Source organism: Acinetobacter sp. S-1 (assembly GCF_059579785.1).
Genome location: NZ_CM184207.1, coordinates 3,514,979 through 3,572,649, shown reverse-complemented (window position 1 = coordinate 3,572,649; position 57,671 = coordinate 3,514,979). Strand labels below are relative to the sequence as shown.

At 40.2% G+C, this 57,671-nt stretch carries 57 protein-coding genes and 1 riboswitch (1 of these 58 cut by a window edge); of the genes, 34 read left to right on the top strand and 23 right to left on the bottom strand.

Annotated elements, in window-relative coordinates; translation table 11 throughout:
• Positions 1-223 precede the first annotated feature (223 nt).
• Together AC52J8_RS17125 and AC52J8_RS17120 are read left to right on the top strand one after the other, a co-directional pair.
• On the top strand, positions 224-412 hold the full coding sequence (locus AC52J8_RS17125; RefSeq protein ID WP_086398708.1) for a hypothetical protein: 189 nt from the start codon (positions 224-226) through the stop codon (positions 410-412).
• Between the two features lie 38 nt (positions 413-450).
• Positions 451-1,263 (top strand): TorF family putative porin, encoded by an 813-nt coding sequence (locus tag AC52J8_RS17120; protein ID WP_017385855.1) that lies wholly within the window; start codon positions 451-453, stop codon positions 1,261-1,263.
• Positions 1,264-1,304: 41 nt separating this feature from the next.
• Here the strand turns inward: AC52J8_RS17120 and AC52J8_RS17115 are convergent, their stop codons facing one another.
• Together AC52J8_RS17115 and AC52J8_RS17110 are read right to left on the bottom strand one after the other, a co-directional pair.
• Positions 1,305-2,183, bottom strand: a complete 879-nt coding sequence (locus AC52J8_RS17115) for a dihydrodipicolinate synthase family protein (protein ID WP_086398707.1) — start codon at positions 2,181-2,183, stop codon at positions 1,305-1,307.
• 15 nt (positions 2,184-2,198) lie between these two features.
• Positions 2,199-2,975: an aldolase gene (locus AC52J8_RS17110; protein WP_086398706.1), complete on the bottom strand. Its 777-nt coding sequence runs from the start codon at positions 2,973-2,975 to the stop codon at positions 2,199-2,201.
• Positions 2,976-3,086: 111 nt separating this feature from the next.
• On the opposite strand from AC52J8_RS17110, the gene pdxR reads away from it, so the two are divergent.
• Positions 3,087-4,520 (top strand): MocR-like pyridoxine biosynthesis transcription factor PdxR, encoded by a 1,434-nt coding sequence (pdxR, locus tag AC52J8_RS17105; RefSeq protein WP_086398720.1) that lies wholly within the window; start codon positions 3,087-3,089, stop codon positions 4,518-4,520.
• Between the two features lie 14 nt (positions 4,521-4,534).
• Here the strand turns inward: pdxR and AC52J8_RS17100 are convergent, their stop codons facing one another.
• The gene (locus tag AC52J8_RS17100; protein WP_086398705.1) at positions 4,535-6,022 is read right to left on the bottom strand and encodes a YifB family Mg chelatase-like AAA ATPase; all 1,488 of its coding nucleotides are present in this window, start codon (positions 6,020-6,022) and stop codon (positions 4,535-4,537) included.
• Positions 6,023-6,087: 65 nt separating this feature from the next.
• Positions 6,088-6,315, bottom strand: coding sequence for an accessory factor UbiK family protein (locus AC52J8_RS17095; protein ID WP_086398704.1), 228 nt, complete (start codon positions 6,313-6,315; stop codon positions 6,088-6,090).
• 278 nt (positions 6,316-6,593) lie between these two features.
• Here AC52J8_RS17095 and glnK point away from each other — a divergent pair, with 278 nt between their 5' ends.
• The 6 genes from glnK to AC52J8_RS17065 all read left to right on the top strand — a co-directional run bounded on the left by glnK (position 6,594) and on the right by AC52J8_RS17065 (position 12,094).
• Complete coding sequence (gene glnK / locus AC52J8_RS17090) at positions 6,594-6,932, top strand: P-II family nitrogen regulator (protein ID WP_000780326.1); 339 nt, start codon at positions 6,594-6,596, stop codon at positions 6,930-6,932.
• A 57-nt stretch (positions 6,933-6,989) separates the two neighbouring features.
• The gene (locus AC52J8_RS17085; RefSeq protein ID WP_005079483.1) at positions 6,990-8,384 is read left to right on the top strand and encodes an ammonium transporter; all 1,395 of its coding nucleotides are present in this window, start codon (positions 6,990-6,992) and stop codon (positions 8,382-8,384) included.
• A 158-nt stretch (positions 8,385-8,542) separates the two neighbouring features.
• Positions 8,543-9,001, top strand: coding sequence for a transcriptional regulator NrdR (gene nrdR / locus AC52J8_RS17080; protein ID WP_000543541.1), 459 nt, complete (start codon positions 8,543-8,545; stop codon positions 8,999-9,001).
• Positions 9,002-9,016: 15 nt separating this feature from the next.
• The gene (ribD, locus tag AC52J8_RS17075; protein WP_086398703.1) at positions 9,017-10,102 is read left to right on the top strand and encodes a bifunctional diaminohydroxyphosphoribosylaminopyrimidine deaminase/5-amino-6-(5-phosphoribosylamino)uracil reductase RibD; all 1,086 of its coding nucleotides are present in this window, start codon (positions 9,017-9,019) and stop codon (positions 10,100-10,102) included.
• Positions 10,099-11,391, top strand: a complete 1,293-nt coding sequence (locus AC52J8_RS17070; RefSeq protein ID WP_002121221.1) for a DNA adenine methylase — start codon at positions 10,099-10,101, stop codon at positions 11,389-11,391. The genes ribD and AC52J8_RS17070 overlap by 4 nt, the downstream gene beginning before the upstream one ends.
• A gap of 43 nt (positions 11,392-11,434) precedes the next feature.
• Entirely contained in the window at positions 11,435-12,094 is a 660-nt protein-coding gene (locus AC52J8_RS17065) for a riboflavin synthase (RefSeq protein ID WP_086398702.1), read from the top strand.
• Between the two features lie 59 nt (positions 12,095-12,153).
• Here AC52J8_RS17065 and AC52J8_RS17060 read toward each other — a convergent pair whose 3' ends face one another.
• The 4 genes from AC52J8_RS17060 to AC52J8_RS17045 form a co-directional block, all read right to left on the bottom strand.
• On the bottom strand, positions 12,154-12,372 hold the full coding sequence (locus AC52J8_RS17060) for a hypothetical protein (protein WP_002121224.1): 219 nt from the start codon (positions 12,370-12,372) through the stop codon (positions 12,154-12,156).
• Positions 12,373-12,504: 132 nt separating this feature from the next.
• A complete protein-coding gene (gene blhA / locus AC52J8_RS17055) occupies positions 12,505-13,143 on the bottom strand; it encodes a cell division protein BlhA (RefSeq protein WP_002121184.1) in 639 nt (212 codons plus the stop codon).
• 38 nt (positions 13,144-13,181) lie between these two features.
• Entirely contained in the window at positions 13,182-13,589 is a 408-nt protein-coding gene (locus AC52J8_RS17050; protein WP_002121193.1) for a DNA polymerase III subunit chi, read from the bottom strand.
• Positions 13,582-15,030 (bottom strand): leucyl aminopeptidase, encoded by a 1,449-nt coding sequence (locus AC52J8_RS17045; RefSeq protein WP_033851247.1) that lies wholly within the window; start codon positions 15,028-15,030, stop codon positions 13,582-13,584. The genes AC52J8_RS17050 and AC52J8_RS17045 overlap by 8 nt, the downstream gene beginning before the upstream one ends.
• Before the next feature lie 143 nt (positions 15,031-15,173).
• Here AC52J8_RS17045 and lptF point away from each other — a divergent pair, with 143 nt between their 5' ends.
• From lptF to AC52J8_RS17025, 4 genes are all read left to right on the top strand, one after another.
• The gene (lptF, locus tag AC52J8_RS17040; RefSeq protein WP_002121169.1) at positions 15,174-16,274 is read left to right on the top strand and encodes an LPS export ABC transporter permease LptF; all 1,101 of its coding nucleotides are present in this window, start codon (positions 15,174-15,176) and stop codon (positions 16,272-16,274) included.
• Positions 16,274-17,344 carry an LPS export ABC transporter permease LptG gene (gene lptG / locus AC52J8_RS17035; RefSeq protein WP_002121203.1) on the top strand — a complete coding sequence of 357 codons (1,071 nt, stop codon included), beginning with the start codon at positions 16,274-16,276 and terminating at the stop codon, positions 17,342-17,344. Before lptF ends, lptG begins: the two co-directional genes overlap by 1 nt.
• 126 nt (positions 17,345-17,470) lie before the next feature.
• Positions 17,471-19,018, top strand: coding sequence for a 2,3-bisphosphoglycerate-independent phosphoglycerate mutase (gene gpmI, locus AC52J8_RS17030; protein ID WP_075384045.1), 1,548 nt, complete (start codon positions 17,471-17,473; stop codon positions 19,016-19,018).
• Between the two features lie 15 nt (positions 19,019-19,033).
• Positions 19,034-20,218: a S41 family peptidase gene (locus AC52J8_RS17025; RefSeq protein WP_002121269.1), complete on the top strand. Its 1,185-nt coding sequence runs from the start codon at positions 19,034-19,036 to the stop codon at positions 20,216-20,218.
• A 3-nt stretch (positions 20,219-20,221) separates the two neighbouring features.
• Here AC52J8_RS17025 and AC52J8_RS17020 read toward each other — a convergent pair whose 3' ends face one another.
• From AC52J8_RS17020 to gacA, 3 genes are read right to left on the bottom strand one after another with little or no spacing between them, the layout of a single operon-like run.
• Positions 20,222-21,634 (bottom strand): sigma-54-dependent transcriptional regulator, encoded by a 1,413-nt coding sequence (locus AC52J8_RS17020; protein ID WP_086398701.1) that lies wholly within the window; start codon positions 21,632-21,634, stop codon positions 20,222-20,224.
• A 23-nt stretch (positions 21,635-21,657) separates the two neighbouring features.
• The gene (locus AC52J8_RS17015) at positions 21,658-23,226 is read right to left on the bottom strand and encodes a sensor histidine kinase (RefSeq protein WP_198912078.1); all 1,569 of its coding nucleotides are present in this window, start codon (positions 23,224-23,226) and stop codon (positions 21,658-21,660) included.
• 10 nt (positions 23,227-23,236) lie between these two features.
• Positions 23,237-23,872, bottom strand: coding sequence for a response regulator transcription factor GacA (gene gacA, locus AC52J8_RS17010; protein ID WP_002121174.1), 636 nt, complete (start codon positions 23,870-23,872; stop codon positions 23,237-23,239).
• Positions 23,873-24,084: 212 nt separating this feature from the next.
• Here gacA and pbpG point away from each other — a divergent pair, with 212 nt between their 5' ends.
• Positions 24,085-25,131 (top strand): D-alanyl-D-alanine endopeptidase PBP7/8, encoded by a 1,047-nt coding sequence (gene pbpG / locus AC52J8_RS17005; RefSeq protein WP_005065720.1) that lies wholly within the window; start codon positions 24,085-24,087, stop codon positions 25,129-25,131.
• 106 nt (positions 25,132-25,237) lie between these two features.
• Here the strand turns inward: pbpG and thrC are convergent, their stop codons facing one another.
• From thrC to xerD, 4 genes are all read right to left on the bottom strand, one after another.
• Entirely contained in the window at positions 25,238-26,377 is a 1,140-nt protein-coding gene (gene thrC, locus AC52J8_RS17000; RefSeq protein ID WP_002048893.1) for a threonine synthase, read from the bottom strand.
• Between the two features lie 54 nt (positions 26,378-26,431).
• On the bottom strand, positions 26,432-27,733 hold the full coding sequence (locus AC52J8_RS16995; protein ID WP_002121263.1) for a homoserine dehydrogenase: 1,302 nt from the start codon (positions 27,731-27,733) through the stop codon (positions 26,432-26,434).
• Positions 27,734-27,976: 243 nt separating this feature from the next.
• Entirely contained in the window at positions 27,977-28,792 is an 816-nt protein-coding gene (locus AC52J8_RS16990) for a DsbC family protein (protein ID WP_068564739.1), read from the bottom strand.
• 146 nt (positions 28,793-28,938) lie between these two features.
• Positions 28,939-29,859 carry a site-specific tyrosine recombinase XerD gene (gene xerD / locus AC52J8_RS16985; RefSeq protein ID WP_017385870.1) on the bottom strand — a complete coding sequence of 307 codons (921 nt, stop codon included), beginning with the start codon at positions 29,857-29,859 and terminating at the stop codon, positions 28,939-28,941.
• A 143-nt stretch (positions 29,860-30,002) separates the two neighbouring features.
• On the opposite strand from xerD, the gene AC52J8_RS16980 reads away from it, so the two are divergent.
• The 5 genes from AC52J8_RS16980 to ftsW all read left to right on the top strand — a co-directional run bounded on the left by AC52J8_RS16980 (position 30,003) and on the right by ftsW (position 35,116).
• Positions 30,003-30,266, top strand: a complete 264-nt coding sequence (locus tag AC52J8_RS16980) for a FeoA family protein (protein WP_002121198.1) — start codon at positions 30,003-30,005, stop codon at positions 30,264-30,266.
• Positions 30,263-32,116 (top strand): ferrous iron transporter B, encoded by a 1,854-nt coding sequence (feoB, locus tag AC52J8_RS16975; RefSeq protein WP_005079453.1) that lies wholly within the window; start codon positions 30,263-30,265, stop codon positions 32,114-32,116. Before AC52J8_RS16980 ends, feoB begins: the two co-directional genes overlap by 4 nt.
• Positions 32,117-32,136: 20 nt before the next feature.
• Entirely contained in the window at positions 32,137-32,388 is a 252-nt protein-coding gene (locus AC52J8_RS16970) for a DUF6587 family protein (RefSeq protein WP_032005839.1), read from the top strand.
• A 160-nt stretch (positions 32,389-32,548) separates the two neighbouring features.
• Positions 32,549-33,895 carry a UDP-N-acetylmuramoyl-L-alanine--D-glutamate ligase gene (murD, locus tag AC52J8_RS16965; protein WP_086398699.1) on the top strand — a complete coding sequence of 449 codons (1,347 nt, stop codon included), beginning with the start codon at positions 32,549-32,551 and terminating at the stop codon, positions 33,893-33,895.
• A gap of 24 nt (positions 33,896-33,919) precedes the next feature.
• Positions 33,920-35,116 (top strand): putative lipid II flippase FtsW, encoded by a 1,197-nt coding sequence (gene ftsW, locus AC52J8_RS16960; RefSeq protein WP_005079447.1) that lies wholly within the window; start codon positions 33,920-33,922, stop codon positions 35,114-35,116.
• A 53-nt stretch (positions 35,117-35,169) separates the two neighbouring features.
• Here ftsW and gluQRS read toward each other — a convergent pair whose 3' ends face one another.
• The 6 genes from gluQRS to AC52J8_RS16930 all read right to left on the bottom strand — a co-directional run bounded on the left by gluQRS (position 35,170) and on the right by AC52J8_RS16930 (position 41,641).
• Complete coding sequence (gluQRS, locus tag AC52J8_RS16955) at positions 35,170-36,153, bottom strand: tRNA glutamyl-Q(34) synthetase GluQRS (RefSeq protein WP_086398698.1); 984 nt, start codon at positions 36,151-36,153, stop codon at positions 35,170-35,172.
• A gap of 2 nt (positions 36,154-36,155) precedes the next feature.
• Entirely contained in the window at positions 36,156-36,692 is a 537-nt protein-coding gene (gene dksA / locus AC52J8_RS16950; RefSeq protein WP_002121205.1) for an RNA polymerase-binding protein DksA, read from the bottom strand.
• A 211-nt stretch (positions 36,693-36,903) separates the two neighbouring features.
• Positions 36,904-37,716, bottom strand: coding sequence for a 3',5'-cyclic-AMP phosphodiesterase (cpdA, locus tag AC52J8_RS16945; protein WP_086398697.1), 813 nt, complete (start codon positions 37,714-37,716; stop codon positions 36,904-36,906).
• Positions 37,717-37,720: 4 nt separating this feature from the next.
• Positions 37,721-38,347, bottom strand: coding sequence for an NUDIX domain-containing protein (locus AC52J8_RS16940; protein WP_025466611.1), 627 nt, complete (start codon positions 38,345-38,347; stop codon positions 37,721-37,723).
• A 75-nt stretch (positions 38,348-38,422) separates the two neighbouring features.
• Positions 38,423-40,300: a phosphomethylpyrimidine synthase ThiC gene (gene thiC, locus AC52J8_RS16935; protein WP_057070658.1), complete on the bottom strand. Its 1,878-nt coding sequence runs from the start codon at positions 40,298-40,300 to the stop codon at positions 38,423-38,425.
• Between the two features lie 89 nt (positions 40,301-40,389).
• A riboswitch (TPP riboswitch) is annotated at positions 40,390-40,524 on the bottom strand.
• A 34-nt stretch (positions 40,525-40,558) separates the two neighbouring features.
• On the bottom strand, positions 40,559-41,641 hold the full coding sequence (locus AC52J8_RS16930; protein ID WP_057070659.1) for a hypothetical protein: 1,083 nt from the start codon (positions 41,639-41,641) through the stop codon (positions 40,559-40,561).
• 108 nt (positions 41,642-41,749) lie between these two features.
• Here AC52J8_RS16930 and AC52J8_RS16925 point away from each other — a divergent pair, with 108 nt between their 5' ends.
• The 4 genes from AC52J8_RS16925 (at position 41,750) to phoU (ending at position 45,484) form a co-directional block, all read left to right on the top strand.
• Positions 41,750-42,331, top strand: a complete 582-nt coding sequence (locus tag AC52J8_RS16925; protein ID WP_032063106.1) for a TetR/AcrR family transcriptional regulator — start codon at positions 41,750-41,752, stop codon at positions 42,329-42,331.
• A complete protein-coding gene (locus AC52J8_RS16920) occupies positions 42,324-43,229 on the top strand; it encodes a DMT family transporter (RefSeq protein WP_032012548.1) in 906 nt (301 codons plus the stop codon). Before AC52J8_RS16925 ends, AC52J8_RS16920 begins: the two co-directional genes overlap by 8 nt.
• Positions 43,230-43,309: 80 nt before the next feature.
• On the top strand, positions 43,310-44,656 hold the full coding sequence (gene abuO, locus AC52J8_RS16915) for a multidrug efflux outer membrane protein AbuO (RefSeq protein ID WP_471675389.1): 1,347 nt from the start codon (positions 43,310-43,312) through the stop codon (positions 44,654-44,656).
• Positions 44,657-44,761: 105 nt separating this feature from the next.
• Positions 44,762-45,484 (top strand): phosphate signaling complex protein PhoU, encoded by a 723-nt coding sequence (gene phoU, locus AC52J8_RS16910; protein ID WP_000075183.1) that lies wholly within the window; start codon positions 44,762-44,764, stop codon positions 45,482-45,484.
• Between the two features lie 306 nt (positions 45,485-45,790).
• Here phoU and AC52J8_RS16905 read toward each other — a convergent pair whose 3' ends face one another.
• Together AC52J8_RS16905 and argH are read right to left on the bottom strand one after the other, a co-directional pair.
• On the bottom strand, positions 45,791-46,060 hold the full coding sequence (locus AC52J8_RS16905; protein ID WP_000089995.1) for an oxidative damage protection protein: 270 nt from the start codon (positions 46,058-46,060) through the stop codon (positions 45,791-45,793).
• A gap of 9 nt (positions 46,061-46,069) precedes the next feature.
• Positions 46,070-47,503, bottom strand: coding sequence for an argininosuccinate lyase (gene argH / locus AC52J8_RS16900; RefSeq protein WP_002121138.1), 1,434 nt, complete (start codon positions 47,501-47,503; stop codon positions 46,070-46,072).
• On the opposite strand from argH, the gene AC52J8_RS16895 reads away from it, so the two are divergent.
• From AC52J8_RS16895 to gspD, 11 genes are all read left to right on the top strand, one after another.
• Positions 47,494-48,633, top strand: a complete 1,140-nt coding sequence (locus AC52J8_RS16895) for a sensor histidine kinase (RefSeq protein ID WP_032005855.1) — start codon at positions 47,494-47,496, stop codon at positions 48,631-48,633. The two genes, argH and AC52J8_RS16895, sit on opposite strands and share 10 nt — an antisense overlap.
• A 60-nt stretch (positions 48,634-48,693) precedes the next feature.
• A complete protein-coding gene (locus AC52J8_RS16890) occupies positions 48,694-49,434 on the top strand; it encodes a LytR/AlgR family response regulator transcription factor (RefSeq protein WP_063097983.1) in 741 nt (246 codons plus the stop codon).
• 100 nt (positions 49,435-49,534) lie between these two features.
• Positions 49,535-50,452 (top strand): hydroxymethylbilane synthase, encoded by a 918-nt coding sequence (gene hemC, locus AC52J8_RS16885; protein WP_032037675.1) that lies wholly within the window; start codon positions 49,535-49,537, stop codon positions 50,450-50,452.
• A 3-nt stretch (positions 50,453-50,455) separates the two neighbouring features.
• Complete coding sequence (locus AC52J8_RS16880) at positions 50,456-51,223, top strand: uroporphyrinogen-III synthase (protein WP_086611623.1); 768 nt, start codon at positions 50,456-50,458, stop codon at positions 51,221-51,223.
• An 8-nt stretch (positions 51,224-51,231) separates the two neighbouring features.
• Positions 51,232-52,074: a hypothetical protein gene (locus AC52J8_RS16875; protein ID WP_086611622.1), complete on the top strand. Its 843-nt coding sequence runs from the start codon at positions 51,232-51,234 to the stop codon at positions 52,072-52,074.
• 9 nt (positions 52,075-52,083) lie between these two features.
• On the top strand, positions 52,084-53,277 hold the full coding sequence (locus tag AC52J8_RS16870) for a heme biosynthesis protein HemY (protein WP_197738951.1): 1,194 nt from the start codon (positions 52,084-52,086) through the stop codon (positions 53,275-53,277).
• Positions 53,278-53,284: 7 nt separating this feature from the next.
• A complete protein-coding gene (locus AC52J8_RS16865; RefSeq protein WP_002121251.1) occupies positions 53,285-53,725 on the top strand; it encodes an acyl-CoA thioesterase in 441 nt (146 codons plus the stop codon).
• A gap of 194 nt (positions 53,726-53,919) precedes the next feature.
• The gene (locus AC52J8_RS16860) at positions 53,920-54,246 is read left to right on the top strand and encodes an H-NS histone family protein (RefSeq protein WP_068564720.1); all 327 of its coding nucleotides are present in this window, start codon (positions 53,920-53,922) and stop codon (positions 54,244-54,246) included.
• Positions 54,247-54,580: 334 nt separating this feature from the next.
• Positions 54,581-55,324 (top strand): type II secretion system protein N, encoded by a 744-nt coding sequence (gene gspN / locus AC52J8_RS16855; protein WP_086398693.1) that lies wholly within the window; start codon positions 54,581-54,583, stop codon positions 55,322-55,324.
• Entirely contained in the window at positions 55,324-56,160 is an 837-nt protein-coding gene (locus AC52J8_RS16850; RefSeq protein WP_005079413.1) for a type II secretion system protein N, read from the top strand. The genes gspN and AC52J8_RS16850 overlap by 1 nt, the downstream gene beginning before the upstream one ends.
• Positions 56,161-56,201: 41 nt before the next feature.
• On the top strand, positions 56,202-57,671 hold the 5' portion of the coding sequence (gene gspD, locus AC52J8_RS16845) for a type II secretion system secretin GspD (protein ID WP_057077393.1). It continues 801 nt past the right edge of the window; the window shows 1,470 of its 2,271 coding nt (coding positions 1-1,470); the start codon lies at positions 56,202-56,204; the stop codon falls past the right edge of the window.

The following is a 57,671-nucleotide window of genomic DNA, read 5'->3' as shown; positions in this document are numbered from 1 at the left end:
TATTATTGCTTAAAAAAGACCCAAAATAGTACATCTACTTTAAACAAGTAATAAATAAAAAAATCCAATGAGTAGAAATGCGCAATCACAGATCATTACAAGCACTGTCCTCCAGAAATTTACATACTTTTTATATCTCGCTTCTAAGTTTAAATAGAAAATTTATGTGCAACAAATGAATACTTCACGCCTCGCTCATTAATTTCCGATAAGGGGTTCTCGTATGTTTAGTATTTTTTATCGCATAAGAATTTTATTTTATCACTATGTTTTTTATAGATATCTTTTTATAAAAATTACCCAGAAATTTTATAATAAAGTGAGTTTGATCTCAAAATTAATGAAGAGCACTGATAGCAAATTCGTACTTGGCACAGCAATTGCTAAAGCTCAAGTAACACAATTTGTTTAATTCCTATAAATCGTGCGTTCATTGTGGGGGAGATCAAAATGATGAAATTTGCACTTAAGGCAGTAACTCTTGGTATCTTTGCAGCAGGGTCAACTATGGCTATGGCTGAAGATGCTCCATCTTTTTATGGAATCACGGCAACAGGTAGTGTGGCAGCGACCACAGACTACCGTTTCCGTGGTGTTACCCAATCGTCAAATAACCCAGCTATTCAAGGTGGGTTCACCTTTTCTCATAAGTCAGGTGCTTATGTTGCGCTTTGGGGTTCAAGTGTAGACTTTAATACACCTGGCGTTTCAACTGAAACCGATATCTCTTTAGGTTATACAAATACATTAAAATTGTCTGATACGCTTGCACCAACTTATGATGTGGGTGTAATTCATTATGGATACATTGGTTCTGACTCAAAATTTACTAACCCATACAATGGTGATACTGGCTTCGACTTCACCGAATTTTACGGAAAATTAACGTTTGCAGACTCTTTGTTTAAAGGTGATGCACTTAGTGTGGGCGTAAGCTATTCAGATGATTACTGGGGCCACTCTGATGAGTTCTGGTATTTCAACGTCGGTTATTCAGCACCAATTGCAGATACAGGATTTACTGGACTTGCTTCAGTTGGTTATAACAAACTCAAAAACAAAGACTCTTTACTTGTAGTTGCGGGTGGGCCAGGTGAAGACGATAGCTATATCGATTATAAAGTCGGCGTAAACTATAACATTTTAGGTATTGTCGCTGAGCTAGATGTTGTTGGTACAGACATTAGTACTTCTGGTATGACTGATGCTGGTAAGAAACCTTATGACACAGGCTTGGTGTTTAGTTTAACTAAAACATTCTAAGTTTGAGTTTTAAAAAAGCGGGTGAATAACCCGCTTTTTTATTAGTTTTCTATTTCAGAAAGTAGCTGTTTTAACTGGTTAAGCTCAATATCCGTAGCTTTAGATAATGGCTTGCGTGGTAAGCCCGCAGAGACACCTTTTAGTTGTAAACCAGCTTTAATCGTTTTGGGTAAACCACCATTTACAATAAAGCGTAGTAGAGGAAGTTGCTGATAAAATGACTTCTGAGCCTGTTCTAATTCACCATTTTTTACATGTTCAATAAGCTGTTGAGGTCGTTGACCTAATAGGTTCGGTGCTGCTGTACACCAACCGCTTGCTCCAGCACATAAAGCTTCTAAAGCTAGAGGGTTACACCCGTTATAAAATGGAAGTTCACCTTTTGATAATTCTTGAATTTTATGCATACGCTGAATATCGCCGCTACTTTCTTTCACCATCGTAATATTTGCAATGCTATTAAACATACGCACAATTAACTCTGGAGACATATCAACACCGCTAGTCGCAGGGTTGTTATAAATCATAATTGGTAGTGTGGTCTCTTGGGCAATTGCTTGATAATATTCAAAAATCTCTTGGTCTGTTAGCTTCCAATAAGATATAGGAATCACCATGAGTGCATCTGCACCATAGCTTTGCGCGACTTGGGCTTTTTTAATGGCTTGATCAGTCGTGAGTTCTGAAATTCCAATAATGACAGGCACGCGTTTATTAATACTTTCAATTGAAGTTTTTGCGACTAAGCACCATTCATCCCATTCAAGATAAGCGCTTTCACCTGTACTGCCTAAAGGCGCAATTGCGTCGCAGCCATTTGCAATCAGCAAATCCAGCATTTGTTTTAAAACAGGAAGATTAATGGTGTTGTCATCAGAAAATGAGGTAACAGGGTAGCCAATAATGCCGTTTAGTTTCATGGTGAAAGTCTCTTTTTAAATACAGTCAGAATGTTTTTTCAAAGCTTTACGTGCGTAGTAGGCAAAGTTCACTTTGTTGCGTTTATCGGTAGACACCCAATCATGAGCTTCTGTTGCTAAAGCATGGGGGATGGGCTGGATTTGTCCGGCAGACATGGCTAGCAGTTGCAGTTGAGCTGCTCGTTCAATTAAAAGAGCCAAGTTGCAGGCTTCTTCAATGGTTTTTCCTGTGACCAATTGACCATGATGAGACAATAAAACAGCGCGGTTTTTACCCAGAGTAGAAGAAATCAAAATACCTTCTTCATTACCTACAGGGACACCTGGCCAATGACCTACAAATGAGCAGTCTTCGTAAAGTGCGCAAACGTCCATTTGGGAAACCATAAGTGGAACCTGTAGCATCGATAGAGCCGCTACATGAGTCGGATGCGTATGGATAATGCAATTCACCTCTGGGTGTTCTTTATAAATCCATGTGTGAAAACGATTGGCTGGGTTTGCCATTCCTTCTTGATTGATGGGTTCTAAATCTTGATTCACCTCAAGTAAATTTGAGGCAGTAATTTCATCAAAACCTAAACCAAAACGTTGGGTAATAAAGGAGTCTTTATTTTCACTACGGCAGGTAATTTGGCCTGCTAAACCAGCATCATGGCCATGGTCAAATAAAATACGACAAGTGAGTGCAAGCTTTTGACGATCAGTTAAATCTGAGTCGCTAATCCACTTTTGCATGTCTTGCTGTGCATGTTGCATCAGGTCTTGTTTGTTTACAGCAGCAGTCTTCATCTCTTCTCCAGTCCAGTTGACCAAATTAAGTAGGTGAAGGCAGAATAGAAAATAGCTGGATGAATCAATACATCCAGTTTTTATAAGTTGTATGGTCCAGATGGGGTGGATATGCTAAGACCTTGGCAAGTACATTTTCGTATCGATGAAAGAGAAGAAAAAACGGTTTTTCTAAAACTGACTAACTTGATTAGTCAGGAAATTTTAAGTGGCCGTTTAGTGCAGGGGACTATGCTGCCAGGGTCTCGTAGCCTGTCAAAAGAACTAGGAATTAATCGAAAAACCGTACAAGCAGTCTATGAAGAGTTAGAGGCACAAGGGTGGCTTGTGACCCGTCCCCGAAAAGGCACATTTGTGGCGGATGTTTTGCCGGAAAAACAGCTTCAAATAGAGCCAGTATCTGAGCGAACAGTTAATGATAAACCAATCACTCAAGAAGTGATTCAACGCCCACATAACGATGGTGTGCCAGATCCGAGGCTTATTCCCTACGAACTATTTTCGCGGGCATACCGGCATGCACTGATTAAAATTACGCAAAACCAGTACATGGGATATGGTGACCCACGAGGGATGGTTGAGCTAAGACAGGCTTTACAACAAATGTTGTCAATGGAACGTTTTATGAATGTTGCTGAAGATGAGATTTGTATTGTACGTGGTAGCCAGATGGGAATTTTTCTTGCCTCTCGAGCATTACCCAATCGGCAGGGAGTTATCGTTGTTGAAGAATTATATTATCCATCTGCTTTTAAAGCATTTCAGTCAAATGGCTTTCAAGTGGTTTCTGTTAAATTAGATGAACAAGGTATTGTCATTGACGACCTAGAACGGATTTTACAAGAGCACTCAGTTGCTGCCATTTATACAACTCCGCATCACCAATATCCTACAACTGTCACCATGGCCATGTCTCGCCGTCTTCAACTCTTAGAGCTTTCAAAAAAATGGGGGTTTTATATTATTGAAGACGACTATGACCACGAATTTCATTATGACAGCCGGCCTATGCCACCCTTAGCAAGTTTGCCTCATTCTGAATTGGTCATTCATGTGGGCTCATTATCAAAGGTCTTCGCACCCGGTATTCGCTTGGGATACGTCGTGGCATCGTCAATAATCATTCAATCGATTACAGAAGATATTCTATTGATTGATCGGCAAGGCAATAACATTACGGAACTTGCTTTAGCAGATTTAATGCAGCGAGGGGAAATCAAGCGGCATATCCGTAAAATGAAAAAAATATATCAACTACGCCGTGACCATGCCTTAGCTGAGTTCCATCGAGTTTTTGCTGAGACTGTTCAGATACAACCACCTGCAGGTGGAATGGCCTTATGGGCGAAATTCCAGAAAGCATTTACTCAAGATCAGCTTATAAAATTAAAAGAACTTAACATTGATACAGAGCATAAGTTTAAACAGGAAGAATGTGCTAATTATTGTATCCGTTTTGGCTTTGCGGCTTTATCAGAGAAAGAAATTACTTCTTTAATCGAGACTTTAAATGAAGCTCTTAATAAAAGAACAGCGGACTCATAATCCGCTGTTTTATCTTAAGAATGATTGCCACGATAAGAGAGCGCTTCTGTGAGATGAGGACTTTGGATCATCTCACTTTGCGCCAAATCGGCAATGGTACGAGCAACCCGTAAAACACGATGATAAGCACGAGCCGACAGATTCAAACGTTGTTGAGCCATCTCAATCATTCGTTGAGAAGTACTATCAAGTACAGCATATTGCTCAAGTTGTTTCGGTGAAAGTGCTTGATTTAAACAATCTTGTCTTTGCATTTGTTGTTTATAAGCATAAATCACACGCTGTCTTACAGCCGTAGAGTCTTCAGCAGGCGTTGGATCTTGCAGTTCTTGAGCTTTTAAAGGCGGTACATCAATATGTAAATCGATACGGTCAAGTAATGGTCCCGATATACGGTTTTGATAGCGCTTGATACTCTCTGGCGAACATTGGCAACGACTGTCTTGATTAAAAGCATAACCACATGGACAAGGGTTCATTGCTGCAATGAGCTGAAAGTTTGCAGGATAAGTAATTTGCCGAGCTGCACGTGAAATAATGATTTCTTTTGACTCAAGCGGCTGACGTAAGACCTCTAGAACTTTTCTGTCAAACTCGGGGAGTTCATCTAAAAACAAAACCCCTAAATGAGATAAGGTAATTTCACCCGGTTTAGGATGTGAACCGCCCCCAACTAGTGCAATCGCTGATGCTGTATGGTGGGGCGCGCGAAATGGGCGCTGTCCAAAGGTATGTGGTGTATTTGAAATAGAATAAATACTCGCGACTTCAAGCGTTTCCTGATTAGAAAGCGGTGGCAAAATTGAAGGAAGACGTGAAGCGAGTAAAGTCTTACCTGTACCTGGTGGTCCTTTAAAGAGCAGCGAGTGGCCGCCTGCGGCGGCAATTTCTAGTGCGCGACGGGGACGTAGCTGACCTTTTACATCTGCCAGATCAAATTTATAACGCATTTGGTTTGAGGTCGTTGCAGGTTCAATCGAAGATAGTGATTTTATGCCCAAGAAATGATCACAAACTTCTTTTAAATGGCTCACTGGATAAGATTCAAGATTCGGTAAATGGCTAATATCCTGACTGTTATCGAGAGGTAAAAGCATTTTATGCTTGGCCTGTTGACACGCCATTGCCAAAGTTAACGTGCTTGGCACTGGCCTTACATGGCCATCTAAAGCTAATTCACCAATTAATTCAAAATCTTCGGCACAGTTTTCTGGGAGCTGGCCAGATGCAATTAAAATACCTATAGCAATAGGTAAATCTAGACGTGATCCATCTTTGGGCAAATCTGCTGGTGCAAGATTAATGGTCAGCCGTTTTGTTGGAAATTGAAATCCACTATTAATAATGGCTGAGCGAACTCGGTCTTTACTTTCTCTTACCGCCGCCTCTGCTAGGCCGACAATAGTAAGAGAAGGTAAGCCTTGACTCACATGTACCTCGACCTCAATCAGAGGTGCATGTAAACCTAAAAGTCCCCGTGTATAAATTTTAGAAAAAGACATCTTATTGTTCCATTATGGTGCTTCATTTTTAATCGTTGTAAAGTATAAATGCGCTACGTTGGTGCTTATTTTTTATTCTTTAAAGTTTCTTCTAACAAACTTACTTGTTTTTGTAGCTCTTCTAAACGTTGATTGGCTGATTGAAGTGCAGTCTTTTGACGGTTGATCTCTTGTTTGGAAACAAGATCCAACTTTTCGACCGCTTCATTTAATAATGCACGTAAATTTTTTTCCAAATCTTTTTTAGGCTCATCAATTTGTTCCAGAATGGCCTGTAGCAAAGTTTCTAGCATGAAATATCCAAAGTGTTGTATTACCTTATGCTTTACAGTTTAACACTGCTTAAGCGCTGGATATAGGTTTCAATTTTTTTAGTGCAAATAGATCATTAAATCAGCATATAACACTACTGAAAATTCATTTTATTTTTGATAGCTCATCTACATCTTGCTCACTAAATAGGTTATAAAGAAAGTTCATGCAAAAGATTCATTTCCCTCAACCTTTGAAATATTGGCATGAAAATTGAACATAAAACCTTACTGGTGAAAAGAAGCCGAAGGAAACAAACATGAAGCTTGTAACTGCAATTGTAAAACCGTTTAAATTGGATGACGTGCGTGAAGCACTCTCTGACATTGGTGTACAAGGGATTACCGTAACTGAAGTTAAAGGTTTTGGTCGTCAAAAAGGGCATACTGAACTCTACCGTGGCGCGGAGTATGTGGTTGATTTCTTACCTAAAGTAAAAATCGAGATTGCGATTAGTGATGAAATGGTCGACGCAGTAATTGAATCAATTACACGTGTCGCAAGCACTGGAAAAATCGGCGATGGTAAGATTTTTGTGACTAACCTGGAACAAGTAATCCGTATTCGGACGGGTGAAACTGGACCGGATGCTGTCTAAATTGGCACAAAGCTTGCTGAGTAGAAAATAACTCGCAAATGAGGTTGGGGGACACGAATGAAAAAAATGCTTATGGCGCTCAGTCTATCAGGCGCTCTTTTGGGTGGTACTGCCGTTTGGGCAGAAGAAGCTGTAACAACGCCAACATCGGAAGTTGCGGCTGCATCAACATCTCCAGCTACTGCAACTACTGCAGAAGCACCAGTTGCTGAAACTCCAGCAGCTCCAGCACCGACACCTACGCTTGATACGGGTGATACCTCTTGGATTTTAGTTTCAACCGCATTGGTTCTATTAATGACCATTCCGGGATTGGCTTTATTCTACGGCGGTATGGTACGTAAAAAAAATGTACTCAGTACGATGATGTTCAGCCTTTCAGCTGCAATCTTGGTAAGTTTGCTGTGGGTGATTGCTGGTTATTCAATCGCGTTCTCTGGCACAGGTGCATTTTTTGGTGATTTGTCTAAAGCAATGCTAAACGGGGTGGCGTTTGATGCATTGAGTGGGACAATTCCTGAAAGTCTCTTTGTTATTTTCCAAATGACTTTTGCCATTATTACAGTTGCGATCCTTAGCGGTTCTATCGCAGACCGTATGAAGTATTCAGCTTTCATGGTGTTTATTGCAGTTTGGGTGCTCGTTGTTTACGCACCAATTACCCATTGGGTGTGGGCTGCAGATGGCTGGTTATTTAAAGCAGGCGCATTAGATTTTGCTGGTGGTACAGTTGTACATATCAACTCAGGTGTTGCAGGTCTAGTTGCTGCTTACATGCTTGGAAAACGTATTGGCCTTGGCCGCGAATCTATGGCTCCGCATAACCTGACTTTAACTGTAGTGGGTGCAAGCTTACTTTGGGTGGGTTGGTTCGGCTTTAACGGTGGTAGTGCTCTAGGCGCTGGTGCTCGTGCAAGTATGGCAATTTTAGTAACTCAAGTTGCTGCTGCCGCTGCTGCATTCTCTTGGTTAGTTGTTGAACGTATGATCCGTGGTAAAGCATCTGTATTAGGTGGTGCTTCTGGTGCGGTAGCTGGCTTAGTTGTGATTACACCAGCAGCAGGTTTTGTTGGAGTAGGCGGTGCTTTAGTGATGGGCCTTATTGGTGGCGTAGTGTGCTTCTGGGGTATTACAGCACTTAAACGCTTACTTAAAGCCGATGATGCTTTGGATGCGTTTGGTTTGCATGCGGTAGGTGGTATTGTCGGTGCGATTTTAACTGGCGTATTCTACAGTGACGAAATTATTAAAGCAGCCAACGTTGCATTAGCTCCAACATTCGCTGGCCAATTATGGGTACAAGTTGAAGGCGTATTGGCAACCATGGTTTACAGCGGTATCGCGACTTTCGTTATTCTTAAAGTGATTGATCTTGTGATTGGTATCCGTGTTAATGCTGATGATGAACGCATGGGTCTGGATTTAAGCCAACATGGCGAACGTATCGAATAATCATTAACATATCTGTCTTAAAAGAACAGTCTTGCGCTGTGATCAAAGCGATGCTTTGATCTTGCTCAGGACTGTTTTTTTGTCTTATAGAATGCTGGTTCTGTAAGTGTAGAAATTTTGCTACACTAGCTCAAAGTAATCGACCCTATAAATCCGCTATGCATTGTCCATTTTGCAACGCCGCAGATAGTAAAGTCATCGATTCACGTTTAGCCGCCGAAGGCTGTCAGATTCGTCGACGTCGTGAGTGTGTAAGTTGCGGTGAACGTTTTACCACTTTTGAAAGCTATGAAGTGGTAATGCCCCGTGTGATCAAATCGAATGGAAAAAATGAACCTTTCGATGAGGCCAAATTGCGTCGTTCGTTAATGCATGCTTTGCAAAAACGTCCGGTCACACAAGAGCAGATCGAAACAGTTTTAAGTGATATTCAGTTGCAGATTCGCCGTTTAGGTGAGCGTGATGTGAAATCTAGAACAATTGGTGAAATCGTCATGCAATCTTTATTTGCCCTTGACCATGTTGCTTACGTCCGATTTGCTTCTGTCTATCAAGATTTTCAGGATGTTGAAGCGTTTCGCCGTCAAATTGAGCAAATGCAACAACGTGAACACTAATCATTTGAGATTTTTATGTCTGAGTTGAAACAAGATCAGTATTGGATGCAGCAAGCCATTGAACTTGCCAAACGAGGACTATATTCGACCAAGCCTAATCCAAATGTTGGTTGTGTGATTGTCAAAGATGATCAGTTAATTGGCCAAGGTTTTCATCCTAAAGCGGGTCAGCCACACGCAGAGGTTTTTGCCTTACGCGAAGCGGGTGAACATGCACAAGGTGCAACAGCTTACGTTACGCTTGAACCATGTGCACATTATGGCAGAACCCCTCCTTGTGCCGAAGCATTGGTGAAAGCTCAAGTTAAAAAAGTAGTGGTTGCTTGTCCTGATCCAAATCCATTGGTGGCGGGTAAGGGTGTTCAGATTTTAGAAAATGCCGGAATTGAAGTAGAAGTTGGCATTTGCGAAGATTTAGCATCAGAACTTAATCAAGGTTTTTTAAAGGCAATGTCTACAGGCATGCCTTATGTACGTTTAAAGGTAGCCTCAAGTTTAGATGGGCGTACTGCAATGGCATCAGGTGAGTCGAAGTGGATTACTGGTTCGGTTGCGCGTCAAGATGTACAACATTGGCGTGCCATTTCCGGAGCAGTGATTACAGGTATTGAAACTGTGATTGCAGATGATTGTCAGCTTAATGTGCGTTCACTCAATAATTTTGATATCAAGACAGTTGCTCAGCCAAAACGTGTTGTTTTAGATCGCCAAGGACGTTTACCACTTAACGCTAAGATCTTAGAGAATCCTGAAACTGTGATGGTGATGGGGCCTTATCGTCAAGAACTTGCTGATTTAGGCGTGATACAATTAGAAATTCAGCCTTTAAAAATGCTATTACAGACCTTATCTAAGCAACATCAAATTTATGATGTGCTGGTTGAAGCTGGCGCAACATTGTCTACTGCCTTTTTGCAAGAAGGTTTGGTGGACGAATTGATCAGTTATATTGCCCCGACCTTATTGGGGAAAAGTGCAAGGGCCATGTTCAATGCAGAGTTTGAATATATGGCAGAGCAACTTCGTTTTACACTTCTTGATGTGACACAAATTGATCAAGATATACGCTTAAGGTTAATCCCTACGCAAGAGAAAGTATGAATTCAGAGCCTTCGGTTTATCACAAACGTCGTCATGCAGCCCGTACGACAGACGAATATCTTTTCCATCAGCTTGTGCCGTACTTGGGTAACAAGCGCCGATTGCTCCATCTAATTTTAGAAGCCCTTGAAATTACAGGGACACTGAATAGCAAGAAAAAGAATCCACCGATTTTTGCCGATTTCTTTGCCGGCAGTGGCGTTGTATCTCGTTTAGCACGTCAAAATGGTTACCGAGTCATTGCAAACGACTGGGAACCTTATAGTCATGCTTTAAATCATGCAATTTTAGCCTGTGTAGATGCACCTGCTTTTAAAGAACTGGGTGGCTATCAAAAGGCAATCGATTATTTAAATCGCTTACCTGAAGTTAAAGGTTGGGTAACGCATAACCTTTGTCCACGCAACGATGATGTATACGATCCAACTCGTGACCGTTTATTCTTTAAACGCCGTAACGGTATGCGTATCGATGCAATTCGTCAGCAGATTGCAACATGGCAGGCACAAGGTGCAATTAATGATGTAGAGATGAGTGCTTTACTTGCGCCATTGCTCTATTCAGCTAGTTTTGTCAGTAACACGAGTGGTGTATTTAAAAGCTTCCACCAAGGGTGGGGCGGACGTACTCAAACTGCGTTAGAACGAATTGAATCATTACTTTGGTTAACACCGAGCCGTTTTTGTGAGATTGGTGATCGCAAACGTCCGGCTGCTGAAATGTGGTGTGTAGATTCACAGCATCTAGCAAATCAAATGAGTGGTTTTGAGGTTGATGTTGCCTATCTCGATCCACCATATAACCAGCACGCATATAGTAGTAATTACCACGTTTTAAATGCATTAACTTTATGGGATCAGGTTGATTTACCTTCACCAGATACTAAAGGTTATAAGAGTGGTATTGATAGAGCATGGCGTAAAGAGCGTCCGAGTCCATATAACTCTTCTAAACATGCAAAAGATGCATATGAGAAATTACTCTCAACGATCAATGCGCGCTATATTCTGACCAGCTATTCAACTGATGGTAATATCGAACCGAAAGATTTACTTATGGCCAATCTGGAACGAGGCAAAGTGACCTTGTTAACACAAGATGTTCCGCGTTATCGAGTGAGTAAACAACGACAGTCTGAACGTGCACGCGTGCTTGAGTTTATTGTGATTACTGATACTCATGCTAAGTCAGGACCACCATTACGTCAGTTATTAGGCCAGCTTTACCACTTCGCCGAGCTAGGTGGTGTAGATACCTCAGGCAATAGTACACAGCTCGCACTTTGGTAAGCGCTGCAATTTAAGCAGTGTAAAAAGATTTGGAGATTGAGCCATGTTTACAGGCATTATTGAAAGTTTAGGTAAAGTTGAAAGCCTGCAAAGTGTAGGTGGTGATGTACGTCTACGTATTCAGACTGTTCTGGATATGTCTGATGTACATTTGGGTGATTCGATTGCAACCAATGGTATTTGTCTTACAGTGATTGAATGGGGCGATAACTGGTACGCGGCAGATGTTTCTCGTGAAAGTTTAAATCGAACGACTTTAGGTAACTGGAAAGTTGGGCAACGTGTCAATGTTGAAAAGGCAATGTTACCGACAACGCGCTTTGGTGGGCACATTGTAAGTGGTCACGTTGATGGCGTAGGTGAAATTACCGTAGTGCGTGAAGACGCTCGTTCAATCTATTATGAAGTTACAGCACCGACAGAACTTGCTAAATATTTGGCGGAAAAAGGCTCTGTAACCGTTGACGGAATTAGCTTAACGATTAACCACTTGCGTGGAAATATTTTAAGCTTGAATTTGATTCCGCATACTGCAGAACGTACCAATATTGGAACGTGGCAAGTAGGCAGTAAGGTCAACCTTGAAGTCGACGTGTTGGCGCGTTATATCGAGCGTTTATTGCTAGGTGATAAAGCAGCTGAGCAAAAAACTGAGTCAAATATTAGTATGGCTTTTTTAGCTGAAAATGGTTTTTTAAAATAAAAGCCAGATCATCAAAATAAAAAACCGGACATATGTTCCGGTTTTTTTATTTTTAAAAATTAATGCTTAGTCAGAGTAACCGAATGTGTGCCGACCCATGGTTTAGTATGCTGAGTACGTGTAATTGAAAACTCACCTTTTTCCGACGCTCGTGTCAGCAAAATTGAAAGCGAATTAAAGTCGTTATGACTCATATAAAGTTCTTGTGCTGAAAATGTCCATTGCTCACCCTGATTAAGCTGCTCAAGTTGCTTTGAAATCTGATGTGGAATGTCCATTTCTTACCCTCATTAATTATCTTAAAATCGCTACTTTCTATTCTCATAATCAATTGATCTACAAGAATAATATTTATGTCTATTTTGTGACATATAGGTGTCAGTTTTATGACAGAAGAAGTTTTAAAAACTTTACTTCTCTATTTTTTCATCAGAAAACTTAGAGTTCTTTAAAATGTATTCAATTTCTTCTTGAGCTGCCGAATGTAGTTTGGCTCGGAAAGCCGTTACAGACTCTTCAATTAGGTTTTCAGCTTCAAGTTCTAAACGAATGCGTAAACTTTCAAGCTCAGATAAGATTTGATCATCGGTAATACTAAGTTTTACGCCAGCAGAGTAATTGACTGCTGGTGTTTCAGGGTTTTTCTGATAACGTGCAGTTTGTTCTGCAACTTCTTGTTCTAAATGACTACGTAATGTCTGTAATGTTTCAGTCTGTTCGTTAAACTTGCGAATTTCGTCTGCTTGCAACTCCGCAGCATAAGCAGCTTCTGATGCACGTTTGTCAGCAAGCGCTTTTTCTAAAGCGAGCTGACGACGGATACGTGCTTGCTCAATAAGCTCTGCCTTAAGGTCCGCGTAAGCTTGTTCAATTTTTTGCTGCGATTCTAACTGCGCTTTTTCGTCATTTAAAACCCAAAGCTGAATAGGGGTTTGGGGTTCTAATAGGTCGCAAATACGTGCCAGATCCTGTTGATAGGCATGACGGACAGCTTCAGGCGCATTTAACCATCTTTTTTTAAAATCTTGCCCGACATTTAATGCCACCATGCTTCTCCTTTGTTCAACAGTATTTACATTTTAGCGCGTTATAATTTAAAGGTCCGCGGTTCTATACCCAAACGGCGATACATTTTAAATTTTTCTCGACCAATTTGCTTGGCTGTTTCATTATTTTCAACAATTTCTATAATGTGGCTAAAATGATCAACTTGTTCAAGTGCATGATTGTTAAAATTAAATACTAACAAGCCTTGTTCAAGCGGTTGTTTAGCCGAAATACATACAGCAGCTTCAGCTTGATCAATCCCATGCGCAATGAAACTTGCAGGGTCGAAATCCCATAATCTTTCATCAAGAGTTTGTTGTAGCTGCACATCTGGGCAATACCACCAGATTTTAGGATGCTTCTGCAAAATCTTTCGGCATAAACGGCAAGCACTATCGACTTGCCGTTCTTCACTAGTTTCAAACAGATAAAAACTAACTTTAGCCATTCGTATTTACACGATTCGCTAAAAATTGCATGAGTAATGGTACTGGACGACCTGTTGCACCTTTAGCTGGACCAGATAACCACGCTGTTCCTGCTACATCTAAATGAGCCCAACGGTACTCACGTGTAAAGCGCTCAAGGAAACATGCTGCCGTAATCGCACCGCCGTATGGACCGCCGATGTTTGCAATATCAGCAAATGGTGAATCAAGTAATTCTTGATAATCTTCAATGACTGGCATACGCCATACACGGTCAAATGATTGCTCACCCGCTTGTTGAAGTTCAGCTGCTAAAGCATCATCTGGTGAGAACAAACCACTCAGTACTTTACCTAAAGCGACTACACATGCACCAGTTAATGTTGCGATATCAACCACAACTGCTGGGTTGAAGCGTTTGATATAGGTCAATGTGTCGCACAGTACCAAACGACCTTCTGCATCGGTATTTAAGATTTCAACTGTTTGTCCGCTCATGGTTGTCACAATATCACCTGGGCGAGTTGCTTTACCTGATGGCATGTTTTCTGCAGCTGCAATTGCTCCAACGACATGAATAGGAAGTCTTGCCTCGCATAGCGCGCGAATAGTACCTAGTACAGAGGCTGCACCGCACATATCGAACTTCATTTCATCCATGCCTAGGCCTGGTTTTAAAGAAATACCGCCTGTATCAAAAGTAACGCCTTTACCAACAAGCACAACAGGCGCTTGGTCAATTCCAGCTTGGTATTCGAGTGTTACGATACGACCCGGACGTTCAGATCCTTTGCTGACTGCAAGAAAAGCATACATACCTAAATCAGCCATTTGCTGTTCATTTAAGACAGTTACTTTGAGTAAGTCAGGGAATTCTGCAGCTAAAGCTAATGCTTGTTCTGCCAAATATTCAGGGAAGCAAATGTTACCTGGACGGTTTCCAAGGTCACGTGCATACGACTGACCAGATTGTACGGCATGCACTAAAGCCAGTTGTTTTTCATCGAGGCTCGTTGTTGAACTAATTAAATCAACCTGTTGTAACACAAATTCATTTTTTTTCGATTTAAACTCATCATAACCATAAGCTGCTTGAGTTAAGCTTAAAGCGAATAAATAATGGTATTCGACAGGTAACGCAGCAATATCAATTGCGATATGCTTAAATTTATTTTGTGTCGATTTGATAATGGTTTGGGCAAGTTTAGCGAGCTTAACCGCCTGAAGTTCGGCTGTTTTTCCTAAGCCAAGTAATTGGCTATGAGGTTGATTTGAAACTTGCCCGAATAAAGGCAGAGTTTCATTGAAGTTGCCTTTGAATTGGGTGGCAGTAAGAACGCTTTCTAGGTTATTGATTTGATATGTGTTGATGTTGCTTTGTAGCTGTTCTGAATCAACTAAAACCCACAAAGATTCATTAGATGTCTGTTCAGGAAAAGTTGTATAAGTTGTAAATTTCATGGCTGCCGTGATTGCCTATAGAAAGTTATGTTGGATTAAAACATTGAAACACTTTCAAGCATAGCGTTGCAATGTGCGGTTTTATATTTTTAACATTCGGGTAAACTAGCACACGTCCCGATTAGCCTTTTGGAAGTATTACTTTGATTATTCGGCGTTATCTCGTCAAGCAAGTTGTCTCTACCTCATTGGTGGTCATTTCTTTACTGACCTTAATCATGATGGGTGGCCGTCTGATCAAATACTTTGGTGTGGCGGCGCAGGGGCGTTTAGATGCCAGTATCTTATTTAGCATCATTGGATATCGTTTACCTGAATTTCTAACACTCATTTTACCATTGGGTTTTTTCATTGGTTTAATGTTGGTGTTTGGTCGTTTATATGTTGACCATGAAATGGCTGTATTAAATGGTAGTGGTGTAAGCCGTCATCAATTAGCACGATTACTCATTCCAATGACGCTTGTTTATATGGTTTTTCAGTCTGTGCTTATGCTCTGGATGACGCCGTGGGGACTACGTGAGTTTGAAAAACTGACAACAACACAAGCTGTTCGGACAGGTTTCGATTTGGTTCGACCAAGAGAGTTTATTTCCTCTGGGCCATATACGATCTATGCAGGTTCATTGTCAGAAGACCGAAAGAATTTGAAGGATATTTTCTTTTATCAGCGCGCTGCTAAAGAAGATAAGCCAGATGTTATGATTTTGGCAAAAGAAGCGACTCGTGTAGAAGTTGCAAATGACACCGCCAATGTCGTTGATCTGGTACAAGGTCGTCGCTATGAAATATTTCCGGGACAACCAAAATATACACAAGCAGAGTTTCAGTCTTATCGTCTACGTTTAGAAAATGACAAAGATGTTAAGTTTGAGAGTGGCGATGTAGAAGCACTATCAACAACAAAACTCTTTTCAAAAACAAATGATCCAGTCATCAGAAGTGAGTTGGGATGGCGTTTATTTGGGCCATTCACTATTGTTATTGCATTAATGCTATCAGTGGCATTGTCTGAGGTGAGCCCACGACAAGGCCGTTATTACCGTCTTATTCCGGCGATTTTTATTTTTTCCAGTCTGATCGTATTAATGATTGCAATCAAGACTCGTATTAGTAAAGAAGAACTCGATATTTGGGCTTATCCTGCCGTGTTAGTTGTGTATGGCGTTGCTGCCGCCTTATTCTCACGTAAGCAGAAGTTAGGACCAAAAATCAAGAAACAGATCAAGCGAGTGAAATTATAATGTTAGCACGTCGAATAGTCGCCAAATATGTGACGAAAACCACTGCGCTTGCGATGTTTGGCACCACAGTTGTTTTGTCCATTCTTCAGGTCTTATTTACATATCTTGGCGAGTTGGGTGAGCTCAAACCAGACTATAACGCATGGCAAGCTCTCGTCTATGTCTTGTGGGGAGCTCCTCGCTATCTCTATGAAATTTTACCTATCTCTGCCTTGATTGGTGCTGTGATTGGACTGGGCTCATTGGCAACGAGTAGTGAACTCATTGTTATGCGTTCAGTGGGTGTTAGCTTATGGCGTATTGTCGGTTGGGTTATGCGCTCAGCTTTACTGCTTATTATTTTGTCGTTTGCTTTAAGTGAATGGGTTATCCCTTACACGAATGAAAAAGCACAAAGTGTTAAAAGCCATCGTTCAGTAGCTGCTTTAGGTGAAGTTAAAGGTTATTGGTCACGTGAAGGGCAGCGATTTATCTATATCGACTATGCTAACTCTCAAGGCAATTTAAGAGACATTCAAGTGGTCGACTTTGACCAGAATTATTACTTGCAATCATTAATTAATGCTCAGCAAGGACAGTTTATTAAAAATGGTCAATGGGCTTTGAAAAAAGCTGAACAAATGGACATTTTGGCGGCAGGCAATGCCATCAAAACTGACCATGAAGAACAATCGCTTGCTTTAGCATTACAGCCTAAATATGTGCATATGGTGACTTTAGATCCTGAAGATTTATCGCCAAGCCAACTGATTAGCTTTATGCGTTATATGGATGAATATAGTCAGGTACCAAAGACGTACCAATTGGCTTTCTGGCAAAAAGTTGCTTCGCCATTTTCACTCATTGCATTAGTTCTAGTGGCGTGTTCTTTTATTTTTGGACCGTTACGCCAACAATCAATGGGTTTCCGTTTGGTGATCGCATTGTTCATTGGTTTGAGTTTCTATTATTTGCAAGATTTCTTGGGCTATGCGAGCTTGGTTTATTCCCCATCTCCAGCATGGTTCGTACTTGTACCTATCTTGCTAATGTTTGGTGCCGGAAGTTATTTGCTTTACCGCGCTCGCTAGAAATAAGTGATATTTATGGTTTTCATCAATCGCGGATATTGGTGAAAGCCATAGGAATAAATAGAGTCTTGACCGAAAATTCGGTAAGATATTGTGACGAAATTGTAGACAAAAGAGAAATTGATTATGACGGATGCAACTGCTGGCAAGATCCCTCACGTTCTGGTCATTATGGATGGTGTTGGACACCGTGAAGCGATTGAAGATAATGCTTTTCTTGCAGCAAAAACACCAAATTTGGCGGCAATGAAAGCCAAGCATCCGAATAGTCTAATTTCTGGTTCAGGTGAAGATGTTGGATTGCCTGATGGGCAAATGGGGAACTCTGAAGTTGGCCATATGAATCTTGGCGCTGGCCGTGTGTTATATCAAGACTTTACCCGTATTACTAAAGATATCCGTACTGGTGACTTCTTTAAACATGAAGTGTTGATCGACGCTGTTGAAAAAGCCAAAGCTGCTGGCGGTGCTGTCCATATCATGGGGCTACTTTCAGAAGGTGGCGTCCATTCACATGAAGATCATATTGTGGCGATGTGTGAACTTGCATTAAAACGCGGTGCAAAAGTTTATTTGCACGCTTTCCTTGATGGTCGTGATACACCTCCACGCAGTGCTCAGCCGTCTTTAGAAAAATTAGATGCATTATTTGCTCAATATCCGGGCCAAGGCCGTATCGCAACCATGATTGGTCGCTACTTTGCAATGGACCGTGACAACCGTTGGGATCGCGTTGAGCAAGCTTATCGCTTGTTAACCGAAGGTGAAGCACTTCGTACTGCTCAAACCGCGGTTGAAGGGTTGGAATTAGCTTATGCAGCCAATGAAAATGATGAGTTTGTAAAAGCGACTCGTATTGGTGATATTGCTAAAGTTCAAGATGGTGATAGCGTTGTATTTATGAATTTCCGTGCTGACCGAGCTCGTGAAATTACTCGCGCATTTGTAGAGAAAGACTTTGCTGGTTTTGAACGCAAAGTTGTACCAAATCTTTCTAAATTTGTGATGTTAACGCGTTATCAGGCAAGCATTGATGCACCAGTTGCATATATGCCAGAAGACCTTAAAAATTCATTGGGTGAGTATTTATCTTCTTTAGGTAAAACCCAGTTACGTATTGCTGAAACTGAAAAGTATGCACATGTAACATTCTTCTTTAGTGGTGGTCGTGAAGATGAATATCCAGGTGAAAAACGTATTCTAATTCCATCTCCAAACGTTGCGACATATGACCTTAAGCCAGAAATGAGTGCTTATGAAGTCACTGATGAGTTGGTTAAAGCGATTAATTCGGGTGAGTACGACTTATTAGTTGTGAACTACGCAAATGGTGATATGGTCGGGCATACAGGTGTATTTGATGCTGCGGTTAAAGCAGTTGAAGCGGTTGATACTTGTTTAGGTCGTGTCTATGAAGCAGTTATGGCGAAAAAAGGCCATATGCTCATTACTGCTGACCATGGTAACGTTGAACAAATGCAAGACTACGAAAGTGGGCAAGTGCATACTCAACATACAACCGAGCTTGTGCCGTTTATCTATGTTGGTCCAACACAAGCAACAATTGCAGAAGGTGGTGTGCTTGCAGACGTAGCACCGACAATTCTCAATTTAATGAAGATTCCTGTTCCTGCCGAAATGCAAGGACGTAATCTGATTACACTATCTGCATAAGTTAAAGGTGATTGGATGCTGCAACACATTAAATATAAAAAACTTATTGTAAGTATGTTGCTGTGTTGCAGCCAATTTACCTTTGCAGCGCCAGTTGTAAAAGAAAAAATGTCACCTTTGCATTCGGATTCGGAAGAACCGGAACATAGCTATGCAGAGGTGCCGATCGAGTCGATTCAACAGTTTGTGCAAATCTATGGAATTGTTCGAGATAACTACGTTGATGTGAAATCTGACGATGCCTTGTTTCAACAAGCCATAAAAGGGTTAGTGAGTGGGTTAGATCGTTATTCGCGTTATTTATCGGCAGAAGAATACCGCCAACTGATTCAATACACAGAGGGTGATCTTGCATCAGTTGATTTTGCATTAAGCCCTGAATCACATGCTCATAAATGGATGATTCGTGATCTTAAAACCGGTTCTGATTCCTATAAATTAGGTTTGAGAAATGGTCAGACGATTCTTAAAATTGATAACCAAGATTTAAAAAATTTAAACCAAGATCAGGTACTTGGCCTGCTTTACGGTTCTATTGGAAGTACACTTCAAGTACAAGCAGAAGAGCTAAACGGAAATATCAACTTAGTTCGTAATAAAAAAATAGAAACCGATATAGAACCTGTAATGCTACATAATCAGGTGCTCGTACTCAAAATTAGAGTATTCCAACAAGACACTGCTAATGAAATTAAAAGATTAATTGAAGAAAATAGCTCCCCACGTTTAAAGGCTGTTTTAATCGATTTGCGAAACAATCCGGGTGGGTTGTTATCGGCAGCAGTTGAGTCAGCAGATTTATTTTTAAATAATGGAATTATTGTTTCGACCAAAAGTCGTTCGGAAGGTAACCAGCAATTTCAGGCTTTGCCCGGTAATGAATTTCAGAATATAAAACTGGGTATATTAATTAATCACCGCTCTGCATCGGCAGCAGAAGTTTTTACTGCGGCCATGAAAGAACACCAGCGTGCTTGGGTGATGGGTGAAAAAAGTTATGGAAAAGGTGTAGTGCAAAAGCTATTTCCTTTACCGAGTGGAGCAGCTCTACAAATGACAGTCTCTCACTACTACACACCCAATGGCAATATGATTGAAGGACAGGGTATTCAGCCTAACCAGACCTATCCATTACCTGCAGAAATGAAAGAAGACGTATATTTAGAGCGCGTTGCAGATTTATTTCTAAAGAGGAAGTAACTTTTATACTTCCTCTCCCATTTCAGTATCTAAGCCAAACTTTTTTAATCGATAGCGTAAAGAACGGAATGTCATTCCTAACTTTTTAGCCGCTAAAGTTCGATTCCAATGCGTCATGTTCAGAGCATTCAGTAAAATATCTTTTTCGATATTTTCTAAGTAGCGTTCTAAACCTTCCATTGGAAATTTTGGGTGAGTCTGAACAGTCGGTGTTTGATTTAGTTGTTTCGTTACGATTTGCGGGCTCACACTACTGCCTCTAAGAGGAGGTGCTAAGTGTGTTAAATCAATGGACTCATCATCACTTAAAGTAATAGCTCGTTCAATCATATTTCTTAATTCACGAACATTACCCGGAAAGTCTTGCTGCAATAAGTAAGTTTCAGCGCTCGCCGTTAATTGCTTGCTTGAAATTCCCCATTCCGTACAAACCTTTTGAATAAAATGATTGGCCAATAGCAAAATATCTCCACCACGGTCACGTAGTGGCGGCAACATAATATCCATAACATGAATACGGAAAAATAAGTCCTGACGGAATTTACCTTGTTGGACTAATAAATCTAAGTCTTGGTGACTCGCACTGATTACTCGAAAATCGACATCAATTTCCTGATCTGAACCTACTGGGCGAATCTTTTTCTCTTGTACTGCGCGAAGCAATTTAACTTGCATACTTAAAGGCAATTCGGCAATTTCATCTAAAAATAAACTGCCTCCATGAGCTGATAAAATCAGACCTTGTTTGTCTTGAGTCGCTCCAGTAAAGCTCCCTTTTTTATGCCCGAAAAGTTCACTTTCCATGAGTTCAGTCGGGATTGCTCCACAGTTAATTGCAATAAATGGTCCTTCACTGCGGTTGCTTAAGCGGTGAATAAGATTCGCAACAACTTCTTTGCCCGTACCAGACTCACCTGTAACAAATACAGGAGCTTGGGAGCGGGCTATTTTTTTAATAGCTGTCCGCAAGTTTTGTATAGGTGGTGAACGCCCAATTAATAAGTCATTCTCTAGAGTTATTTCACCAAACTCATGCTCTGGTTTTGGCTGGTTAAGCGCTTTTTTTAACAACTGATCTAAATGAATTTGGTTAATCGGTTTGCTGACAAAATCAAAAGCTCCCGCTTTTAATGCTGCAATTGCAATATCCATATTGCCGTATGCAGTTAAGACTGCAATGGGTGTGTGTGGGTAAGTTTGAGAAACATGTTGAACCAATTCTAAGCCACTACCGTCAGGTAGATTTAAATCGGTCAAGCATGCATCGTAATGAAACTGAGTAAAGAGCTGTTTGGCCTGTTCAACCCGATAAGCAAGATGTGTCTTAATCCCCATTCGTGCAAGAGTCATTTGCATTAACAGGCACAAATCTTCTTCATCGTCTACAAGCAAAACGAGTGGTTGCTGTTCTGCCATTTCCCCAAAAACCTAATAAAAAATCAATATATTATTGGGCATTCTATTCTGAAGCATGCCCCTTGTTTTTGCTCTACATAAGTGAGCTTTGCATGGTTTGCCTCACAAAAACTATGAGACAAATATAATCCTAAACCAGTTCCATTAATTTCGGTACTAAAAAATGGTTTAAATAATTGAGATATATCACGTTTTGAAACACCTTCACCGTAATCGATCACATCAATATAAATTTTATTTGTTTGTGAATGGATATTGATCAGAACATAGGGCGAATCGGGAGCATTGTGCCGTAGAGCATTCCTAACAAGGTTAATTAGCACTTGTCTGAGTTGCTTTTCATCGAATAAGAGTTTTAAAGATGAATCGGAAATTTTAAGCTGGATCTCATGTTTAATATCAGATAAATCTTCATCTAATAACGTTTTTATGAAGTCGTTTAGTTTAATCTGGATGGGGTATGTTCTTTCACTGCGGGCAAGTCCTAAGGTGTCTTGAACAATACTATCAATGCGTTTCGTTTGCTTACCAATCATATTGCGCAAAGTGTTTTGCTGTTCTGAATCACTATCTTTGAGCAATTCATTTGCTTGAACAATGGCTGCAAGAGGGTTACGGATCTCATGGGCAATACTTGCTGAGAGTTGTCCTAAAGCAGCAAGTTTGAGTTGTTGAGCTTGCTGATTAATCTGCTGCGCATCTTGTAAGATGAGTAGTGTTAATGCTTGCTGTGGCACCAAAAGATGTTGCACTTTAATATTAATGGAATAAGCCGACAGTCGGGACTCAAAAATAAATCGATCACCTTCTTTTAGGTTATCAAACTTAAGAATTTCAAATAAGTCAGCATGCCATTTTGCTAAGGGATATTTTTCACTGGCAAATTGAGGTGGAATTCCTAAAAGAGAGCAGGCGGCTGGGTTACTTAAAACAATGTCGTAGTTTTCATCTAGAACTAAATAGCCCTCTTCAATTTGTTCCAAAATATAGCGGTTAATATTTTGTAGTTGATAGAGTTCTATTGATTGATGGAAAGTTAGCGCTTCAAGTAATTTAAAGCGTTGGACCGCAATTTGTCCGATTCCATGTACTACAAAAAACAAGAAGGCCAATAAGGCGCTATTACCAATCGTATTTAAATTATTGTAGTCAAATAAACTGCCAACGAAGCGTTGATAAATAATGGCAATGACTGCAAGTAATGTAATGAGCAACGACATTCTTGCGCTAAGTAAAATGGCCGAAGTAAATATGGCAATCACATAGAGCAAGCTGAGTTGAAGATTGGGTTCGCCTACTGAAAATGTCAGTAAACTCAGACAGATAATATCAACTATAAAAAATAAAATGAGCTGCCTAGTTGCCTGAGTAGCAATAAACTTAAAGCATAAAAGTTGAAGAAGGCTTAAGAGCGAATAGCCGAGTAGTGTGTAAGAATATAAAGTGGGTTGTTGTAGACTATTGTCGATTTGAGCATCGGTTAAAACCAAAATAATATTCAGACTAACCGCAATAATAAGGCGATATAAACCATACCACGTGCCCAAACGAAATATCGTATGGGACAAGGATGAGTTTACGGGAAATTGCATGTAAGTCTGATTAAGGCTTGATCAGACCGTAACGAATCGCGAGATGAGTCAGTTTAACATCACTATCAATGGCTAGCTTTTCAAAAATACGGTAGCGGTAAGTATTCACTGTTTTAACACTTACAAAAAGTTTGTCTGCAATTTCTTGAGCGCTAATACAATTTACAACCATCATTGCAACTTGCATTTCTCGTTCAGAGAGAGAATCAAAAGGTGATTGCTGTGTATCGGATAAATAAGAACTTGCTAATTGCTCCGCAATATCGGCACTAAAGTATTTGCCGCCTTGCATCACTTTATTAATCGCCCGAACCATTTCGGTAATTGGAGCACCTTTGGTGATGTAACCTTTAGCTCCTGCTTTAAGCAAAAGAGAAGGGTAAGGTTCTTCTGCTAAGCCACTGACTGCAATCACTTTTGTATCTGGTGCGGTTTGCAGTAAACGACGTGTTGTTTCTACGCCGCCGATGCCAGGCATATTGACATCAAGTAGCACAACTTGAGGATGTTTCTGACGAACAATAGCAATTGCTTCTTCACCCGATTCGGCTTGTCCAATGACCTCTACATCGGCATGATCTTCTAACATACGGCAGATGCCTGTACGTACAAGTTCATGGTCATCCACAACTAAAACTGTAATCAAGAAGACCTCCTTTCTTTCAAAAAACAAGTTTTTTGTTACATAAAGCAAAATTAGCTTGCAATGGAATGACAAAATTAGCAATCCTATTCTTATATAGTGAGCGAATAGTTGTGCACAATTGTGTCGGTAAAAGCGTTATACCTTATACCTCAAATGTAAGGCATAATTATAGTAAGCGCAAATGTGTATCACCCTGAGTCGAGTATTGTGCCGTGAAAAATTCTAAAAAGTCTTTAATGCATGTGCTAAGCATGTCTATTTTGCTTAGTTTGAGTTCAACAAGCTTTGCAGAACTCGTCAATAACCCGTCCTCAGGGAATAGTGGTACTGCAAGCTTAAATTGGTCTTCAGCTGATGCTAGCCAATTTTTAAATGATGAAGATGACGAACCTACTCCGCAAGGTTCAACATCGGTAACCACAACTTTGCGTGGTGGTAGCGCACCTAAAATTGTAGCATCTGCACCGAAGATTGCTCCAATCCGTGATACGTCTGGTTATAATGCCCAGCCGAGTGTAAGTGCTCGAGCTGCACTTGTGATGGACGCGCAAACTGGTGAAGTGCTCTACAGTAAAAATACTAACGCTTCTGTGCCAATTGCATCTATTACAAAGGTGATGACAGCGGTTGTAACGGCAGATGCCCGTTTAAACATGTCAGAAGAAATTACACTTGAGCAAATTGATTTTGCTGGTGCAGGTGGTAAAAACTCAAGTTCAACCTTACGTGTTGGTGACAAGATGAACCGTGCAGAAGTTCTTCTGTTCGCTCTAATGAAGTCAGAAAACCCAGCAGCAGCCGCTTTAGCGCGTACTTATCCGGGTGGGCGTCCTGCATTCGTCGCTGCAATGAATGCTAAAGCTCGTGCCTTGGGTATGAGTTCGACTCACTATTATGAGTCAACTGGTTTAGATCCGCGTAATGTGTCTTCAGCACGTGACTTAGGAATTTTGGTAAGTACAGCTTCTCAATATGGCTTGATTCGTCAATTCTCAACTACACCAACTTATGATTTTAACTTAGGTTATCGCGTGTTGAAATCTAACAATACCAATGCTCTTGTACGCAATGGTGGTTGGAATATTAACTTGTCTAAAACTGGATATATTAATGAAGCAGGTCGCTGTGTTGTGATGCACACGACAGTAAATTCACGTCCAGCAGTCATTGTATTACTGGGTGAACCAAGTACACAGGCACGTAATAATGATGCAACTAACTTATTGGGTTGGTTAAGTAATTTACCAAAACGTATTTAAGTTCAATATTCTAAAAAACGCTTCTTCATAGAAGCGTTTTTTTATGTCTTTTTTATAGCCATAAAAAAACGGCTGTTTAATACAGCCGTTTTTGAAAAATTAGATCTTACATATTAGATAAAATCGAATCTTTTACTTGGTCCATTGTTGCATCAATTGACAACATCACTGCATCAGCACATTGTTTGATTGCGGTATCAGGATCTTTCAAGCCATTACCAGTTACTGTACATACAATTACAGAACCTTCAGCAATTTTACCCGCTTTAATATCACGGATCGCACCGCCGATAGAAGCAGCAGACGCTGGCTCAACAAATACGCCTTCATACATAGAAAGTAAGCGTTGAGCTTCTAAAATTTCGCTGTCTTGAAGTTCATCAAACCAGCCTTTAGAGTCACGTACTACAGCTTTTGCATGGTTCCAGCTTTGTGGATTACCAATACGGATTGCAGTTGCAACAGTTTCAGGGCTTTCAACTGGAGCGCCACGTAAGAATGGAGCTGCGCCAGAAGCTTGGTAACCCACCATAGTCGGTAAACCTTCTGGTTTTGGACCAGTGAATTGATCAGTAGCAGCATCATAAATCACTTGTTCAAACTGATCAGCAGGTTGGTTTGCTACAGCTTCGGTATAACCCATCCAGTGAGCGGTGATGTTACCTGCGTTACCTACAGGTAAGCAGTGGTAATCAGGTGCACGGCCTAAAGCTTCAACGATTTCATAAGCAATAGTCTTTTGACCTTGCAAACGGTAAGGGTTGATTGAGTTTACAATCGTTACAGGCGCTTGATCAGCGACTTCTTTTACAAGACGCATACCATCATCGAAGTTACCACGAATTTGCATAGTGATCGCACCATACATCATCGCTTGCGCCATTTTACCCATCGCAATCTTGCCTTCTGGAATCAAAACGAATGCTTTGATACCTGCACGTGCAGCATAGGCAGCAGCAGCAGCAGAAGTGTTACCAGTAGATGCACAGATAATCGCTTTAGAGCCTTCTTCAACCGCTTTGGTTACAGCCATGGTCATACCACGGTCTTTAAATGAACCAGTTGGGTTTAAACCCTCGTATTTCACATAAATTTCAACATCTTTGCCAATAATACGTGGAATATTCTCAAGTTTAATGAGTGGGGTGTTGCCTTCACCCAAAGAGATAGCACGAGTAGTTGCCGAAACTGGCAAACGGTCACGATAACGATCTACAAGACCAGTATAACGATTGGCATTAGACATGATGGTGTTCCAATTAGAGGTGAAGCGGGAGAGGGAATCTTTCCCTCAACCTGATTAACTATCGAGCGATTCTAAACGAATTCTTACGATTTCGCCACGAATTGCAGGTAATGCTTGAATTTGTGCAAGAGCATCATCCATTTTAGATTCAACGATTGGATCGGTCAGAATCACGATTGGAATAAGGTCTTTTAAACGAGATTGTTGCATGATCGCATCAATACTAATTCCAGCGCGACTTAAGATGGTCGTCACATCTGCAAGTACGCCAGTTTGGTCTTCTGCATTTAAGCGGATGTAATAACCTGTGGTCATTTCTTCACGGCTTAAAATTGGCACATTTGTTAATGCTTCAAAAGCCAACTGAGGAATTGTTCCTGCGCCATCTTCGGTATAAGAGATGTCACGAACAATATCAATAACGTCGGCAACAACTGCAGAAGCTGTAGGACCTGCGCCTGCACCCGCGCCGTAATAGAGTGTTGGTCCTACGGCATTAGCTTGAACTAAAACAGCATTTTTAACGCCGTTTACATTCGCAATAAGTTGTTCATCCGGAATAAGTGTTGGGTGAACACGTAACTCAATACCTTTTTCAGCACGACGTGCAATACCAAGATGTTTAATGCGGAAACCAAGATCTTCGGCATATTTCACATCTTGCGCAGTGATTTTGCTGATACCTTCGGTATAAACCTTATCAAATTGAAGAGGAATACCAAACGCACAAGACGCTAAAATAGTAAGTTTATGCGCAGCATCAATACCTTCAACGTCAAAAGTTGGGTCTGCTTCTGCATAACCGAGTTCTTGAGCTTCTTTTAATACATCGTCAAATGCACGACCTTTCTCACGCATTTCAGTCAGAATAAAGTTACCTGTACCATTAATAATGCCAGCCAACCATTCGATATGGTTTGCAGCAAGACCTTCACGGATCACTTTAATAATTGGAATACCGCCAGCAACTGCTGCTTCATAAGCAATTTGCACAGCATTGTCTTCTGCTGCTTTAAATAATTCATTGCCATGTTCAGCGAGTAACGCTTTGTTTGCAGTCACGACTTGTTTGCCGTGTTTGATTGCTTCCATGATAACTTCGTAAGCAGGGTGGATCCCACCCATAACTTCTACAACTACATCAACGTCTGGTTGACGAACGATGTCAAGTAAATCGGCGCTTTGTTTAATCCCTTCCAATTCAAGATCTGGACGAGGGCGGCGTGTTCCAACGTGGGTAATTTGAATTTCTCGACCGGTGCGACGTTTAATTTCAGCGGCATTTTCTTGTAGTAGTTTAAGGGCTCCTCCACCTACGGTTCCTAGACCGAGTATTGCCAGGCGAACTGGTTTCACGTCACACTCCATTCATCATTTAATCATTTAGTTGAAGCTAGATCATAGCTAAAAAAAACGCCAGACTCTAGCGCTTTTAGTGCTTGTTCAATGAATTAGAGTGCGATGTTTGGAAAAGAAGAGTAGATCAGTCTTTAAACAGAGATTGTTTAAATATTAATTGTTGAAAAAACAAAGCGCTGCAATCAGAGCAACGCTTTTTAAAAGAGATAGATGATTAATCATTCATCAGCTTAAAGGGTGTTATTTATCCAGACGTTTAATTAATTCATCTGGTGTTAGGTATCCACCTAAGTACTCGCCATCAACATTGTAAATAGCTGGTGTTCCATTTACACCCATGTTTAAGCCAAGTTGATATTGTTCACGCACAGGGTTTTTACATTGAGCAGGTGGGATATTAATACCTTGTACTGCTTGGTTAAAGGCAGCTTTACGGTCTGCACTACACCATACAGCTTCCATAGTCGGCATAAATTGTTCACCGCGTGGCCAAGCAATATAGCGTACCTCAATACCTTTTTCATTAATTTCAGGTAAATGCTCATGTAGTTTATGGCAATAAGGACAACTTGCATCGGTAAACACATAAATCACATGTTTAGCCTTACCACCTTTAGCTGGATAGACGATCAAATCTTCATTTTTTAAAGCTGCAAGGTGCTTTTTATTTTCCGATGCTTGGAGGCTATCGCCAATATTATGAAGTTCTTTACCGCCTAAACGGATGACATCACCTTGAATCAGGTATTTACCATCACTGGTTGTATAAATCGACGTCATTCCTTCGAGATTTACCCAATATAAGTTAGGAACTTCAGTAGGCTTGATATCTAAAATTTTGGCGTTGATGTTTGCATTCTTAAATTGTTTTTGCAAAGTTTCAATTAAACGCTGTTTAGCATTGCGTTCAATGATGGTTGAAGCTTCCCCAGTAGCAGGTGCGGTCGCAGTGAGCGCATCTTCTTTTTGTGGTTTGTTTTCTTTAGAACAAGCACTGAATAACAGGCTAGAAGCCAAAGCACAGGCAAGAAAAAGTTGAGATCGGGTAAAAGACATAGATAACCCTTATTTCATCAGTATTTATAGTCAGAAGCTGCTAAGCATAACAAAAAATCTAGAGTGTATTGTTAAAACTTTCTTAACCTTTGTGAACGAAATCAATTGATTGTTGGGTGTGTTTCAAATAATAAGTTTTAAATTTTTTAACCTCTAGGATGATGTTTTTCATGCAATTGTTGCATTCTTACTTGTGCTACATGTGTGTAAATTTGAGTAGTTGATAAGTCACTATGGCCCAATAACATTTGTACTACGCGTAAATCGGCGCCGTGATTGAGCAGGTGTGTTGCAAAGGCGTGACGTAAGGTGTGAGGTGAGAGTTCAGCTTGAATATTGGCTTGTAAGGCGTAACGCTTAATGGCATACCAGAAGTTCTGACGGCTCATAATTCCGCCGTGTTGAGTTAAAAAGAGATAGTCAGTAGAGCTTTTATAGAGTTGAGGCCGAGCATCCTGCAAGTAGCGTTCTACCCATTCACAAGCAAATTGCCCTAGCGGGACCAAACGCTCTTTATTGCCTTTACCAGTAATTCTTAAATAGCCTTGTTTTAAGTTAATAAGTTCTAGGCGCAAGTTCAGCAGTTCTGAAACACGTAAACCACATGCGTAAAGAACTTCAAACATTGCCCGATCACGTAAACCAAGTGCCGTATCAATATCGGGGGCCTGAATCAGTGCTTCGACATCTTCTTCAGATAGATCTTTGGGTAAGGCTCTGCCAATTTTTGGAGAATGATGGGTTGCTACAGGATTATCGCTTCGTAATTTCTGTTCACGTAAAAATTTGTAAAACTGGCGTAGGGCAGATAAGCAACGGGCAATCGAGCGCGGGCTTTTTCCAGCTTTAGTTAACTCAATCAAAACATCAGCGATATCATCACTTGTCCACTCTGGAAGAGCTGATTTTTTATGAAGTTCACTACATTGAATAAGGTCGGATAAATAAGCATTACGTGTATGTGGACTTACCGTCTGAGCAACGAGATAGTCACGAAAACCTTGTAAAAAGCTCAAATGTTCAGGAATTTGAACAGGGCTTGGAATACGCGGTTTTTTATTCAACATACACTAGATCCTCTAAACCTCTGTACTGTAAAAGAAACTTTAAGGTTTGTCGATTAAACTGAATAAGAAGTGAAATTTAACCTTATTTGGTAATTATTCTCATTTATATGTATACTATTAAAAAAGGTTTAGGATCGGATGCGGTGCGTTTATCAGCTTTAAAAGTGAAGCAAGCGGCGACCATCACCAAAGTGAATCGGATAGAACTAGAGTCCGAGCAGCAAGATTTGGTCGCAATTCGTTTGGAAAGTCTGGGCTTTGTACCGGGCACACGAGTGGAAGTGATTACCAAAGGTATTTTTGGTGGTGATCCGATCTTAATCCAAATTGGCTTTACTCGTTTCGCTTTACGTAAAGCAGAAGCGGAAAAAATTGAAATTCAAGTAGAAGAAGGAGTACCCGCATGAGTGATGCGTTACGTATTGCCCTTGTGGGAAACCCTAACTGTGGTAAAACCTCTCTTTTTAACCATTTAACTGGAACTCGACAAAAAGTTGCAAACTATGCAGGCGTAACGGTCGAGCGTAAGGTTGGTCATTTTCAGTTGCCTTCAGGCCGAGCCGTGCGTGTACTCGATTTACCGGGTACATATAGTCTTAATGCAACCAGTCCCGATGAAGTGATTACCCGTGATGTTTGTTTGGGTAAAATTGCAGAAGAAGGTCAGCAAGATGCCTTTTTGTGTGTGGTTGATGCCACTAACTTAAAATTGCATTTAGGACTAGTACTCGAAATGATCGAGTTAGGTCGTCCGATTTTACTTGTACTGAATATGATGGATGAAGCGCGTCGTCGTGGGATCCAAATTAATACTCAAAAGTTGTCTCAACGTTTGGGCGTGCCAGTTGTTGAAACAGTTGCCGTCCGTAATGCGGGTATTGAAAATCTATTACATGCCCTTGATCAAGAAAAATACAGTGTGCCACAAACCGAACTAAGTGGTTTAACTGGAACTCATCATCAAAAAATCGATATGATTTTTAAAGATGTAGTTCATTATGTTGATCAGGGAGATAAGCGTACTGATTTTCTAGATCGAATTTTCTTACATCCGGTTTTAGGCCTACTTAGCCTTGCCATCATGATGTTTATTGTGTTCCAAGCAGTGTTTGCATGGGCAGCTCCATTCATGGATGGTATTGAAGGCTTCTTCGGTTGGCTTGGTGAGGTAGTGGGAACTGTGATTACCCAACCACTACTGCATAGTTTAGTTGTTGACGGAATTATTGCAGGTGCGGGTGGCGTAGTTGTGTTCTTGCCACAAATTTTGATCTTGTTCTTCTTTATTTTGGTATTAGAAGAATCGGGCTATTTACCACGTGCAGCATTCTTGCTTGATAAATTAATGTTCCAAGCTGGTTTAAGTGGCCGTGCCTTTATTCCTTTACTTTCGAGCTTTGCTTGTGCAGTACCGGGAATTATGGCAACGCGTAGTATTAGTGACCCTCGTGATCGTTTTACGACCATTATGGTTGCGCCTTTAATGACTTGTTCGGCACGTTTACCCGTCTATGCCTTGCTGATTGCTGCCTTCATTCCAGAGAAAATGGTCTGGGGTATTTTTAACCTACAAGGTTTAGTGCTTTTTGGTCTGTATATGGCTGGTATTGTGAGTGCGCTTTGCGTTTCATTTTTAATGAAGTTTTTGCAAAAAGATAAATCGCAACATGCGTTACTGCTAGAGCTACCAAGTTATCGTTTTCCTGATTTAAAAAGTGTGGGAATCGGTTTATTGGATCGTGCAAAGATCTTCTTGAAACGCGTCGGTGGAATCATTTTTGCGCTCTCTATTTTGCTCTGGTTCTTGTGTACTTTCCCGCAGCCACCAGAAGGGGCGACATTACCTGCCATAGATTATAGTTTTGCAGGTATGCTCGGACATCTTATCCAACCTTTATTTGCTCCAGTTGGTTTTAATTGGCAAATCTGTATCGCTTTAATCCCAGCTATGGCTGCTCGTGAAGTGGTTGTCGCGGCATTAGGTACAGTTTATGCCTTGTCTGCAACAGATGATGATGCTGTGGCACAAGGTCTGTCACATCTGATTAGTGCAGATGGAACAGGTTGGTCTTTGGCAACAGGTTTATCACTTTTAGTGTGGTTCATTTATGCTCCACATTGTTTGGCAACACTGGCAACGGTACGTCGCGAAACAGGTTCATGGAAACATGTTGCAGCTATGACTGCATATCTGTTTGGTTTAGCTTATTTTGCATCGTTTGTTACCTATCAAATTGCTTCCCATTATTGGGGCTAAAGCAATAAAGGAGGTTGTATATGGTTCAATATCTGATTATTGCGGTTTTAGTGATTTGGAGTGCTGTAGTTGTTTTTAAGAAAGTATTTCCAAAAACAGCAAATTCAGTCTTTTCTTCACTCTCTGCATTTTGCGAAAAGCAAGGTTGGGTAACCTTGGCAAAATGGCTTAAACCGAAAATGGCCTTTGGTTGTGCTGGCGGTTGTGGGTGTTCAAGCGAAGATAAACCTACCAATACAGTTCAAGAAATTAAGCCGATTAAATGGCAATAAATTTAGTATTTCTTGTTTCGTTTAAAAAGCCATCATATTGATGGCTTTTTTACGCACTGACACAAAAAAAGATGAATAAAGTTCAAACTGAAAAAGCATTCAAAACAGCAAAGTGCTAACATTTTTGCCATTCTGTCGATTGATAAATTGTGGGGCAAAAATGTTAATACAACGTGGTGGGTTAAAAGTTGTAGCAGGCTTGGGAATATCAGGCGTTTCTGCTGTAAATTTCCTGCATGAACAAGGCTACCAAGTTGCAGTAACAGATTCTCGTCCCACGCCACCAGGGCATGATCAGATCCCAGCTGGCGTTAAAACCAGTTTCGGTCAACTTGACCAAGAATTATTATTACAAGCAGAAGAAATTATTTTAAGCCCAGGTCTTGCACCACAATTACCAGAAATTCAGGCAGCTATTGCTAAAGGTATTTCGGTAGTAGGGGATATTCAATTATTACGCCGTGCAACCGATGTGCCTATTGTGGCGATCACTGGTTCTAATGCTAAAAGTACAGTAACGACTTTAATTGGCTTAATGGCTAAAGATGCAGGTAAGAAAGTTGCTGTGGGTGGCAATCTTGGACGCCCAGCTCTAGATTTATTAAAAGATCAACCTGAATTAATTGTACTTGAGCTATCAAGTTTTCAGCTAGAAACCACGTCTCACTTAAATGCTGAAGTTGCGGTGGTTCTTAATATGAGTGAAGACCACTTAGACCGTCATGGCAATATGTTGGGTTACCATCAAGCAAAACACCGTATTTTCCAAGGCGTTAAAAAAGTAGTATTTAACCGTGATGACGCTTTAAGTCGTCCTCTTGTTCCAGATACCACACCAATGCAAAGCTTTGGTTTAAATGCACCAGATTTAAATCAATATGGTGTTTTAAGAGATGGTGATGGCACGCTTTGGCTTGCACGTGGTTTGCAGCGTTTAATTAAAAGCTCAGATTTATATATTCAAGGCATGCACAACGTAGCCAATGCTTTAGCTTGTTTGGCATTAGGTGAAGCAATTGGTTTGCCTATGGAATCTATGCTTGAAACGTTAAAACAATTTAAAGGATTAGAGCACCGCTGTGAGTATGTGAGAACTGTACATGATGTGCGTTATTACAATGACTCTAAAGGGACTAACGTTGGTGCTACACTTGCAGCAATTGACGGTTTAGGTGCTGCAATTGAGGTTAAAAAAGGTAAGGTTGCCTTGATTCTAGGTGGGCAAGGTAAAGGTCAAGATTTTGGTCCATTACGTTCTTCTATCGAAAAATATGCCAAAGTTGTGGTATTGATTGGTGAAGATGCTCCAGTTATTGAACAAGCAATTCAGGGCGCAACCAAAATTTTACATGCAGCAACACTCAAAGAAGCTGTAGAGCTGTGTCAACGTGAAACACAAGCTGAAGATGTGGTGTTGTTATCACCAGCCTGTGCAAGTTTTGATATGTTTAAAAGTTATAATGACCGTGGTCAGCAGTTTGTTGCCTGTGTCAATTCGTTGGTTTAAAGAAAACATGATTAGGAATGTAGTATGGCAGGCTTAGCTCAGACCACAATCCAGAAAATCAATCATTGGTATGAACGGATATTGCCTAAATGGCCAGCGGAAGTGACGCCACGTAATGTCCTGATTTTCTGTGTCGTTGCATTGTTGTGTATCGGTTCAGTGATGGTGGCGTCCGCTTCGATGCCCTATGCTGAATATATGCATGAAAACCCGTTTCACTATGTGATTCGTCATGGTATTTCGATTGTTGCTGCGGGTGTAGTGGCTTATTTGACCTATCGAATATCACTGAATACGTGGTTTAAAAATACCTTCCCGCTGTGGTTATTAACCATGGTTCTGTTGCTTGCTGCTTTGGTGGTAGGTTCGGAAGTCAACGGTTCTACACGTTGGATTAAGATCGGTGGCTTTACCTTGCAGCCAACCGAGGTTGCCAAAGTCATGATGGCAATCTTTACCGCAGACTACGTTGTGCGCCGTGCCAAAGAGGTTCGTACTCATTGGAAAGGCTTATTGCGTTTAAGTGGGGTAATGGCAATCACGGTCGGTTTAATTATTGCTGAGCCTGACTTAGGGGCAACAGTCGTTATTGTCATGATGATGGTTGGGGTATTCTTTTTAGCGGGCGCGCCGCCAACTCAGTTCTTAATCATGCTTGGTGCGATTGTCACAGGTATTGTGTTTTTGATCTTATTTGAACCCTACCGTTTCCAACGTTTGATTTCATTTACTGACCCATGGGCAGACCCGTTGGGTGTGGGTTATCAGTTATCAAATGCATTAATGGCTTTTGGTCGTGGTGAATGGTTTGGTACAGGCTTAGGCCATAGCGTACAAAAACTATCTTATTTACCTGAAGCGCATACTGACTTTATGTTGGCAGTGCTAGGTGAAGAGTTTGGTTTCGTGGGTATTTCTATTGTTATTGGCTTGTCTTTCTTGATGCTGGCATGTTGTATCAAAATTGGTCACCGTGCTTTGAAACATCATTACCTTCGTGCAGGCTATTTAGCTTACGGCATTAGTATTATTTTCTTGCTCCAGATTTTAGTAAATGCGGGCATGAATATGGGTTTAATGCCGACGAAAGGTTTGACTTTGCCATTCATTAGTTATGGTGGTACGTCTTTAATGATGTGTGCTGCGATGATTAGCTTAATCTTAAAGATTGATGCTTCAACACAAGAAGTCAACCCAGAACGAGAAGAGTCGAACTTCTAATTGAGTATTTAGAAGTTTAAAAAGCCCGATTTGATATCGGGCTTTTTTATTATTTATAGATATGTTCCGCTGAGCTCTTGCCCATGGGGAATCAAATCAACATTCCACTGTGCTACAGCCTGTTTGAGCATCAGTCTAGGTTGATCTAAATCAACGTTGGGTTGTCCCAAGGCTAGTATCGCTTTTTGAAGTAATTCAGGCGCTTTTGATAAATCGAGTGCTTGAGCTAGATTTTGTTTAGAAAGCTTTTGCCCTTGGTCATTCATTGCAAGGGGAAGGTGCATATAGCTCAGTTTAGGATAACCTAGAAGCTGGCCTAGCCAGATCTGACGTTCAGTGTTGTCTAATAAATCTGCGCCTCGAACGACATGGGTAATACCTTGTAGATAATCATCTACGACGACCGCAAGTTGATAGTTAATAATCCCATCACGGCGCTTAAGAACAAAATCTCCAAGATCGTGTTGTAGATTGGAGCAATGAAGTCCTTGTAATCGGTCATCAAAACAGATCTGCTGATCTTGAACTTTTACCCGAATCGCTTGACCTTGAAAATCAAGATTGAGATCGCGACAAGTACCTGCATAGATTGCATTTGAACCAAGCATTTTGCGGGTACATTGACATGCATAGATAAGACCTTCTTTTTTGAGCTGGTCTAATACGCTTTCATAAATGTCTAAACGATTTTTTTGAAAGATGATCTCTGCATCGGGTTCGAACTGGAAGGCTTCAAGTGATTTGAGAATATGCTCTTCACTGCCGGGATAAATACGAGGGATATCTGTATCTTCGACACGAACCAGCCATTTGCCTTGATGGGCTTTTGCATCGCAATAGCTGGCAACAGCAGTAATGAGTGATCCAAAATGCAAAGGGCCGGTTGGCGATGGCGCAAACCGACCTGAGTATGAGCAGCGATTAAGCGGAACATTGTTCCGCAGCTGCGCAAGAGAAAAGCTATGCTTTTCTGGCAGGCGATTTAACTGCTGCACAACAGCCGAGTTGTGCTCGGCTGGAGAATTATCAACAGTCACAATTAACCGTTATTTTGCTTCTCTTTGATTTCTGCCAAAGTTTTGCAATCAATACATAACGTTGCAGTTGGACGTGCTTCTAAACGACGTAAGCCGATTTCAATACCACAAGTTTCACAGAAACCGTAGTCTTCATTCTTAATAGCTTCCATAGATTGTTCGATTTTACGAATTAACTTACGTTCACGGTCACGTGTACGTAATTCAATTGCAAATTCTTCTTCTTGGGTAGCACGGTCGTTTACATCTGGCAGTGCAGTTGATTCGTCTTGCATCGTATTTAAAGTACGATCAACTTCAGACATTAATTCAGCTTTCCATGCTTGCAGAATTTGTCGGAAATGCTCGAGCTGTCCTTCAGACATGTACTCTTCATTTTTCTTAGGTTGATAAGGTGCAATACCAAATAAACTTGCAGTTGTGCCTATGTCAGAAGTTTTAGGTTTCACTTTACGTGCACGTTTTGCAGAAGCTTTGTCACCTTCCACTACAACTTCTGTATGTTCATCCAAAACTTGGTTGTGGTTGTCATTCGCCATAATAGGGCATTCCTCATCATACACGTATTATCTATACGCAAAAAATATGGTGATATGCAAGTGTTTTTATAGAAAACCATCGATGGGATTTTCCCATCGGGTCGTCATCATATAGATTTTTCCTGCAAGATGATAGTCATTCCGACCCGTAAATATTTTCAAAACGTGTTTACCCCAGTCATAATTATATATAAGCATATAAGAAATAGGGCTAATAGCCTGAAATATCAGTGTTTATATGGCCTTGAAAATTTTCAAGACGAAAGACTTCGGTTTCAAAACTACCATCGTTTTTTAGACGAATGTAACGATAGCCGGGAGCATTTTGATCGAGTGCAAAATCATTACTAAAGGGTTTAAACTGCACACTTGTCGAGGGTGTAGAGAAAAATTCGATCCCTTGCCAAGTGTTTATTGAGTCCTGATGAACATGCCCGCAGACTAAAGCTTTTACATTTTTAAAGGGAGCCAATGTAGTAAGCAGAGCATTAGAATTTTGTAACTTGTGATGATCAATCCATTTTGACTTCATGGCAAAAGGATGGTGATGACAAGCCAACAAAATCGGGTTATCTGCATACTCTTCGAGTAAATTCGTTAAGCTGTCTAGCTGTTCTGCTGATAGATGTCCATCAATATGACCTTTTACCGCACTATTTAATAAAATAACTCGCCAGTTCCCTAAGCAAATGACCACAGGTTCCTGATGATTCTCTTTATGCAATGGAAAATGGTCAACATTGTCATGATTACCTAAGGTCTGAAAAAAAGGCAGACCAAGCGTTTGCATATATTGAATATAACGTCTGTAGGTGATAGGCGTTGGTGCCTGAGCTAGGTCCCCAGTATGGATAATTGCATCAGTTTCAGGATGTTTATTAAGTATCTGTTGAATAATCGCATGAAAGCTTTCTTCAGGATTTATACCCACAAATTCTAAGTGCGGATACTCCAATAGGTGGGTATCGGTAATTTGTATAATGACATGGTCTTTTTGTGAAAGTGTTGAGACTTGAAAAGTCACCGTCCTACCTCTTCGGGTTTATTATCGTTTTGCTGTGTTGGGCCAGCCATTGTAATGCCATAATGACAGGAGCATTTCTTAAACGTCCGCTGTCGAGTAGAGTCTGGATTTCACTATAATTAAATAAGTGTAATTGAATATTTTCCCCCTCATCATCTACGCCAAATACACCCCCTTCAGCGGGTAATTCAGTTTCAGCAACATAGAGATGAAATAACTCTGAGCAAGCACCAGCTGACGGGTAAAAGCTAAATAGACGCTCTAAATCTTGAACTTCGCAACCTGATTCTTCAAGGCTCTCTCGTCGAATACAACTTTCTGGCGATTCATCACCATCTAATACACCTGCAATTATTTCTAGCTGCCATGGGGAATGAGAGTCATCTAAAGCCCCAACACGGAACTGTTCAATCAGTGCAAACTGTTGTTTTTGATCGTTGTAGAGTAGTACGCCAGCTGCTTCAGGCCGATGAACGAGTTCACGCTGCAATACATGAGTATATTCAGATTGATTAAATAGACGATGTCGAAGGCTGACTTTTTCAACTTGAATAAAACCACGGAATAGAGATTCACGTGATGTTACTTCGACATCTTTAGATGTATAACTTGGACGTTCAACAATACTCATGATTCGGTCAGGACGAAATCTATTTATTTCATCCTAACCGAGAATCAGGGCTAGGCAAGTGTTTTTTTTGAATATTTACACTTTATGATACAGTTTTTGACCTTGCTCCTGATAAACCTCTTTCATCGCTTTGAGGCCTTCTTCAACCTCCGAATCGTTATTGGTGAGGTTGTTGGCATAGTCGCGTACATTCTGAGTGATTTTCATTGAACAGAATTTTGGACCACACATTGAGCAGAAGTGTGCAGATTTATGAGCCTCTTTTGGTAAGGTTTCATCGTGCATACTACGTGCTGTATCAGGGTCCAAACTTAAGTTGAACTGATCATCCCAACGGAACTCAAAACGTGCTTTTGATAAGGCATTATCACGTACCTGTGCACCTGGATGTCCTTTCGCAAGATCGGCGGCATGTGCTGCAAGCTTGTAGGTAATAATCCCGTCTTTAACATCTTTTTTGTTTGGTAGCCCCAAATGCTCTTTCGGTGTGACATAGCAAAGCATTGCTGTGCCGTACCAGCCAATCATGGCTGCACCAATTGCAGAGGTAATGTGGTCATACCCCGGAGCGATATCTGTTGTTAATGGCCCAAGTGTATAGAATGGCGCTTCTTTACACACTTCTAGCTGAAGGTCCATGTTTTCTTTAATCATGTGCATTGGTACGTGACCAGGGCCTTCAATCATGACTTGAACATCATGTTCCCATGCACGGTGAGTCAGTTCACCTAATGTTTTTAGTTCGCTGAACTGTGCTTCGTCATTTGCATCTTGGATACAGCCCGGACGTAAGCCATCACCTAAGCTAAATGAAACGTCATAAGCTTTCATGATTTCACAGATTTCATCGAAATGAGTGTATAAGAAGTTTTCTTCATGATGCGCTAGACACCACTGCGCCATGATTGAACCACCACGCGACACAATACCTGTTAAACGGTTTGCTGTAAGTGGCACATAGCGAAGTAATACACCTGCGTGAATAGTGAAGTAGTCAACACCTTGTTCAGCTTGTTCAATTAGTGTGTCTTTGAAGATTTCCCAAGTCAGGTCCTCTGCAACGCCATCAACTTTTTCAAGTGCTTGATAGATTGGCACGGTGCCGATTGGAACAGGTGAGTTACGGATAATCCATTCACGTGTTTCATGGATATTTTTACCTGTAGACAAGTCCATAATGGTGTCGGCACCCCAACGGGTTGCCCAAGTCATTTTTGCAACTTCTTCGTCAATTGAAGAGCCAAGCGCTGAGTTACCAATATTGGCATTAATTTTAACCAAGAAATTACGACCAATAATCATTGGCTCAAGTTCTGGGTGGTTAATGTTGGCAGGAATGATCGCACGACCTTCAGCAACTTCTTGGCGAACAAATTCAGGTGTAATTTCTTTTAAGTTTTTTGCACCAAAATTCTGACCAGCATGTTGACGCATATCAACACCTTCACGCTGGCGTTGATTTTCACGAATTGCAATATATTCCATTTCAGGTGTGATGATACCTTGCTTGGCATAGTGCATTTGAGTGACATTTTTGCCTGCTTTAGCACGGCGTGGATTTTGGATATGGGCAAAACGAATATCAGCGGTACGAATGTCTTTTAAACGTTCCTGACCAAATTTTGAGGTCAAGCCAGAAAGTACGTTAGTATCGTTACGCTCTTCAATCCAGTTTTGGCGAACTGAAGGTAAACCTTTGTCTAAATCGATTTGAACATTTGGGTCGGTATAAACACCTGAAGTGTCATATACCATAACAGGAGGATTATGTTCACCGCCAAGACCGGTAGGCGTGTCGGTTAAAGAAATTTCCCGCATTGGAACCTGAATGTCAGGGCGAGAGCCTTCAATATAAACTTTTTTAGAAGCGGGTAAGATGCGAGTTAAATCTTTTGCATCTTGTTCATGTTGTGCTGAAATTTCAGCAGAAGAAAGATTCGTTAACTGGTTCATCACATGATCCTTATGAATAACATCAACGAATCAAGCACGACCAAAAACGATGGCGGATTTATCTTTGCTAGATAAATTTAAGGCTGTAAGTTTTCAGATGGCTTGATTCCTACGCAGGTCTTAACCTGATCAGGTTCAACGGTACTTGTGATCAAACTTGTGTTGCGATAACACGGAATTTACACAATCTCAGCGAGCTATTACTCGCGCTCCGTCAAGCGATTTAAAGACTAACATGTTTTAGGTTGGCTGGCATTGTCAATTTGTATCTATACAAACCGCATCCATATGGCAGTCACGATAGACTTCCGTGTTCCATGGCGAATCAAATTTTAAGAGCTGCTCAAGTTGTTCATGAGTCATCTGATAATTTGATTTTTTATCACCATTTTTATCAGTTAAATCTATTTTAAATTGCTTATTGCGCTCTTCTACAGGCGTAGCAATAAACTTAAGAAACAGTTGAGCAGGTTTGGCTAAACTCGACTCATTTTGTGTAGAGAGAAACCGAATTTGCTGAAGCGCATCTTTATCAAACCATGTGTTCGGCGCATATTCATCTGACACTGGCGTGTTGTCTAAGCCAAAGAAAATAAAATAACGATATTCATTAAATAGTCGTTTTGCATCATCAATAAAGTGGCTCTTTGGATACTTTTGAATAAACTTTTCCCAAAATAATGCGCGTTCAGTGAGCTCTTTCCATGAAATAGCCAACGCACCATCATTATAGAAAATATTTTGATTGTCTTTCGCCATACGAGTTAAAAACTCTTTTTGGTCCGCGGGTAAGGACTTAGAAAAAACGTCAACTAAATAGCTTGGCTGGCGTCGATAGGTAAACATGCCTTCACCTTGATAGAGAAGTTCAATATAGGCTTGCCCTTCATGTTGAAGTAAATATTGATCACGCGGGCTAAGTTGGTCAAAGAGTTTTTTCTGAGTTTGGATGACCTTTTTAAGGTCTTGTTTCTGTTCTAAAACGGCATAGCCAAATGCTTCAAAAGCTCTACCTGTTTTTTCAGTGTAGTCTTGTTTTAGAAAACGTTGATACATGGCAGTTGATGCATCAATCAGCTTAAGCTGCTCATGATTTTTTAAAGAGGGAACACAGATTTTAAGCTTTTCATTAATTTGATTTAAGTCTTCTATTTTGCTGTTTTGATTAATCGTGTGCATAGCTACCATAATTTGTAAGCAGCTACTGTCTTGTTTTTGAGTGGCCTTTTGCTCAGTTGGTTTTTGCTCTTTAGATACAGCCTGATCTTGCTCTGATGTTTTATTACATCCAGCTAAAAGTAGTGCACCGCACATACTCATTATTAGAACTTTTTTCATCATTGTACTTTTATAGAAATTAATATTGCTCAAATTATAACGCTTAAAAAGATTGCATCATTGTTAGAAATCTTTATTATTAGGTAGGTCGGTCTACTTAATTAAAAAACTATGAATGATAAAACAGCAAGACAGAAAATTCTCGATGCCGCTTCAACTTTGTTTTATAACGATGGCATTACTGCAACTGGAATTAACTCAGTTACGGCTAAAGCAGATGTTGCGAAGATGTCGCTTTATAATAATTTTTCTTCAAAAGGTGAGCTTGTCGATGCCTACATTGCTGCACGCCATCAAGAGTGGCTTGATCTCTACCAAAAGCGTTTAGAAAAAATAAAAACAGCTAAAGAAGCCATCTTGGCCGTATTTGATGCCTATCAAGACCATGCGGAATTTGCCTATGAAAAAGGCTTTCGAGGTTGTGGGTTATTGAATGCTGCGGCTGAGTTTCCGGCCAATAGTACAGGGCGTAGTTCTGTAAGGCAGCATAAAGAAGAAGTGGAGGCTATTGTTGCTGAGCATTTAAAAAAATTAATCCCAGAGTCACAGCGCGTTAACTATGTGGCTACGCAGCTTTCTTTTCTTTTAGAGGGTTCTATGGCACGAGCAGGCTTAGAAGGAAACAGCCGTCAACTTCTATTAGCAAAACAAATGGCAGAAGACATTTTAAATAGAGAATGTCCATATGATTAGCCTCATTAAAAATAGTAGCTATGGAGGCACAATTGCAATTTTAGTTGCTTCTGTTTTGTGGGGAACAACAGGTACGGCGGCAGCATTTGCACCGACACTTGGCCCACTTGCTATTGGCGCTGTAGCGATGGGCGGTGGAGGCCTTTTACAAGCTTTGGTTGCATCACGAGCAATACGCGAAAACCGCCAGTTTATAAGGGAAAATATTTCAATACTGCTTTTAGGCATAGCGGCGGTGGGTATTTATCCCTTGGCTTTTTATTCTTCAATGCATTATGCAGGTATTACGATTGGCACCGTGGTTTCAATTGGTACTGCTCCACTAATCGCAGCAATTTTAGAACGATTCTTTGATCGCAAAGCTTTATCGGCTATCTGGTTTCTAAGTTTTGTGTGCGGTGTGCTTGGTGTAAGTATGTTATCGATGGGGGAAAGTCATGCGGTCCAAGAGAGTACAAATCAATGGAATAAATTCTTCGGTATTTTTCTTGGGCTGGTCGCTGCTACAACTTATTCACTTTATTCATGGGCTGCAAAAAGATTAATAGATCGGGGTGTTGCTGCTAAAGCTGCAATGGGTATGATTATGGGCGGTGGAGCGGTTATTTTACTGCCTACTTTGTTGATTACAGGTGGAGGGTTACTACAAAGCTCAACCAATCTACTTGTGGCTGGCTATATGATGCTGATTCCTATGTTTTTGGGTTATTTACTTTTTGGATTTGGTCTAAAAACAGTAAATGCCAGCAAAGCGACAACCTTAACTTTATTTGAACCTTTAGTGGCTGCGATTTTTGCGATTGTTTTGGTTGGCGAGCATGTTTCATGGGTAGGTTGGATAGGCATGTTTTTGATTTTTATTTGTATTTTAATATTGTCAAAAACTAAGAACGCTTAAAAAACTAAAACTTTTAATGGCTTGAGTTTGATTTGAATTTTTCTTAGTCTTAAAGGCAAGTTTTATCGTTGATTTGAACAATGAAAATAAAATTAATGGTCGCTGTTGGCCTTTGGAGTTTTGCATCTTCGAGTTTTGCTCTAGATTTGGTTGAAGCTTATGAGCGCGCAAAACAAAATGACCCAACGTGGCAAGCCAATCAACAACAATTTGAAGCAGATCAACTTAATTTAGGCTTGGCAACAGGGGCATTATTACCCACTGTCACATTGTCTGGAAACATTACTCGTAATCGACAAACTGTAAAACGTTCAAACTTTCCGGGTGTTGATCAAGAAGGCCTGTCAGATGCTTTGGTAAGTAATACATCAACGACTCGACAAGCCACTCTCACTGCACGTCAGCCATTATTTCGAATGGATGCATGGGAAGGTTATAAGCAAGTTAAAACTTCGGTTGCCTTAAGTGAAATTACCTTAAGGCTGCAAAAACAAGATCATGTTTTAAATGTAGCAGAAGCCTATTTTAATGTGTTGCGTCAGCAGGCGCTGAGTGTTGCATACTTGCAAGAAGAAAAGGCTTTGCTTGAACAGCTCAATATGATGAATGCCAAACTCAAAGAAGGGTTGGTGGCACGTAGTGATGTAAGTGAAGCAAATGCTCAATATCAAAATGCCAGAGCCAATCGTATTTCAACCAATGTTCAATTACTTTTAGCCCAAGAGCAGCTTTCTGAATATATTGGTTCTTATCAAGATAAACTCGCTGTACTGCGCAGTGATTTTAATTTTCAAAAGCCTTATCCGGCAGAACTGAATGACTGGCTTTCTTTGGCCCAGCAAAAAAACTTAAAGATCCAGCAAGCCCGTTTACAGCAAAAATATAGTGAAGATCAGCGCCGTGTCGAAAAGGCAGCGCTTTATCCTCAAATAGATGCCGTAGCAAGTTATGGCTATACTAAACAAACACCAGAGACACTCATTTCGACTGACGGAAAATTTGATCAGGTCGGGGTAGAAATGAACTGGAATCTATTTAATGGTGGACGGACCCGAACATCAATTAAAAAAGCCACTGTAGAAGTCAGTAAAGCGCAGGCACAACTTGATGCAGCCATTCGCCGTGCCAATGTCGATGTGAAAAGTGCCTTTATGCAGGTAGACACGGATCAAGCCAAACTTGAAGCAAGAAAGGCTGCAATGGATTCCTCTTCTTTAGTTTCTCAAGCTTCAAAAGCGAGTTATAACGAAGGCTTAAAAAGTATGGTTGATGTTTTATTGGCGCAGCGTAATGCTTTTTCTGCAAAACAGGATTATCTTAATGCTCAGTATGACTATTTATTGAATGTGCTTCGTTTAAAAGCTGCGGTAGGCCAGTTAGGTGAAAAGGATCTGGTTGAGCTTAATAGCTGGTTAACTTATCAGTAATTAAATGCTTTTATCTGAAATTTAATTTTGTCATAAAAACTTAATGATTGCTGTGTTTTAATGCTCAATCATTTTATTCCCGCGCCATCATGTTGGAGGCTTCCCTTGAGTCCGAGTAATCCGGTGTTAAGCCATCATATTTCTTCTCAATTTAATGAAGATTTGCAAGATGTAAACACAAAGTTTATGACCATGGGTGGCTTGGTCGAACAGCAGGTTGCAAATGCAATCCATTCTTTACTTGATACAGATGCAAATTTAGCGATTGATGTTCAATTTAAAGATAATGCAGTCAATCAATATGAACGTGATATTGATGAAGGCTTAACATTAATTTTGGCGCGTCGTCATCCGGCAGCGATTGATTTGCGTATGGTTATTGCCATGAGCAAAGCCAATACTGACCTTGAGCGTATTGGTGATGAAGCTGCAAAAATTGCCCGTATTGCACAAAACCTGTGTGAAGAGGGCGGGTCACCGCGTGGCTACATGGAAACACGTCATATTGGTAACCAAGTTCGTGTCATGATTCATGATGCACTTGACGCTTTTGCACGTTTAGATGCAGATCAAGCTTTACGTGTACTTTTAGCGGATGCTGACATTGACCGTGAATATCAATCAGCAACACGTACATTAATGACTTATATGATTGAAGACCCGCGCCATATTGCTCGTGTGATTAATGTCATGTGGGTTTTACGTTCATTAGAGCGTATTGGCGATCATGCACGTAACATTGCTGAGCAAGTGATTTATATGGCGAAAGGCTTTGATGCTCGTCATACCAAAATTGAAGAAATTGAAGCCAAAGTCCACGAAAAGTAATCTTGAGCTGAAATATTTAAAGGCCTTGTTTAAAACAAGGCTTTTTTGTTTTTAAAAAATAATAGATAAAAAAATGTCCCGAACTTTGGGGGGAAGTTCAGGACAGAAAATCAAGTGCATAAACACGACAGGGATCGTGTTCTTCTTGCTATAGAGTGATATTAAGTTCTTCGCTTTTTGATGTCATGTAGAGTCCTGTGCGCTCTATGTAAGGCTTTTTATGTTTGTGTAAGTTTCACGTAAAAAAAGGCGGATCTATGTATATAGACCCGCCTTTTTAATGATGAGTAAGCTAAAACAAACCGATTATTCTGGTTTCCAGCCTTCAGCTTTTTCTACGCTTTCATCATTATTGAAGAATTTCTCACGTTGTTCTTCCAGAAACTTTTTAGCTTCTGGTTCAAACACGTTTAAACGCTTTTCATTAATGAGCGTAGTTTGATGCTGTAACCATTCTTGCCATGCTTGTTTAGAAACATTTTCAAAAAAATCTTGGCCTTTAGCACCTGGGAAAGGAGCGAAGTCTAAACCTTCCATTTCCTTTTGATATTTACGGCAAAATACTTGGCGACTCATGTTTTATCCTTAAGCGTATAACTGTTCTAAACGTGTATGGGCACGCGCAATTGCAGCTTCAACCTGTTTTGGAGAAGTTCCACCAATATGATCACGTGCATTTACAGAAGCTTCTAAAGTTAAGGCTTTATCAAATACATCTGCTGTAATTAAGTCAGAGAATTGCTGTAATTGCTCAAGTGTGAGTTCAGATAAATCTTTTTCTTCTGCAACACCTAATGCTACTGCTTTACCTACAATTTCATGCGCATCACGGAACGCAACGCCTTTTTTCACTAAGTAGTCAGCAAGGTCAGTTGCAGTTGAGAATCCACGAAGAGCAGCTTCACGCATGATTTCAATATTTGGAACCAATGCAGGAATCATGTCTGCAAATGCCATGAGTGAACCACGAACCGTATCGATTGCATCAAATAAAGGTTCTTTGTCTTCTTGGTTATCTTTGTTGTATGCCAATGGTTGACCTTTCATGAGCGTAAGTAAGCTAATTAAGTCACCAAATACACGGCCAGATTTACCACGAATAAGTTCTGGAACATCCGGATTTTTCTTCTGTGGCATGATTGAAGAACCAGTACAGAAGCGGTCAGGAATATTCACAAATTTGAACTGTGCAGAAGTCCAAAGAATGAGCTCTTCTGACATACGTGATAAATGCATCATAATAAGTGCAGCAGCAGCATTAAATTCGATGGCAAAGTCACGGTCAGATACAGCATCAAGAGAGTTTTCAGATACAGCTTCAAAACCTAAAAGTTCTGCTGTATAAGCACGGTCAATCGGATAAGTTGTACCAGCAAGAGCAGCTGAACCAAGTGGCATGCGGTTAACACGTTTACGGCAGTCTTGAAGACGTTCAGTGTCACGTACTAACATTTCAAACCATGCTAACAAGTGATGACCAAAAGTCACAGGCTGAGCAGTTTGTAGGTGGGTAAAGCCTGGCATAATTGTATTTACATTTTTGGCAGCCAAGCCTAACAAGCCTTTTTGTAAACGTTCTAATAATTTTAAAATATCATCAATTTCGTCGCGCAGGTAAAGACGAATATCAGTTGCAACCTGATCGTTACGGCTACGGCCTGTGTGTAATTTTTTACCTGTAATGCCAATACGTTGAGTCAAACGTGATTCAATGTTCATGTGAACATCTTCAAGATCGATGCGCCACTCAAAGTTTCCAGCCTCAATTTCTGAGCGAATGGTGCTTAAACCTTCAATAATGTCATCGCGTTCTGCTTCTGTGAGTACGCCAACTTTCGCAAGCATGGTAGCATGCGCAATCGAACCAGCGATGTCTTGCTTATAAAAACGTTGGTCAAACTGAACAGAGGCGGTAAATTCGGCTACAAAAGCGTCCGTCGCTTCAGAAAAACGACCACCCCACATACCTGAGGTTTGGTCTGGGGTTACTGAATTAGGGGGATTTGAAGATGTGGTCATGGTGGCTCAGTAAAATAAAAAAGAGTATATCACTTGCCGAAGCTCAACAAACAAAGTTGTTTCCTACAGCATACCGAAATCAAAATTCCTCCTATTTTTTTACGAAAAGCGGGCGTTGGCAACACTTATTCGAATTAATTATCGCAAGTAATGTTTTGGCACTGGTTTTGGCATTGGCTGAAGCACAGTCTTGGCAAGCCTTAAGGGGAGGAAGGCTTTTTCAATACATCGTTTTTATTAACTGGGTAATATTGTCCTTTTTTGCATTGGTTGAACGCTTTCAAGGTTTTTTTAGCAGCTTGCGTCAAGAATTTGCTTTGGCTATTGGTTTTGTCATGCTGCAAAGTATTGTTGTTTTGACCACTTTAATGAGTAATTTTTTTCAGTTTGGTCTTTTAAATAAACATGCTTCTTTAACGCAGGGCTGGAGTGTTTATTTTACCAATGTACCTTTATATCTAAGCTATGGAATATTACTCGGGGCTTTCTGCTTACGTTATTTATATGTCAGGGAACAATGGTTGCATCAGCAATATGCCGAGTTAAATGCCCGTATTCAGGCCATGCAAGCACGAATTCATCCTCACTTCTTATTTAATAGTTTAAATAATGTGGTGAGTTTAATTGCGATAGATCCAGATAAAGCAGAAAGCATGCTCATTAGTTTGTCGCGGTTATTTCGCGCGAGTTTCCAAGAATTAAAATTGGTGAGTCTGCATGAAGAAATCGAGCTGAGTAAACAATATTTAATGATTGAACAGGTCCGTTTGGGAGAACGTTTAAAAGTAGATTGGAAGATTGAGCTTTCATCTGTGCAATTAAAACAGATCACTATTCCTTTATTGACATTACAACCGTTGTTAGAGAATAGTATTTTTCATGGGGTAGAACCAATGATAGGTAAAGCAACCATAGGGGTATTGGTTGAAATATTGCAAAATCAGGTCAGTATAGTCATTACCAACCCATATACAGACGATACAATAAATTCACGGAAAGGGCATGGAATCGCTCTTGAAAATGTTAAGCAGCGCTTGAAAGCGTATTATGGGAACACCGTTAGGTTTCAGGTTTATAAAGGTGAAGCTTTATATACCACTATTATGAGCTATCAATATCAAACAAAATAATAAGTCAGTCAGAGTTAACCATAAAAAAATGGACCAAGTTAACGGTGACAAGGAGGATGAATGAAGGTGCTAATTTGTGATGATGAACCACTTGCAGTGGAGCGTTTATCACGTTTAGTTTCAAAGATGGGACATGAGGTTGTATCAGCGGCTCATCATGGACAGGAGGCCTTGGAACAGGCACGGCTTCATCAACCGGATGTAATCTTACTTGATATTCAAATGCCAGGTATGAATGGGCTTGTCTGTGCAGAACAGTTAAGTCAGCTCAATCCTCGACCTGCGATTGTATTTTGTACCGCCTACGATCAGCATGCATTAGAAGCTTTTAAAGCTCAGGCTCAAGCTTATCTTCTTAAACCGATTGATCCGGTTGAACTTGAGCAAGCTTTAAGTCAACTAACTCAACTTACTCAAGCACAGCTCAATGCATTACCGAATTCTGAGCTTTTACAAGATTTAAAAACACAGCGTCATCAAATTGCCGCAAAAACCTATCGTGGTGTTGAACTGATTCCTGTTGAAAATATCTATTACTTTTTAGCAGATCAGAAATATGTCACTGTGAGACATAAAAATGGCAGTGTATTAATAGATGAAACATTAAAAGAGCTTGAAACCGAATTCGCAGATCAGTTTATTCGTATTCATCGAAATGCATTGGTTGCAGTTGCATATTTAGATGGGCTGGAACTGATCAGTTCGGGTCAATATCAGGTTAGATTGCGAGGCCTTGATGAAAGACTTTCAGTGAGCCGTCGACATTTGTCTACGCTTAGAGAGCGAATTCATCAGCTCTAAATTTAAAAGAGTTATCTTGGACTTGCGAGATTTTACTTGCAATTTTAAGGGATCAAGTTAAGTTTAGGGTGTATTGTTTGACCAGCCCATGCTTGAATTTATGAAAACCTTGAAAATTGCTACACGACAAAGCCCACTTGCTCTTTGGCAGGCAGAACATATTCGTGCCCGTTTAGAGGAGCTTCACCCTGATTTAACGGTGGAACTGGTTAAATTTGTCACGCAGGGCGATAAAATTTTAGATACGCCTTTAGCAAAAATTGGGGGCAAAGGGCTGTTCGTTAAAGAGTTGGAAGCAGCACTTTTAGATGGGCGTGCGGACTTAGCTGTACATTCAATGAAAGATGTCCCAATGGCTTTGCCTGAAGGTTTAACTTTAGCAGTAATTTGTGAGCGTGAAGATCCGTTAGATGCTTTTGTTTCAAATCAGTTTGAAAAATTCGCTGATTTACCACAAGGTGCAAAAGTCGGTACATCAAGCTTGCGTCGAAAATCTCAGATTTTAAAACAACGTCCTGATTTGCAAATTATTGACTTGCGTGGAAATGTTGGCACACGTTTAGCGAAGCTAGATGAAGGTCAATATGATGCGATTATTCTGGCCAGTGCCGGTTTGAAGCGTTTAGGTTTGTCAGAACGTATCCGTCATTGTTTAACACCAGATATTAGTTTGCCTGCTGTGGGACAAGGTGCATTGGGTTTAGAGTGCCGTGCAGCTGACCAAGATGTATTGGCTTTAATTCAACCTTTATTACACGAAGAAACAGATGTTTGTGTACGTGCTGAACGTGCATTTAATGCCTATCTTGAAGGTGGTTGTCAGGTCCCAATTGCAGGTTATGCCACACTGCAAAATGGTCAAATCCATATCGAAGGTCGTGTTGGAAGCCCTGATGGCCAAACATTATTACGTGCTGAACTGACAGATGAAGCCAATAATGCTCAGCAATTGGGTGAAAACCTTGCTCGAAACTTACTTGATCAAGGTGCTGGCGAGCTATTAAAGGCCCTCTACTAAACCATGCTGTTTATTAATACTCGACCTGATTCGCGTGCAGCTGAATTAACAGAAGCTTTGCAAAATGAAGGTTATCAGGTTGAGTCTTTACCTCTTTTAGAGCTCGTTGCTACCCCCTTTTCCGAACACTTACTTCAGCTTTACCAACAATTAGTTAAGGCGCAAGCTATTGTTGTCGTCAGCCCAACCGCTGTTGAAGTGGGTATGGAGTATTTAGTAAAAAGTGGTTTAAAAAATAGCGATTTAAAACATATCCAGTGGATTGCGGTAGGGCAAGCAACAGCCAATTGTCTAAACGAATATGGAATAGAAGCACATATCCCAGATGTTGAAACTTCTGAAGGAATGTTGAACCTACCTATTCTGCACAATATGCAACAGACGGGTAGTGTGGCTTTTTGGCGGGGAGAAGGTGGACGCCAATTTATGATGGAGACCTTGCAACAACAAGGAATTCAGATTTTAAATTTTGTTCTATATCATCGGCAGTGCCCAGAAGCTTCATATTCTACATTCAAACATCTGACACAGAATTCAAATTATAATTTAAATAAATGGCTCGTCTTAATTACCAGTGAAGCGAGCTGGAAATATTGGTTAGAGCTTTGTTCAAAAAATAATGTACAACCTGATGGTGTATATCTGGTTTTAGGACCTCGTCTTTTTCAAATTGTTAAAGAGTATCGCGATCAGCAACAGGCTCATTTTCACATTATTCAACTTGAAAATTTATCGCCTTCGGGGATGATTCATCACATTCAGGCATTATAAGGATTCGTATGAGAAAACTTGTTTCTATCATCATTTTACTGGGCGTAGCTTGGTTGGCTAAGCTCAGTTACGATATGTGGCAAATTTCTCGTACTGTTCCCGAGCTTAAACAAAGTCTGCTGCAATCAGAACAGCACTATGCCAATTTAAATGATCAATTGGTTGCTTTACAGCGACAGTTGCAGAATCAACCCGTAAGTACAGGGAATAAAACGAGTTCAGTAGTTCAACCAAATGCTCTACCGACAGGTATTGCACCTACAGTTTTAATTAAACAAAAGTTAGATTTAATTCAATTTGCGATTGATCAGCAGCAGTTGATTTATGCAGTTGATCAATTAAATCAGTTACAGCAATCGCTCGTACACTATGAAATTGCTCCTGCATTGCAGCATAGCTTGAATCAATCGCTCGAGCAGGATAAGCAGGCAGTTCAACAGTTTACTTTGGCTCAAAATCAACGCCATCAATTAATCGATGATTTATTACAGAACATTGATAAGAATATTCAACAAGCCTTAAGCCAGCCTAAACTTGAAATGGATCAATCCGAGACTGTGTCTTGGTGGAAAAAGTGGTTCCGTATAGAAAAGGTAGAAACGCCATCTATTAATTTAATGAGTCGAAGCGTTGTGCTTAAAGAAGTGCAATTAAGATTGTTAATTGCCGAACAAGCACTCAATCAAGGAAAAATGACTGAGTATCAAAATGAGTTGCAATCTGTGATGCAAAAGTTAGATGAAATGCCTGATGCAACCAGTCAGCAGTTAAAAAAACGTATTGCTAAAGTGGCACATTTATCTGTGGTGCCAGTTCCTAAACTCTCTACACTTGGGCTAATTGGCTCATAAGGAGGATATATGAAACACCTCCTGTGGGTTTATTTCGTAATCAGCTTAATACTCTTTGCAGCCTTAGCTTTATTTAGTTATGGCTATGGAATGGGGTATGTCTATATTTACTGGCGACAATTGCAGCTGCAAACAAATGTCTGGGGATTAACTCTTACTTTTGTAGTGATGAGTTTTATTGCTCAACTCTTATGGCTGTGGATTAAACGTTATTCATCTCGTGAACAAAGAAAAAGTGAAAACGTCTTCCAATTTAAAAACCTTCATCCTTATGAACAATTAGGTATCGTTTGGTTGTTAGAAGCGGCCGAAGATCAACGTGTATTTATTGAACGTGTTTTTACTCAATCAGGGCTTTTAAAAAATATTATTGATGCCAAGTTTCTGGTTTTAAGTGGGGACTATCCAAAAGCATTGGCTGCTCTCGATCAATCACCACCGATGGCATTTGAATTGGCAGAGTTACAACGAATTGAAATCTTTTTAGCCGAAAATGAAGCCGATCGTGCATTAACTCATCTCGAGTTTTTATACCAACATCAGTTATCACCGTGGTTACAAGAAATAGAAACTGCTTACCAGCAAAGATTAACGGCTTTATGGGGGCAATTAGCGCTGCAACATCCATGGGTATATTTACGTTCTATGAAATACGGTTTGCTAGATGCAGAACACCGTGATTTATGGTTACAGCAGCTTCTTCAGCAATTTGACCAAGCGTCTATCGATGACTTACATGCCTTGCAGCAACGTTATTTGGATTTAGAGTCTGAAATACAAACTCGACCTTATAGCAGTAAGTTGTTATGGCTAAAACTATTAGCACGTATGCCAGATATGAGCATGCAGCATGCGGCCTTAACGCTACATTTGTTAAAAGAGCAGTTTGACCCAGAAGTGTTTTATCTATGGTTTCAGCAGCAGTTGCTTAAACAAGTTCCAGACTATGCCGATGTTGAAGAAAAAATTATTCAATTTGAAAATCAATATATGAATTTGCCAGTTTTAACCTTTGCAAAATGGCATGTCTATATGGCAACTGGACGTCAAACAGAAGCTGAAACATTATTATCATTATATCCAGATAATATTTTAATGAGCTATTTACGTATTAAGTCTACGCTTAAAGAAGATGACGTGTTAATCAAACAGTTAAATCTAATCTTTGAAAATGATGCAAATTTTTTAAAGTTTAAAATATGAGGTAAAAATGAAAGAACTGTCTGTCTACCCAGTAATATATGAACAGAAAGTAGCGTGGGGAGATATGGACGCTTTCGGTCATGTCAATAATGTACAATATTATCGATATATTGAAAGCTCACGTATTTTATATATGGAAGCAATCAATATATTAACCCCACATTTATATACCGTTGTAGCTTCAAGCCAGTGTAAATATTTAAAGCCTGTTTTTTATCCTGACGTATTGAAAGTTGGTGTTCGCGTGGAAGAGCTCCGTAATAGCGCATTCCGTATGGCTTATATATTGTGGAGTGAAACCCAACAACAAATAGTCGCTACTGGTGAAGCTGTTATGGTATGCGTAGATAAATTAACAGAACGAAAATGTGAAATACCACAGGAAATAAAACAAAAAATTATTGAGCTAGAAAAATCAGTTGGGCATGACTTAATACATTTATCTTAAATAAATATTAATAAAATATATTTCATTTATAATTGGTAATGTAATTAAAAGGTAATTTTTTTGGTTATTCTGATGAACACGGCTTTCAAACTATTGCTTATTGAATAGATTATAAATAATATTGGTCTTGATTTTATGTTTTTAAATTTTGTCTGTATTATTTTGAATTGTCTGTAAGACTGGAGTATTTATTAATGAAACCGGATATCAGTGAATTATCTGTTGAAGAGTTAAAACGCTTACAAGAAGAAGCAGAAGCTTTAATTGCAAGTAAAAAAGATCAAGCAATCGAAGATGCTTATAATCAAATTATCGAGATTGCTGAAAATGTAGGTTTCAGTGTTGAACAACTTCTTGAGTTTGGTGCTCAAAAACGTAAGAAAACAACTCGTAAATCTGTTGAGCCTCGTTACCGCAACAAAAACAATACTGAAGAGACTTGGACTGGTCGCGGTAAACAACCACGCTGGTTAGTTGCTGAAATTGAAAAAGGCGCAAAACTTGAAGATTTCTTAATCTAATCAAATTGCCGTTTTTAAAAGCCAAGCAAATTTGCTTGGCTTTTTTATTGATAAAAATATCTCAAAATTTTGCTATAAATATTATTTAAAAAATTGAGTGTTTAAATTGCTCTTTAAATGAATTGTTGAGATCAAATGTGCATTTAGTTCATTGAGCGTCAAGTTTTCATGATTTTGTCATACGTTCAACTTATAGTCTTAATACCGAAGCCAAGCCCGATTGCTTGGTTTTTTTATATGAAGTGAATTGGCGATGTTGAAAAAGTATGCATAATGTCAGACTAGGGAGCTACTCTCAAAATAAGGACGATAATTTGCATGTTGGTAAGGCTGAATGAAGAAAAAGTCTAAGCAATGGAAGTGGTGGTTTTTTGCCCTCATTGTATTTTTAATTTTTATTATTTTACAGATCCCGGCGACGTGGCTTATTTCTAAATTTTCAAAGAATAATCAAACTCTACACAATGTAAGTGGAAATATCTGGCAAGGCCAAGCAGATTGGCGGCGTGGTACTTTGAGAGGCTCGATTCATTGGAAAACTAGACCTCTAGACCTGTTTTTACTAAGGTTCGCTGCTGATGTAGATATCCATAGTGGAAATACCCAATTATCTGGGGTAATGGGCTATGGTGTGGGGAAAAAGGTAATTGTAAAGGCTATGAATGGTCAGGTTGCACCTGAAACATTAAAACAAATTTTGAATTGGCAATGGCCTGCGAATAGCATCCAGCTGAAAGATATTGAGTTTAATTATAAGAAAGAGCAGGGGTTCGCAGCAGTTGATGGTCAATTACATTGGGGTGGTGGTGCTTTAATTTATAATATTGGCGATCGTCAAGACCGTATGAATATGCCTTCTTTAAATGGGCAATTAACGGATCAGAATGGACAATTGCAAGTTGATATACGTGATCAACGCAGTCAAAAAATGGCGAATCTTTTATTAGATGCCAACATGATGCTTGATGTACAGCTTACCCAAAGGTTATTACTTAATATCCCATCTTATGATGGAAAAGCTGGTTTAGATACGTTTGTCATTAGTTCTCGTCAACCCTTAATACAAGGGGGTAACTAATGAAAGTATGGATTGAAAAATTACAGCAATTACAGTGGCAAAAATTAGATCGGTTAAGTGTAGTTGTATTTGCCTTTTTGGTTTTATGGTTGTGTTGGAAATTAGCTTCATTATTTTGGTGGGTAATTGCCCCTCCTCAAATGATGCAGTTTGATCGAGTCGAGTTAGGATCACAGCAGCCGCAAATTCCTAACATTAGTACTTTTTCGCTTTTTAATGAACCTTCAGCCAATGCGGCTCAGGAAAATGTCAACCTAGAATTACAAGGCGTAATGCTGGGCTATCCGAACCGTTTTTCTTCGGCTGTTATTAAGCTAGATAATATTGCTGACCGATATCGTGTAGGAGAAACAATAGGTTCTACCTCTTATCAGTTAGCAGAAGTTTATTGGGATCACGTGATATTGCGTCAAGGTAATGGAAGTACTCGTGAACTTCAGTTTAAAGGTTTGCCAAACGGTTTATATCAACCTATGACGCCAGATGCTTCACAGCCAACTGCTACTGCGCCTCAGTCATCGGCACCTGTTAATACGACTCAAGAGGCGTTAGGGCAGGCTATTCAGCAAATGCAAGGCAACCGTGAACAATATCTGCGTGACATGGGTGTTAGTGGGAACTCTGGTGAGGGTTTTGAAGTTACAGAACGTACACCCACTGCGCTTCGAAATAAGTTAGGTTTAAGGCCGGGTGATCGGATTGTTTCTTTAAACGGTCAAACGGTTGGGCAGGGACAAACGGATGTGCAGTTACTTGAACAGGCTCGCCGAGCTGGGCAAGTGAAAATAGAAATAAAACGTGGTGATCAAGTGATGACCATACAACAAAATTTTTAGTGATAACACGTCACCATAAGAGTTAGGAATTATCGCAAGTTATGGCTTTATTGAATCATCAACGTCCACTTTGGGCATTACTTGCAGCAGCCCCATTGATTGCGACAGTGAGCAGCAGCGTCTATGCCCAAACATGGAAGATCAATTTACGTGATGCTGACTTAACTGCTTTTATTAATGAAGTGGCAGACATTACGGGTAAAAACTTTGCAGTAGATCCACGAGTGCGTGGTAACGTCACAGTAATATCGAATAAACCCCTCAATAAAAATGAAGTTTACGACCTATTCCTTGGGGTCTTAAATGTGAATGGGGTGGTGGCAATTCCTTCGGGTAACACCATTAAGCTAGTTCCAGATAGCAATGTTAAAAATTCGGGAATTCCTTACGACTCGCGAAATAAATTGCGTGGTGATCAGATTGTTACCCGAGTCATTTGGCTTGAAAATACCAATCCTAATGATTTAATTCCAGCACTTCGTCCATTAATGCCGCAATTTGCACATATGGCCGCAATTGCAGGGACTAATGCACTGATTGTTTCGGACCGTGCGGCAAATATTTATCAACTTGAAAATATTATTCGTAATCTAGATGGTACTGGCCAGAATGATATTGAGGCAATAGGCCTCCAATCGAGCCAAGCGGAAGAAATCATTACTCAACTTGAGGCGATGAGTGCTACGGGAGCATCTAAAGATTTTAATGGTGCACGGATCCGTATTATTGCAGACAATCGAACCAATCGTATTTTAGTTAAGGGTGATCCTGAAACGCGTAAGCGTATTCGCCACATGATTGAAATGCTAGATGTGCCTTCGGCCGACCGTTTAGGTGGTTTAAAAGTTTTTCGATTGAAATATGCAAGTGCAAAAAATTTATCTGAGATTTTGCAAGGCCTCGTAACAGGACAAGCTGTTTCTTCGTCAAATAGTAATAACAGTTCTTCTAATTCATCGAATCCGATCAATAATTTGATGGGTAATAACCAGAATTCCAATTCAAATACCTCTGGTTCAAATGGTAGTTCAATTTCTACGCCATCTATTAATTTAAATGGTAATTCGAACAATAATAATCAGAACAATATCTCTAGCTTTAGCCAAAATGGGGTAAGCATTATTGCGGATAATGCTCAAAACTCGTTAGTGGTTAAGGCAGATCCTCAATTAATGCGCGAAATTGAATCTGCTATTCAGCAGCTTGATGTTCGTCGTCAGCAAGTTCTGATTGAAGCTGCGATTATTGAGGTTTCAGGTAAAGATGCCGATCAATTAGGGGTGCAATGGGCACTTGGTGACATTAATAGTGGTATTGGTCTAATTAACTTTACCAATGCAGGTTCAAGTCTGGCTTCATTGGCAGCAGGTTACTTAACTGGCGGTGCTTCTGGTTTGGGAAGTGCAATTGGAGCCGGTAGTTCAATTGCATTAGGGAAGTATAAAGAGGGTGCGGATGGTTCTCGCCAGCTTTATGGAGCTTTAATTCAAGCTTTAAAAGAGAATACAGCT

Coding starts and splice junctions, on each gene's coding strand:
- AC52J8_RS17070 (WP_002121221.1), top strand. CDS start 10,099: ATGAATTCAGAGCCTTCGGTTTATCACAAACGTCGTCATGCAGCCCGT.
- AC52J8_RS17125 (WP_086398708.1), top strand. CDS start 224: ATGTTTAGTATTTTTTATCGCATAAGAATTTTATTTTATCACTATGTT.
- AC52J8_RS17100 (WP_086398705.1), bottom strand. CDS start 6,022: ATGTCTTTTTCTAAAATTTATACACGGGGACTTTTAGGTTTACATGCA.
- AC52J8_RS17120 (WP_017385855.1), top strand. CDS start 451: ATGATGAAATTTGCACTTAAGGCAGTAACTCTTGGTATCTTTGCAGCA.
- AC52J8_RS17115 (WP_086398707.1), bottom strand. CDS start 2,183: ATGAAACTAAACGGCATTATTGGCTACCCTGTTACCTCATTTTCTGAT.
- hemC (WP_032037675.1), top strand. CDS start 49,535: ATGAAAACCTTGAAAATTGCTACACGACAAAGCCCACTTGCTCTTTGG.
- AC52J8_RS16930 (WP_057070659.1), bottom strand. CDS start 41,641: ATGATGAAAAAAGTTCTAATAATGAGTATGTGCGGTGCACTACTTTTA.
- AC52J8_RS17045 (WP_033851247.1), bottom strand. CDS start 15,030: ATGAAATTTACAACTTATACAACTTTTCCTGAACAGACATCTAATGAA.
- AC52J8_RS17020 (WP_086398701.1), bottom strand. CDS start 21,634: ATGGCAGAACAGCAACCACTCGTTTTGCTTGTAGACGATGAAGAAGAT.
- nrdR (WP_000543541.1), top strand. CDS start 8,543: ATGCATTGTCCATTTTGCAACGCCGCAGATAGTAAAGTCATCGATTCA.
- AC52J8_RS16905 (WP_000089995.1), bottom strand. CDS start 46,060: ATGAGTCGCCAAGTATTTTGCCGTAAATATCAAAAGGAAATGGAAGGT.
- AC52J8_RS16860 (WP_068564720.1), top strand. CDS start 53,920: ATGAAACCGGATATCAGTGAATTATCTGTTGAAGAGTTAAAACGCTTA.
- AC52J8_RS17060 (WP_002121224.1), bottom strand. CDS start 12,372: ATGGACATTCCACATCAGATTTCAAAGCAACTTGAGCAGCTTAATCAG.
- AC52J8_RS16875 (WP_086611622.1), top strand. CDS start 51,232: ATGAGAAAACTTGTTTCTATCATCATTTTACTGGGCGTAGCTTGGTTG.
- thiC (WP_057070658.1), bottom strand. CDS start 40,300: ATGAACCAGTTAACGAATCTTTCTTCTGCTGAAATTTCAGCACAACAT.
- lptG (WP_002121203.1), top strand. CDS start 16,274: ATGTTAGCACGTCGAATAGTCGCCAAATATGTGACGAAAACCACTGCG.
- argH (WP_002121138.1), bottom strand. CDS start 47,503: ATGACCACATCTTCAAATCCCCCTAATTCAGTAACCCCAGACCAAACC.
- ftsW (WP_005079447.1), top strand. CDS start 33,920: ATGGCAGGCTTAGCTCAGACCACAATCCAGAAAATCAATCATTGGTAT.
- AC52J8_RS16970 (WP_032005839.1), top strand. CDS start 32,137: ATGGTTCAATATCTGATTATTGCGGTTTTAGTGATTTGGAGTGCTGTA.
- AC52J8_RS17110 (WP_086398706.1), bottom strand. CDS start 2,975: ATGAAGACTGCTGCTGTAAACAAACAAGACCTGATGCAACATGCACAG.
- AC52J8_RS16940 (WP_025466611.1), bottom strand. CDS start 38,347: ATGAGTATTGTTGAACGTCCAAGTTATACATCTAAAGATGTCGAAGTA.
- AC52J8_RS16990 (WP_068564739.1), bottom strand. CDS start 28,792: ATGTCTTTTACCCGATCTCAACTTTTTCTTGCCTGTGCTTTGGCTTCT.
- AC52J8_RS16895 (WP_032005855.1), top strand. CDS start 47,494: ATGTGGTCATGGTGGCTCAGTAAAATAAAAAAGAGTATATCACTTGCC.
- gspN (WP_086398693.1), top strand. CDS start 54,581: ATGAAGAAAAAGTCTAAGCAATGGAAGTGGTGGTTTTTTGCCCTCATT.
- AC52J8_RS17015 (WP_198912078.1), bottom strand. CDS start 23,226: ATGCAATTTCCCGTAAACTCATCCTTGTCCCATACGATATTTCGTTTG.
- AC52J8_RS16920 (WP_032012548.1), top strand. CDS start 42,324: ATGATTAGCCTCATTAAAAATAGTAGCTATGGAGGCACAATTGCAATT.
- dksA (WP_002121205.1), bottom strand. CDS start 36,692: ATGGCGAATGACAACCACAACCAAGTTTTGGATGAACATACAGAAGTT.
- ribD (WP_086398703.1), top strand. CDS start 9,017: ATGTCTGAGTTGAAACAAGATCAGTATTGGATGCAGCAAGCCATTGAA.
- AC52J8_RS16865 (WP_002121251.1), top strand. CDS start 53,285: ATGAAAGAACTGTCTGTCTACCCAGTAATATATGAACAGAAAGTAGCG.
- AC52J8_RS16880 (WP_086611623.1), top strand. CDS start 50,456: ATGCTGTTTATTAATACTCGACCTGATTCGCGTGCAGCTGAATTAACA.
- AC52J8_RS17085 (WP_005079483.1), top strand. CDS start 6,990: ATGAAAAAAATGCTTATGGCGCTCAGTCTATCAGGCGCTCTTTTGGGT.
- feoB (WP_005079453.1), top strand. CDS start 30,263: ATGAGTGATGCGTTACGTATTGCCCTTGTGGGAAACCCTAACTGTGGT.
- AC52J8_RS16890 (WP_063097983.1), top strand. CDS start 48,694: ATGAAGGTGCTAATTTGTGATGATGAACCACTTGCAGTGGAGCGTTTA.
- blhA (WP_002121184.1), bottom strand. CDS start 13,143: ATGGTGGCATTAAATGTCGGGCAAGATTTTAAAAAAAGATGGTTAAAT.
- glnK (WP_000780326.1), top strand. CDS start 6,594: ATGAAGCTTGTAACTGCAATTGTAAAACCGTTTAAATTGGATGACGTG.
- AC52J8_RS17025 (WP_002121269.1), top strand. CDS start 19,034: ATGCTGCAACACATTAAATATAAAAAACTTATTGTAAGTATGTTGCTG.
- murD (WP_086398699.1), top strand. CDS start 32,549: ATGTTAATACAACGTGGTGGGTTAAAAGTTGTAGCAGGCTTGGGAATA.
- AC52J8_RS16850 (WP_005079413.1), top strand. CDS start 55,324: ATGAAAGTATGGATTGAAAAATTACAGCAATTACAGTGGCAAAAATTA.
- abuO (WP_471675389.1), top strand. CDS start 43,310: ATGAAAATAAAATTAATGGTCGCTGTTGGCCTTTGGAGTTTTGCATCT.
- xerD (WP_017385870.1), bottom strand. CDS start 29,859: ATGTTGAATAAAAAACCGCGTATTCCAAGCCCTGTTCAAATTCCTGAA.
- AC52J8_RS17095 (WP_086398704.1), bottom strand. CDS start 6,315: ATGCTAGAAACTTTGCTACAGGCCATTCTGGAACAAATTGATGAGCCT.
- AC52J8_RS16925 (WP_032063106.1), top strand. CDS start 41,750: ATGAATGATAAAACAGCAAGACAGAAAATTCTCGATGCCGCTTCAACT.
- pdxR (WP_086398720.1), top strand. CDS start 3,087: ATGCTAAGACCTTGGCAAGTACATTTTCGTATCGATGAAAGAGAAGAA.
- AC52J8_RS17065 (WP_086398702.1), top strand. CDS start 11,435: ATGTTTACAGGCATTATTGAAAGTTTAGGTAAAGTTGAAAGCCTGCAA.
- thrC (WP_002048893.1), bottom strand. CDS start 26,377: ATGTCTAATGCCAATCGTTATACTGGTCTTGTAGATCGTTATCGTGAC.
- gpmI (WP_075384045.1), top strand. CDS start 17,471: ATGACGGATGCAACTGCTGGCAAGATCCCTCACGTTCTGGTCATTATG.
- AC52J8_RS16870 (WP_197738951.1), top strand. CDS start 52,084: ATGAAACACCTCCTGTGGGTTTATTTCGTAATCAGCTTAATACTCTTT.
- AC52J8_RS17050 (WP_002121193.1), bottom strand. CDS start 13,589: ATGGCTAAAGTTAGTTTTTATCTGTTTGAAACTAGTGAAGAACGGCAA.